Here is a 57,390-nt window from a genome sequence, read left to right as displayed (position 1 = left end):
TTGGATGGTCAGGTTTTACTGTAGCTATTCCTACCTTAAAATTAACACCAGTCTTGTTATTTACTTCATTAATCATATCAATCATGAAATTAATAGAAATTAATGAGGGAGATATTAATAATCCTTCATCTCCTCCTAAGAATTGAATACCGGCTATCAGCCTTTTTATCATTTCAGGGTTTTTATTATAATATGCATTAACTGTATCCCTCAAGCTTTTCTTTATCCAATAATCTGTATAGAAACTCTTGTCCACATATTCACTCCATGTTAAAGTATTTGCAAAATATTTTGATGCATCGTTAGCGTCGAATTTTATAATACTAGTGTATCTAGAATCGTCATTGGAGCGTCCTCCAGAAATAAAAACCATAGGATCTATCTCGTTATACCCTATTTCTACTTCCTTTCCATTTATATAATATTTAGGCATTACTCTAGCCGAAAATCCTCTTTTATTAGAATAGTCTCTAATAATCTTACATCTTGAGCATAAGTATTCTTCGCCGATTTTCTCTACAGCGGGCCTTTCTTTACAGTTATCGCAATTTCTGTGTAACCCAAGTGAAAGGACTTTAGTACCCTTAAAATTCAAGTTATTGAACTGTGATTCCCTAATTAAGTCGGTAACAACATCATAGGACACTAAGTCATCATTGATAAAGAAAGGTCTATACGCAATAGATAATTCTATATCCAAGCCTTTTAGTAATTGATCATTTTCTATTTCATTAATAAAATCTTCAGGCTTTACGTCTGATCTTCCTATTAGGATAGAATGTCCTCCACTAACTACAAGTAATGCTTCCAATGGAAGTCTAGTTTTATGGGAAAGTAAATTATCGAAGTGAACAAAAGGTAAAGTAGATACTATAAAATCTACCATGAAGCTCGCAGTAGAAATATCCTTTAAGTTGCTGAAGTATTCGATGAAGGACTGAACTCCAGTAAAGTTTATGTAATATATGTATCCTTTAATATTCTTAGTATTTTCTGATACGGCATTCTTTTGAGGCTTATAAGATCTAATATACTCATAAGCTTCCTTTGAACATAATTCGTATTTTTTCTTATATTCTTCTTCGTTTTTCTTTAGTTCTGCAGTACTTCTCTGCCCAAGCATTTCTAGAAAAGGTTTACAATTCTCATCCCTAGATAGTGCTTCCTCTATAATTTTGTTAGGAAATCTCTCATTTTCTGCTGCTATATGATCTGGTTTAAAGTCTATAGAGTGATATTTTTCAACCTTATCCTTTACTACATCAAAATAATAATCTATTATGTTTTCTTTCGTGTTTCCTTTTTTTATCTCTTCTTTTATCTTTTTAAAAACTTCATTAAAGAATTGTGTAGCTCCATCAATGTGAGCTTCAGGCTCAACCATCTTCCCTATATCGTGCAAAATAGATGCTAACCTATAATACGGTATATCTTTAGCTTTGCCGAATATTAACCATGCTATTAGCGACGTAAGGTTCATGTGTGAGGCAAGGGAAGAAAAATTCTTCCCTGGTCTAGTATCTGCAGGAGTAGAAATTAAAGTTTCATAAATATCTTCTATATCTTTATAAGAATCATATCTTAATATATTTATAAGAATATCAGCGCTTATATCTAGAATCTGTGATGGTTTAATATCCCCTTTATATCTATTAATTATATATGATGTGAGATAATCAAAATTATTTGCAATAAATTTATTTTTAGAAGTGTAGGGTAATGGCGGAAGAATCATGGGAGCCTTATATACTAAAGAGATGATATCTGAAAGAGCGTTAGCTAGATCTTCTGGAGCATTTATATAACTAGAGTTATAGAGTATAAGGATTGAGTTTGCAGTTAAATTTACTAATTTTTTGAAAGCTTTTTCATTTCTTTTCTCGTCGGTAAACTCTACTTTTCCCTTTAAAGGTCTATAAATTCCTCTAATAATCTTTCATCACCTTTTCCTCTACGTATTCGAGATTTCCATGTTTTATCTTGGATTTATCGTCAGACTTCTCTTCTTCAACTTCTACTTTCGTTATACATTCAGTGCCATTTATTTCAATACTTAGATCTTTTTTAAAACAGAGTACGATTTTAGTCATTTCCAATCCTCCTCCACGTCATGGATATGTCCTTTATGCAAGGATAAGAAAGCATTAAGGTAGGAATCTGCATTATTTATTTGTATATTGAATTTAACTCTTCCAAAGTCCTTCATCTCGTACTTAAATCTCCCTAATAACAAGGTTTTCCATTTACCTTGTCCTCTATATCCTGCACCATAAAGCAGCATTCCTATTTCATGAGGTTGAGGATTATCCAGGATAATATTTCCTTTAAATGTAGAGCCTCTTCTCGCAACTTCATAAATTATACCTTTTATTGTTATAAAATCTACTTTGCCCTCTTGGAATTCAAGATCACTAAAATTAACTCTACTAGCTAACCCAGCATTTCCAAAAAGATTACAAACATAGCAAATATATTTATTTCTGTAGGGATCAAATCTATCACTTTGTTTTCTCTTTGGATGATATATGCTTATGTACGTATTGCTTTTACTCTTGGAAGGCCTATTACCTAGAGAATTGTAACATGCGCAGTCCATTAATAATTCTAATCTACTCCTTATTGCTCCTTTTACAGTATTTCCTGGGATTACTAAACCTTTTTCTGTGCTCATAAATCTAACGTAATCCCTTTCAAAGTAAGCATCTAAATTTGGCTTCTTGCCCAAAATAAAATCATTGATAACCTTTGATACGTCACCGTTTATTTTAACTGAGAGAAGAGGTTTAGGATCCTCTGATATATGAAGATATTCTGATACTATACTCAAGGTTACTGGGATCTTCATTATTGGTGGTAAACTTCTATCAGTGTAAATTACTGAGTGGGAATTAAATCTTTGCATTGTTAAACACCTCCTCTAAAGGCTTAGTTTTTACGAAGAAATCTTTACCTTCAGAATCTTTAGGTAAATCGATAGTTATTTCCTTATCAAGATCGTCTATAGCTTTTAGTTTGCCATCTTTATAGTCGCTTATTTCCAAGCTTAATTTAGAGAAAGTTATGAAACCAAAACCCCTACTCTTATTTCCTCCTATCTGCACCAGACCGTCATTTATGTATCTCATAATTTTGATAATGTAACCTATTGCATAATTAGGGAGATTATTCCCTATTAACAGAAAGGGAAAAATTGAACCAGGCTCAACGTATTCTGTTGTTGCCAATGCGCTCCTAGTAACGGCCCCAGTATCCCTACTTATTGCTATCATTGGTCTATATCCTATATTGAATTTTTCTGCAATAGAATCAAATATTGATATCGCAGAATAAAGCGAGGGGGCACCAAAAATCTTACAATTAATGCAAGTCTCATCCCATACTAGCTTTATAGCCTCATCTATGTTTTTTGACATTAATGACTGAACTTGGCTTAAAATCTTGTCCATGCATGTTTGCCTAGTTAAACCAGTACAAGTGAAAATCCTGTTCTCCTTAGCTATTTTCTCGCCTGTGGATCTGAAAATTCCCTTCCAACTACTACCGGGAATTAAAGGTTTTTCATCATAAGTTCGTATAATTTGCATTGTAGCTGCAGATTCTGGGTTAGTTTCTTCCCTACCTTTTCCTATTCTTAAAGGAGCTAAAGTCTCAATCTTGCCGTAAATTTTAACTCTCCTTGCCAAGATATCCTTTCTTATCAAGAGCGTCATAATTTTCCCTCCTTAATTACTTTCATCTCCCCGTTAACTAGTTTCTTTAAAACATACTTAGCATCATTAAACTTTACTAATCCATAGCCCGTACTTTTCCTAGAACCAATCATAATACCTTCCTTAAGTTGGGAAATAAGGAAATTAATTATTTGTACTCCTTTCTTCTTCCATTCATCATTTTCCCCATTAATTACATCAAGGTTAATTATTCTCATTTTAAAATCAAAAAGGGAATTGGGTTCTATGTAATCCAGCTTATATAACATTTTGGGTTGTTGAGCTCCGAAGACCCTATTGATGGCTACCATAGTTCTTATCCCCGTCCTAACGTCCCCCTTTAAAGGAGAATCGAATAAATATACCCTAGAAGCTACGTTCTTTGAACCGAAAAGCACACAAGTTATGCAATCGTTAAGTTCCTCTTCCTTTGCATCATCATATGGATAAACAACTTTCCATCCCATACTTTTTGCGTAAGCTTCTGCAAGAGATCTTAAGGATCCTTTTAAGGTAGAACCTGGAATGAAAGGAATATTGCCCATTGTGATTATAGGAGAATCTGCAGCAGAGTCAAATTTATTCCCCCTACCTCCTCCTACTCTCAAAGGGGATTCGTTAACGAGATATCCAGAAATATCAATTATCGAAGACAGAGTGTCAAAATCAGCTCCTATTATATCCATGAGAACCACCTTGATGCCTAGGATATCCTGAATAACCTTGGTTTGTAGTTGAATTCTTGATGTAAAGATCAAGCAAGGATTCAAAATTATTAATGTTTGAATCGACATTAACGTTTTCTATTGCGTCCATTACCCACTTTAATAGTCCAATAAACTTCCTTATTTCTGACATATCCTTATCCTTAAGGTAGTTTAGCATCAACTTTGCTGTTTCAGTATATTTTCCTCTTTCTGCTTGTCTCATTATAAAGACAAACAATTCGTTTCTATCGCTAGTAGATTGGGAATATTCCAAGAAATTGTTAACTTGAGAAGATGAAAAATGTTCCTGTTTAGCCTTAACCGCTACTTTTGCTAAATTATCATATAAATCATTCTGAGGTTTAATATTTTCACCTAAAATAATAGTCTAAAAATCCATTATTTAAAGATATCGATAAAAGCTTAGGTTAAGATCTTTGAACAATTTCCTGGATCTTCCATAGCTTAGTAAAAAGTTTAAGTAAATAAAGCGTCTTATTATGAAAAAATAATAAATAATAGAAGCCTACAAGGATAAACTTCAAGTAATAGATATTTAACAGTTTTCTTATTTCCTCTCCTAAATTCTAAAATACCAAATAAGTTCTTATTAACTATTACTTTGTAAAAAGATTAAAATTGTTTTTATATTATTTTACTTTAAATTAAAAATGCTCCATCATTCTTTTATAATGCATAATATCTTATAACTCTTAGAGAAATTTTTCTACATCATCCTGTAAAGATACTACGTGAAATCCAAGTAAATTTTTCAAACACTTGTACGGGATCTCCTTTATAAAGAAGCTGGTCCGCCATTGATAATAAAACATCTGAAGCTGTTTGAATAGCATTTCAATATTAAATTACGTAAAAGGTATTTATTAGCTTTTTAGATCGTAAAATTAGAGTTGAACTCAATAAATATTACTGGATTATTATTATGGATTCGCATTAATGATGAGCCTAGGATTGGGGAGTTGATGAGAAGCGATGGTTTGGCTGCTGAATTACATCCCTCCCCGCGACTATATGGCATTTAGGCTTTTCCTGACCTGGATCGGCACGCTTTTTAATAGGCTTGGCATTCATTTCAATAGGCCGAGCGCTGATGAGATTATCAATTCCATCATGCTAATTCCTACTTAATCCTAGTTAATAAACCCAATACCTCCCTTAAGATCTACGAGTCGTTATCGCCGTCTAAGCAGGCCCCACAAAGCCCAGGCTACGTGAAGTACACGCTGATATTGCACAATGTAGTTAATACAAGTTATCCAGCAAAATATTTTATTTACGGACAAATTTGGCCCGATGCATCGCCTCTTTATGACCGTGTTTCCACCATAATGGCTATGGTATCCATTCTTTTTCTCTTCTTCATTTCAATTTGTAATCTTCTCAAAAGGCCCCATCGCTAAAAGCAATGGAATTTTCCAATCCAAATTAACGGAGAAGTACTCACTACCTTGGAGACCTGAAACTAAACGCGCCAACGAAGAGCCCCATCAACTGAAAACGTCGATGCTTAGAAATGAAGTTGCCGCGGCGTATCGCTGATCGCTCCATTTGGAGGCGCATGGGCTATATTCCCAGGGAGCGCCGTATTCTGGATGCTGATGCGAGTGGGTCATCGGCTCCGGTTATTGCGCCGCCCACAACCACTATATCTATGTCCCTTCCAGCCAGTGATTTGGCTATCCTCTCATCTATGCCCCCTGCTATTGTTACCTGGATGCCGTGCTTCTGCTTTATTTGAACGGCCTTATCGATCAAGTTGGCCGCCGTCAACCCAGTGCTCTTCTGAACATCAATGCCAACGTGAAGGCCGACATAATCGGGCCTGGCCCCCGCCGCCAAGATCTCCCTAAGCCTACCCTCCACATCCGTCACCCCTATGAAGTCGACCACGGACTTAATCCCAATGGATGCCGCCGTCTTGGTGAAGTCCACTATTGTCTCCAGGGGGGCTACAGCCAATACGCTGGCCATATCAGCGCCCGCCTCCCCAGCCATCCTAACCTCTATTGCGCCTGCGTCCATGGTTTTGAGGTCGGCAAATATAGTTGCATTCCTGCAGCACGACCTTAGCCTGGCAACGGAGTACATACCGCTGGATTTTATCAATGGAGTGCCTGCCTCCAGCACGTCGACGGCTCCGGCGGTGTAGAGCGACTTAGCCATGCTAGCCGCTACCTCTATATCGACCAAGTCCAGCGCGACTTGAAGCTTCATGGAAAGCCCAGCGCACAGCGGCTATAAAAGCAATTCACTACAAGCTGCGCATAATAAATGCGACTATGAGCTCACCATCCTCTGAACACTATTTTTGTCGGCACGCCGTTTCTCATTTCTACCACTATCATGGTATCGCTCTGGCCTACCTTGCTTTGCAATATATCCACGACATCCCTGACCTTCTTAAGCACGGAGTTCCTATCCATTATGGCATCGAGACCCTCCTTTAGTATGTCATACTCGTCGGTGGGCCTTGGATCTATGTATATCTTTAGCCCTGTTAATTCTATTGCGGTTGGCAGCACCTCCTTGTTTTTCTCTATTAATTCCTCTATTATCCGCTGCAATGCCTGGAATTTATCGACGCGGCTCTTCAGTGCCTCTATATCCTTATTTATTGCCTCTGCCTTTCTCTGGTTATCCAAGATCAACTGATCCAAGTAGGAAATCAACTCCCTGAGGTTCTTGAAGTACACTATGTCGATATCGCCGCTCCCTACTTGGGTCGATGCATTCTCCATGGGTTAATTCAGCCCATCTATTATTTAAAAAGGTTATTTTGATTTTAGAAATCCACGCGATGGAACCGAATCATTACTTTCAATTATAAATATAATATATAAAGGCATAATGCAAGCCCATGATTAATGATATTATGCTAATAATGTATGAATGAGGCCGGTAGAGTTATCCGAAATATTTAGCGTTTACAGTTAAAAACGGGCGGCCGCAACGTATACGCCATGTCATTAAGGAAAATAGGCACGGTAAGCCATGTGGCGAGCGATGGAAGGATAGTGGCCAGGTTAACCTTCATTCCTCCCCTAGGCATTCAGGTGTTCGACTACGGCATGAAGCGAGTCGGCGCCCTATACGACGTGATAGGACCCGTCAAAGCCCCTTATGGATTGATAAAGACAAGCCGCGCCGATCCGAACGAGGTAGTGGGGAAGCCCATCTACGTCACGGCGAAGGATTTGGAGAAGAGAGCATCGCGCGAGAATAGAAGAGAGAGGAGAGGTGGTAGGCGTGAAGCAGGTAGAGGAAATTAAGTGTCAAGTCTGTGGGTCAACGGATGTAATATATGATGGAGAGAGAGGCGAGTTAATATGCAGTAAGTGCGGCACCGTAATAGAGGAGAGGCCCATAATAGATATGGGAGCCGAGTGGCGCGACTTCGGGGACAAGCCAAGCAGAGCGCGTGCCCAGGCAATAGATGAGACGCAGCCTAACCTGGGGATTGGGATTCTCAGGATTGGGAAGATCATGGGCAAGAGGTACTCCATAAGCTTCAACAGGAAGATAGAGGCAATAACGAGGACCAGCAGCATAGAGCGTAACGTGGTGACGATAAGGCACGTCGTGAAGCAACTCCTAATAAAGCTATCATTGCCCAGCTACATATTGCCAAACGTGATAAGGGATTACAGGAAATTGGCGGAGCGGGGATACAGGGCCCGCCTTAGGGAGACCGCGGTTGCCTTGACTTACCTTAACTGCAAGAAGGAGGGAATACCCTGCAGGCTAAAGACCCTTGTGAAGATGTCAGGAATAGACGGGCACGGATTAAACAGGGTTATAACCAAGATAAGGCAAGCTGGCTACGATAAGCTTCAAAGCAATGGAAGCGATGTTATGAAGTACGTAACTGCCCTGGTGAACGGCATAGACACCGGCCCCATAAGCAAGAAGAACGTCTATAGCTTCGTCATGGATCTGCTGAACAAGGCGCATGAGAAGAGGCTGTTGAATGGAAAATCAAATTACTCCGTGGCAGCGGCGGCAGTCTATATAGCAATGATGATATTCGGAATAAGAACGAAGCAGCGGGACGTGGCGAGCATAGCCAGCGTTACCGACGTCACGATTAGGAGCAGGTATAGGGAGCTCATGGAAAAGATAGAGATAGAGATAATTATTTAATTTTCCTTTATCAAGCCCTCTCCAGCACTATTGCGAATCCCTGCCCACTACCCACGCAGAGCGTGGCGACGCCAAGGTTCTTTCCCTTCTCATTCAATATCCTGGCCAGGGTTCCAGTTATCCTAGCCCCAGTGGCCCCTAGAGGGTGCCCAATCGCTATCGCGCCGCCGTGTATGTTGACTCTATTGATGTCAAGCCCCAATTGCTTAACCGCGTATAGAACCACGACCGCAAACGCCTCGTTTATTTCCCAGTAATCTATGTCCTCCGGCCTCAATCCAGCCCTCTGCAGCGCCTTCTGGCTGGCCGGCACCGGCCCCATTCCCATCAGAGCCGGGTGAACGCCTGCCCACCCCATGGATCTTATCTTGGCAAGAGGCTTCAACCCGTATTCCTTTACCTTCTTCTCGGACATCAACATGACCAGCGATGCGCCTGCGTTGAGCGGGGATGAGTTGCCAGCCGTTATGACGCCGTTAGGCATGAACGCTGGAGGCAGTTTCGATATTTGCTCGAGCGTGGTGTCGGGCCTTATGCTTTGATCCCTATCCACCACTATCCTATCTCCCTGGTACTCGACCTCGAGGGGCAGTATCTCGCCCTTGAACCACCCCTCCTCAAGCGACTTAGCCGCTAACATGTGGCTTCTGTATGCTAACTGATCCATCTCCTCCTTCGGTATTTTCGCGTACCGAGCCAGGTTCTCCGCGGTTAATCCCATGTTGTAGCCAATGCCCATTTGGAGGTGAGCATAATGAGGGTCAGTCATTAATTTGAAGTTTATCGCGACATGGGGGTTATTGCTCATTGGAACATGGGTCATATGCTCCATGCCGCCCGCCAGCACTATATCGGAGTTGCCGCTCATTATTTCCATAGCCCCTATTGAGATGGATGTCATGCTGGACGCGCACGCCCTATCCACGGCCATTGCGGGCACCTCCACGGGCAGATCGGCTAGAAAGACGGGGTGGCGACCAGCGTATAACCAGTTCTCGTCCGCCTGAAGCGCGCAACCGGTTATAACGTCGCCTATCTCCTTCGGATTAACCCCGGTCCTATTTATAGACTCCCGTATCAACTTGGCCAGGGCCTCATCCATTCTTATCGAATTGAATACGTCCTTCTCGGGCTCATTGGGACGAGACCGCGAGAACGCGGTTCTCAAAAAGTCGACTATATATACATCCATGCTCATCTCCCCCTGAAGTTGGGCTGCCTCTTCTGCGCAAATGCTGTTATTCCCTCCTTTAGATCCTCCGTGGAGAACAGCAAGCCCATCGCGGTGGACTCCATCTCCAAGCCGACATCGCTGGCCACCTCACCTGCCTTATTGGTCAACCTCTTGGCTAGCGCTATTGAAATCGGCGCCGTCCTGCTCGCTATCTCCTTGGCGTACTGGATCACCTTATCGTCGAAGCCCTCCTTGGGAAATAGGGCATTCACCAATCCCCACTCGAATGCCGTCTTCGCGCTTATTCTCTCCCCGGTTAGTATCAATTGATTTGCCCTGCTCACTCCAATCAACTTGACCGCGCGTTGAGTGCCTCCCCACCCCGGTATTAAGCCTAGGGTGACCTCCGGGAATCCAAGCTGGGCATCCTCGGTGGACACCCTTAGATCGCAGGCCAGGGATAGCTCGAGCCCTCCTCCAAGCGCGTAGCCCTTTATGGCTGCTATTGTTAGCTTTGGCATTTCCATTAGCTTCCTGAAGGTCCTTTCTCCCCTCCTGGAGAACTCGGTGAACTGGAGGGGGTTGGAGAAGTAGAAGCCCGTTAAATCGGCGCCGGCCGACATTACATCGCCGACTCCCGTGATCACCACGACGTTTACCTCTGGGTCATCCCACAACGAGTCTATCGCTGAGTTCAATTCATCGAGCACCTTGCCATTTATCGTATTATACTTGGGCCTGTTTATGCTTATCCTGGCCACCTTGAAGTCGAACTTCTCCACCTTTATGGTCTCGTACTGGCCAACGCCTTTCCCAGCCGCGATTACTTCCTCCTTGGCTGCCTCCTTGACAGGTTGTTGGGCCTTTGGCTGTTCAATCACGAACTTTATCCTGCCCTGCGCTACCTCCCTAAGCCGTCCCTCAGCTATTGATTTAGCCGGCTTGAACACATCTACGCCGAACTCCTTGGCCAGGGATTCTAGCTTCGCCTTTACATCGCTGTTACTGAGGCTCTTGGCTACCCCGAATGGACCGAATGGCCTGTTCAGTCCAAGCATCACCGCGGTATCGACATCCTCCGGCTTCTCGGCGATCCCCTCCTCCATAACTTTGACCGCCTCATTTATCTCCACGGCGAAGAAGTCCATAAGGCTCACCTTACTCGTTGCCTTCAATATATCTATTGATGGCCTCCCCTTGCTCCAGTCATAGAATCCCGCGCCTGATTTCTTGCCTAGCTTTTTCTCCTCATACAGCCTCCGTATTGTACTGCACTTACCATAGTCGCTGGACAATGCCTTGGAGAAGTACTCCATGCTGTGGTAAACCACGTCTATACCCACGAAGTCCAGCAACTCGTATGCGCCCATGGGCAGTCCCTGGCCGAGCAGCAGCGCATCGACTTCCTCCGGTGATGCAATTCCCTTATCCTGTATCAAGCATAGAAGAAGCAATTCCGGCGCCTGTATCCTGTTCACTATGAAGCCAGGCGAGTCCTTGAGTACCTTGACCGGAGTCTTGCCGAGGGATTTGGACAGGTCGAAGACCTGCTGCATCACATCGTCGCTTGTCTTCTCTCCCTTTATTACTTCGACCAGCTTCATCACCACGGGCGGATTGAAGAAGTGCATGCCGACCACCATCTCAGGCCTAGCAGTTACGGCGGCCAGGTCGCTTATGCGTATATTACTTGTGTTTGAAGCGATTATCGCGCGGCGCGGCGCTGATGCGTCGACTTCCTTGAATATCTTCAATTTCAAGTCAACTATCTCGGGCACCGCCTCAACAACAAGGTCCACATTGCTCACCGCAGCCGCCAGGTCCGTGAATGAATTTATATTGCTCATCACCTCATCAACGCTCTTCACCTTGCCCTTCTCGGCGAGCTTTGAGAGACTTTCTCTAATTCTATTCAATCCTTTCTTTAAGGCATCCTCATATGCGTCCATCAGGTTTACCTGAAACCCATTTATTGCGAAGACCTCGGCTATGCCGTGGCCCATCTCGCCTGCCCCTATAACCGCAACTTTCCTTATATCCATATCCGATCACCGTTTGATGACATAGCAATTCTACGTCTGCTTTTCCAGTTTAAAAAATTTTACTAGTATAATAATAGATCGATTTAACGCGTCTCGACCGTTGTTATCATTGTTGCGTAATCGTGCCTAGACACGGTCAATGCCCGCTTTTCTAATTATATATACTACATCTGTATAACAAAGATGATTACGTTGACGCAACGTTTTTAATCAGCAATGAATGTAGAGGAATGATGAGCGAGGAAGGAGATTATGGGGAACTTGATGAGAACGAGAGCAAGATATTGATAGCCCTCGTAAAGCTAGGCAATCAATATAACCAAAGGGAACTATGGAGAATGGCGGGGATAAACAGCAAGACAGGCATACCGGCCCTCAGCAAGCTGGAGAGGAGGGGATTCATAGAGCGGGATAAGGTAGGGGGAGATAAGAGAAGCCAGTACGTGATACGATTAACGGAGGCCGGCATAAAGAAGGCTAAGACGTTAATGGAGGGCATGAAAAGCGGCATGGGAACCGACATAGAGCTATTAATGGGAATTCCATGCTTTTTCTGCCCATATATAAAGGAGTGCGGCAGGGGCGGCCACACGAGCCCAGAGACCTGTGAATTGCTGGGCAGGTGGATTTATAACATATCTACCACCTTCAATAATTGATCCTACACGCATTAAGCCCTCAATTAGATCCTCAACGTTCATCGGCTGCGGCTCGCCCGAATTAATCTATAAGTCTAGGCGAACCGATCTGGAAGCTATCTACCACTCCATGTTTGAGGGCGTCAAGCAAAACATTTTAATCGAAACTCGATAGAAATAGATGATGAGGCTCTTCGTAGCCATAGACATAAACAACCAGACCGTGCGGAGCAAATTGAAGCGCTTCCAGGAGGAACTTGAGTCAAGCGGCGCTGATCTAAAGCTTGTGGAACTGGATAATCTACACCTAACATTGAGGTTCATAGGGGAGGTGAAGGATTCCATTGTTCCCACGATAGCGAACAAATTATCAACTATAACCGGAAATGGATTCAGAATCCACTTAACTGGAACGGGCGCCTTTCCAAACATGGATTACCCTAGAGTTGTATGGGTCGGAATGGGAGAGGGAAGCAATGAGGCGGCTGCATTTCGCGATGCCGTTAATGAAGCATTATCTGATATAGTTGGGAAGGACTCCGATGAGTTCTCACCCCACATAACCATGGCCAGGGTCAAGAGCGGCAGGAATAAGGCTAAGCTGATCCAGGCAATAAATGAATGGCAAGAAGCGGATTTCGGGTGGCAGGACGTGAATTCGATTAAATTGAAGAAGAGCACCTTAACCCCCAGGGGACCCATATATGAGGACATATATGAAGTGAGGTTAGGCTAACTCCTCCAGGCCCCCGTCGCGAATTGCCCCACCAAGATGCGGCCCTGGCCGCCTAAATTCAATCCATTCTCTCCGCCTTAAAAAGGCGCTGCTTCCCAGCCTATTTATGAAAATAGCCATAATAGGAGGCGGGGCGGCCGGCATGAGCGCGGCTTCGAGAGCCAAGAAACTGAATAATGATGCCGATGTAGTCGTGTTGGAGGAAACCAGGATTGTATCGCACGCGCCTTGCGGGATACCATATTATGTTAGCGGATACTTCTCGGATGAGCGATTATTCTCGGCATACGATGCATCTCAATTTGAAAAAATAAAGGGAGCTCACGTGAAGATAAACACAAAGGTAATGGAAATAAGGGATGGGGAGCTGGTGGTTAATGAGGGAGGGCGACGCGGCTTTATCGAATACGATAAATTGATAATAGCGACGGGAGCTAGGCCTAGATTGCCCAATATACCAATCAACGGCGATGTATTGACAGTGTACCATCCAGCCAATGCAGCCATGGTCAAGCAACGATTATGGTCAGCGCGAGACATAATCATAGTGGGGGGAGGCTTCCTCTCGATTGAAATGGCGGAGGCGTTGGCAGGCCTAGGGAAGCGAGTAACTATCATATCCAGGTCCAATCACTTGCTCTCGAGGGTACTGGACGGCGATATGTCAGCGATAGTGGAGAATAAATTAAGAGGGGCTGTCGATCTCGTATTGGGAGAGGAAGCGGTTTCGGTGGGCTTGGACATAAATGGAAGAATGGTGGTGGAGACAAGTAAGGGAAGGTACGCGGGGGATTCTGTAGTGATGGCGACGGGCATAAGGCCTAATTCCGAGCTTGCGATTAATGCTGGATTGAACGTGGGAGGAAGCGGCGGAATAATAGTTGATGACCACATGAGGACAAGCAAGCCGGACATATACGCGGCCGGGGACGTGGTGGAGACAGTCAACGCGATCACTGGACATAGAACAATTGCCCCATTCGGCCCGATAGCGAATAAGATGGGTTACGTGGCTGGAGTCAATGCGGCCGGCGGCGACATGGTGTTCCCCGGAGTCGTGTTGACCAGCATAACTAGGTTCTTCGACTTGAAGATAGGATCCACCGGGGTAAAGGAGGGGGACGCGATAAAGCTGGGACTTAATCCGAGGACCTCCATAATAAAGGCACGAACGCGGTCTAGGTATTATCCTGGCGGCGGTTTGACTTGGGTCAAGCTGGTAAGCGATAATAAGGGCAAACTAATAGGAGGCCAGGTAGTGGGCGAGGAGGGGGTGCTGGCCAGGGTAAACGTGATAGCCGTGGCGGTGCAACACGGCCTCACTATAAAGGACCTATTCTTCGCTGAGCTGGGATACTTGCCTCCTCTATCCACGGCCTGGGACCCGCTGATAATGGCCGCACGCAGGTTAATGCCTGAGGGCTGATTGAAAATAGACCGCCTCGCCTCACATTAATTGAGATGAGCTGTTCCACATAGGGGCCCCTGATCCTTTAGAAGGATGGCAGTTAAACATCTATTCCAAACGACTTAGCGAAGTTGCTCCACCTGGTGTACTCCCGGAGAAATTGAAGGCCACGGGACGTGATGCATATGCCCTCCATATTTGTCATTATCATGCCTCTCTGATCCAACTCCTTTACGTAATCCATCAACTTATCATATGATAAGTTCAGGGCCGTGGCCATCCTGGTTGGCCTGGAGCAACCATTCTTATCAAGGTAAGCCAATATGTCCGCTATTATTTCTATCCTACTGCGCTTCTTCTTATCCCTCATGGTAATTCACTTTGGTGGCTCCATTTACCAAAAAAGCCAAGCCAAGCACCCTTATCACTGAGAAGATCAATAATGATAGAAATGGATGCAGCTTGCCGCTTAACGCTTGAAGCACGAAGTTATCCACCAGCAATAAAGTGAATGCAACAGCATTTGATATTACCAGTGAGTTTCCCTTGTAGTATTGAATCCATAGCATGAGCGCCACGTATAATTGAATTGCAGGAGTAAGCAATTGCATCAATGGATTTGAATAAAGGCTTATCAAAATTAATGGAGAGGCAGATGTCGATATGTTGGTGACGGAGTAAGCGAAGGCTATGTACGCGGCCAACACGATCACGTTATATAATACAGCCACTAGGGGGGCGTGGACGAAGACTGCCCTGGAATATAGATATACTATCCTATCTATTCCATATATAAGCGATAGCGCGCTCTCCATCAATACGGCTATCCCAAGAAGCAAAAAACCAAGGGCTAGACCAAGCAGCTTGGAATTGCGAAGCAATTGAAAAGCCTTCAATGAATAAAATGACAGCATCGCTCCTATTACTAAGTAAGCAACCCCAACGCCGATAATCAAGTATACGATGGGATCCACGAATTTCAATGTGAGATTATGGCGTTTTTATCTATTATTGCGACGAGCTATGCATTGCAACTGATAATGCCCATCAAGCCCTCAGTAATGTAGGGTCACCAGAATCGCGAGGTTCAGCCATGCCCCACTAAGGAAGAAATCCTATTACTAGACCATTACACCTTGACTGTTTGGGATTTAATCCAGTGCCTGGACTGGGGTTAAATGCGGTTGGCATCGTTAATAGTATTTGCGGCGTTATTGACGTCGGGCATTGCGATTGCCGGTTACGTCCAGGCACTGCCTGCCATACCGTCCATTAATCTATCATTCTATAAGTTCATAAATGGGGCATATTATCAGAGCTTTTCAACGGATTCCATGAGCCTAGTGGACATAGATGTTATCTCCAACTCATCCGTAAATGTATATTTGATTCCGTTTAATGAATTGAGTAATTATTCCCATGCTGGCCAATTAATGGTATACTTCAATGGGAGTGGAAATCATGTAGTGGGAAGGGTAATATTGAGTAACGGTTCCTACGCAATTCTGATGCAAGCCGATGGTCAGGTCGAATCTAGGTCATTCGTCTACGAGGCGGTGAATCCATTGGAGGCGGCCAGGGTCAACATGCCCGTGGGGATGGCAGATTATGGCGTGGCGTACAGCAATGGATCGCTCACGTCGTATGAATATAATGCCACTGGATTCGTGGGGGTCGTCGAGATAGGAATGGCGGAGTCCAGCAGCTACGGGATTCAATTGAATGCCAACATGATCTTAAATGGAAGTACGTACTTCATACAAGACGAGCTTGCATATTATAATGGCAAGTTCATGTCTGTTATAAATATATGGAATGAAAGCGGCCCGCAGCTGAATGCACCGCTGATAAGCGAGGGTAACTACCTATTTGGAAGCCATGTCCTAGGCAATTCATCGCTGCCCCTCAATGCGCGCCTATTCGAGGAGGTCCATAGTAATGGAAGTAGTTACTATCTAGTGATTGGAGTCAATTCATCCATAGGTGATTGGAAAACATCGACGCGGTTACCCAGCGATGCTTGGTTCATGGTTGATGGCGGACGGCTAACTCCATTTGGTAATCTATACGATGCGGAGCTTGTGGTCGGGGGGTTTGGTAACTCCAGCATTGCCGAATTCACCGCCGCCTCAATTAATTTATCGCTGTTTATAGTCAATGGAACGCGCATCCTACGCCCACCAAGTGCTTGGAACTTCGGCGCGGATACCATGGAGGGGACCGCCAACATATCATCTACGTGGACGGGTAATTCCTCCATCATAACAATGGGTATCCAATCGCCGAGGCAATTCTACTCAACAGTCACCCCGCCGGCGATATCCATGAGCGAGATATCGCTACAAGGCGGTAATTTACTGGAATTAAGTAGCCTAATTCATGTTGGGGCTAAGTATAGGACCTACATTGAGGTGGGCGCTATAGTTCTGTTTCTCTGGGCCGTATCAACCTTAATAGGCAGGAAGGGAGGGACATAGCCAGGGCGTAACGCAATTAAACATAACACCGCCTCAAAAAGTCGTGAAGCCACTGCCGCTGGCCTTCGGCGTATTTTTATTGATAGTCATGATTAGGTTCACAACGCCATCCCTATTGCCATTTCTGGGTCAATTAATGCACGTGGATCCATCAATTGAGGGATTGCTGGTTACGGCGTACTGGATTGGATATACTGCCTTTATGATGCCCAGCGGAACATTGGTGGAGAGGGCTGGGGCTAAGGGCGCCATAATTGCCGGCATCGCATTAGCCATCATATTCTTGTCGTTTCCATCATTCATCAATTCATACGGCTACGTATTGATGCTGCAGTTCGTGGCGGGCTCGTTATCGTCCTTTATATATGTGTTCCTGGTCAGCCTAGTAGTAGCGACTCAGAGGCGGAGTGGGTTGGCTGTCGGCATTTATCAAAGTGCCTTCTTCATTGGATCATCCATTTCAATAGCGGTAACTCCGCTGTTATTCTCATTCAATCATACAATTCCATTCATTTCATACGGGATCCCATTAATTCCGTTGACGGCATTGCTGCTTGGGACCGATGTGAAGAGCGGCAAATCGGCAAGCTCTCCAGCAATTAATGCTAGGGTGGTTGGGATGGGACTGATACGGTTCGCCGCCGGCTTTTCCTACCTGGGCTTTGTTGCTTGGTCCACCTACTACTCGGTTCATGTTCTGGGGGCAACCCATTCAATGAGCGGAATATATGCCTTCACATCAACGGCGCTGGGCTCCATAGGGACTATAATAGGAGGGGCAATAGGAGATAGGTTCGGCTATGTGGCTCCAAGCATACTGGGCTCCTCCATGATAGCGGCAATAGTGTTGATAATATACTGGCTTCCCTTTCCGCTCCAAGAGACATTTATGGCCATGATGGGCTTCATGTATGGATTCTACGCATCCCCCTCCCTAGCATCATCCAAGTCATCGGCAAGGATAAGCAGCGCCAGCGCCTTCTTGAACTTCATGACCCAGCTTGGAGGAACGGCATCTCCATACTTGATTGGAAGAATGCTTGGATTCCTCGGCTTCGCCTCCGCATTTACAGCATTGGGCGTGATCTCCATGGCATTGATAATAATGGGATCGCTGTTGCTTCGAAAAATAAGCTACTGACCCCTTCCCCGCCCTGAAGGGCGAGGGTTCTCTGGGATCTTGGGGGTTACGCCCCTTTAGGGCTACTCGGCCCCCTCCCCCTACTGGCATTGCTGGGGTAGTCAGCCCCAGCCCCCCATCCTCAAAGAATTAACCGAGAGGGGCTAGCGAAACGTAGGTATCTAAACCTAATGCCCTAAAAGGCTAGGTTTGTCGTTTCTTTTATCACAAAGATAATAGATGCATTGATGCCGATTCTGACCCCTCGCCCGTTAGGACGAGACTTACCTTTCCCATATCAATTCATATTATCGGCCTATTCTGAGCATTACCCTCCCATTTCGCTGCTTGGAAAATAATCTATCCAATGCATTGCGCGCATCATTCATGTCGTACTCCTTATCCACTCTCACTTTCAATTTAGGAGATAACTTCGCCAATTCACTCAACTCCTTCCTGGTGCCTCCAGTTGATCCTATTATCCATGCCTCGCTTGAGTATAACTTAGAAATAGAAAGTGTGACCTCGCCCCCAGTTAATTGACCAAAGGTTATCCACTTCCCCCTTCGACCAACGGCTCCAATGCTGGCGGTCCACGTGCTTTGTCCAAGGGGGTCAATTACGACGTCGGCCATCCTGCCGCCCGTTAGCTTGCCGATCTCATCCACTGCCTTATCGGCTGTGACGACGTAATCGGCTCCCAACTCCCTAACCCAATCCTTCCCCGTGACGGCTATCACCTCTGCTCCCATCATTTTAGCAAGCTGAACCGCGAACTGCCCCGTATTGCCGGATGCGCCGAAGATTGCCACCACGTTTCCCGGGCGCAGTCCCGCCGACATCAATGCATGATAAGCAGTAAGCGCCGACACAGGTAGACTGGCCGCGATCTCCCAACCTATCTCAGGAATTTTAACTAAATTTTTGCCGGGCACCGCCACGTATTCGGCCCAGCCACCGTTGGTCACAACGCTCATTATTCCACCGTTTCTACATAGATGCTCCATGGATGAGAGACACATGTCGCAGGAACCATCGAATACCCTATTATAGACAGCCACGCGATCCCCTGGCTTGAAATCGCTGACGTGATCCCCGACCTCCACTACCACCCCCGCGAATTCAGCGCCTGGTACATGCGGCATGGGCCTCACGTTGATGGATGAAACAACATAGTAATCTATCGGATTCACGCCAGCCTCCATTACTTGAAGCAAAACATCATGGGAACCAAGCCTCGGCCGTTCCGTCTCGACTACTTTCAGATTATCTAATCCGCTTTCTTGGAATTGCACCACCTTCATGATTAATCAATTGATTAAATAATTAATAAACGAATCGTGGATGCTCCGCCCACGCCGTTAAGCGAGTGGCAGTTGCCGCGCTAGTCCCTCAATCAACTATCCTACGCTCGACTCTCCAAAACTTTATGCCAACCTTTCTGAGATCATCCATTACTATTCCAAACAAGTCACCGCTGTAAACGGTCTCTATGGGAGTTAATCCGCTTCCCCTTATGTAATCATCAATTATTAAGTTGGCCGTTATGGCTGCGAAGAAGCCGGTGAGCCTTGACATGGATGTGAACTGGTCGGAAGCATAATCAATGCCCTCGTATCTAATAATGGCCTCCTCGCCATCAGTGGATCCACGCGCCTCCACCACGGTTATTGAGAAATCTCTCTCGTCCCTGCCCAATGCCTTGCCAAGGACCTGGGAAGCCAACTTCCTATCATCAAGTAACCCCAGTCTCCGCAGCAATTTCATGGCCTCCAGATGGCCTCGCCACCTTATGGTGAGCTCCGCCATGTTCCTCACCTTCAATGTGCCGATCAACGTGGATAACCCATCCGTGTAGAACTCCTCGAAGTCCCCCTTTATCATTGATGTATTGAATGCCTTCACCTCATCCAAGGGATCCACGGTTGTTGGCCTGCCGTCCCTAACAACAGTGGCTGGCCTGACGTATTCATCTATTGTGCTATCAAGCGAGAATAAAATGGAGTAGTATAGGGGTGGGGATGGATTTATCGGATTGCCCCCGACGTGGATCTCCAATTGATTCACGTCGTCTAACTCACTCACGGCAGCTGCAGCCAGAAGATTAGTCAATCCGGGCGCCCATCCGCACGCCGGCACTATTATCGCTCCATTCCTCAAGGAAGCCGCCTTAGCCTCATCGTACTTCCACATGAATATCATGTCGACCATTGGAACCCCAACTGAGTGAACCGCCGCCACGGCCTCATCCGCCATTGATTGGGGAAGCGCGCCTATAACTACATCTGCATCCTTCACAATACTATCTATCCCTGCTAGGGCATCTGCCTGGGAGGCATTTATTCCAAGTGATCTAGCCCTCTCCACCTCGCTGGCCGATATATCGAAGCCCACCACCTCGTTCTCGGTGTATTTGGACAGGTAATATGCAGCGGCCCTTCCCATGGGCCCCAAGCCCAACACGACAGCCCTTCCCATCATTGACTAGATTAACGCCAGCTTTAAAGCATGCCTATGCACATTAATTGATTCCCTCATTAGTTTGCCTTTGGGCGAACCTCCTCATTGCCTTCAATGCTCCACATACTGATCACTTTCCTCAATGCATCCCACTCAGCGGTCGCCACGTCCTCCCAATTAAACTTGGCCGCAAACCTCCTTCCAAGCCTGCCCAGCAACTCCCTTTCCTCGTCATTTATCAATAGATGCACGGCCGCGGATGCCATGGAATCCACATCGCGGACGGGAACCCTTATCACGGACCTAGTTCTAAAATTGAACCTAGTGGCCGGTATATCGTGGGTCACCACTGGAACGCCGCAGCTGAGGGCCTCCAGCACAACCATGCCGACCGAGTCCAACTTGGTGGGGTAGACGAATACCTTGGATCTGGATACCAAGTCCATCAATTCCATCCTCCCCACCCCCGGCATTATATCTATCTTCAATCCCATATTAACTGCCCGCCGCCGCAGTTCCTTCACGTACCTAATCCTCTCGGGATGGCCGGCCATCACCGCCACCACGTCCTTACCCATCAATGAACGCATCCTCCGCACCACGTGAAGGAACTCAAAAATTCCCTTGCCCGGTATCAATCTACCAAAGAATATAACGTCTATGTCTTTACGCGCACCCCCGCTACGCCCCATGCTGCATGCATCCACTCCAACGCCGGGCTCTATTGGCTCCACCATCATGTTGACGCCAAGCCTCTTAAGTTCATATCCTATTGATTTAGATACGGAGAGCACGGGCACTCCCCTGAAAACGGTCTCCGCCAGCTTCAACTCGAGCAGCTTCTCGCTGAGCATGAATTGAGGCAATCTGCTCTCGTTCTGAACTATGTAGTTATTGGCTATCAACTCTATGGTGGAGGCATCGCCGTTGTACGCCAACGAGCCCACCGCGGGGGTCAGCTGCAGCAGCGCGGTCCATGGATGATCAAGGCCCTTGAACATCATGGCTAAATCGGTGTGCTCGTGGGGAATATAGAAAATATCATAATAAGAAAAATCCCTCTTGAACTTAGCCCGTATATATCTCATGTATAGGACCGCGGCTATCGGATTAGTCAACGGCCGCGGCGGCAGCACTACGGTATTGTTAACCACGAAGTCCACGAACTTGCCCTCGTAATACTCCTCTAAGGTGTTTATCAATCCCTCATAATAATTCCTAGGTATGAAGAGCGTGGGCCTCCTTGGGTACCTCGACATTGCATTGAGAATCCTCAAGTGGCCTCCCGACAGCGTCGATGCAACAGTGAATGCAGCCACGTCCACGCCCATTCAAGGATTGGGGAGTATTTAAAGGATACTAAGGGGTTAACCTATTCCTATCCCTGGGGAAAAGCACAACCTCCCGTATATTGCTCCTCCTCAGCATCACCATTAATAGCCTGTAAAAGCCAAGCCCCCAACCAGCATGGGGAGGCATGCCCCACTCATAGGCGGCCAGATGTGATTCGAAATTGGCCGGATTCAAGCCCCTGCTGATCAAGGCATTCTCGAGAAGTTTCCTATCATGTATCCTAGTCGCGCCTGACACTATCTCCACTCCATCTATTACCAAGTCAAATGATTCGCTCCGTGAGGGATCGCCCTCCACGGGCATTGTATAAAACGCGCGAAGCGACGTCGGGAAATTCACCAGGAAGAATGGGGAACCCACCTCGCCCGTGAGCGCCTCAAGTCCCTCCTTTGGAATATCATCCCCCCACCTCACGTTTATCCCCTTCTTGCCCAGCATTTCTAGTGCATCATCATAGGAGACCACGGCAAAGGGTTTTTTGGGCACTGATATTTCCTTATTCATATCCACGACGCCGGGCACTTGCAGTATCCTTGAGTAAACATTGATTATCACGTCCTCCAGTATCGACATGACATCCCTATAATTCATGAAGGCAGCCTCTAAATCCACAGATATGAACTCATTCAAGTGATAAGTGGTGCTGTGTTTTTCAGCCCTATAGGCAGGCCCTATCTCGAACACCCGCTCCAAGGAAGCCGTTAATTCCTCCTTATATAACTGGGGGCTCTGGGCCAAGTAGGCCACCACGTCGAAGTATTGAACTGGAAACAAGTCAGCCCCGCCCTCGGTGCTGGTCGATATTATCTTAGGCGTGAAAACCTCTATGAATCCCCTATCATACAGGGACTCCCTGATGGCCCTGGCCGCGGCGCTCGATGCCTTGAATATGACCAGCGACTCCGGTCTCTTCAGGTCCACGATCCTGTACCTCAGCCTAGCGTCTAGCTCCGTTTGGGCGACGTTTCCCCATATATCTATGGGAAGCGGTTTTGATTTATTTAGAATCCTCAACTCGCTTGGTATAACCTCCACGCCGCTCTTGGCTATCCGGCTCGCCTTAACTACCCCCTTCACGAGTATTACGTCTTCCTTGACCAACCCAGCCGCTGCCTCCCAAACGCTTTGCGGCACATCCCCCTTCTTAACCGTTAACTGGATAACGCCCTCCCTGTCCTTCAATATTATGAACCTTATCTTACCGACCTCCCTCACATCCCAAACCCAGCCCGCCAACTCCACTTGAGACCCATCCGGCATCGATGCTGCTTCAACCGTCCAGCTCTTCATTGCATTGGAGGAGATCACGCCGTTAAAAAGCATTAACCCACTACTTCAACTTTAACGTTCTCCCTGGTCAGCTTGCTGAGGACCTTGCCCAGCTCCGTTGGCTTGAATGGAAGCCTGCCGGTCTCGTGCCTCGGTATCTTAATTATCGTTTCATTAGTTCCATCAGGCAGCCAAGCCATTGATATGCTATATATCCTTGCCGGGTAAGTCAATTGAGTCGCAAGCTCATTTACCTTAGTAGTGTGCTCCACCAGCCTAACATTGATGCCTAGCTCGCTCGTCAATTCCTCCTCCATTTGCTTAACGATGCTCTTTGGAATTCCCCTGATGCCTACCATCGCTATCAACAATAAATTCCTCACCTTGTAGGATTTACTGTAGGATACATCTGATAGGTACTGTTTGTATTTCTGCTCCATTGATAATAGCTTATCTATCACATCCACGTCTAATTCCTCATACTCCCCGCTATCCAGAAGGGATTGGCACTTGGCACAAAACATGCGCGACTTCACGCAGAAAGTGCAAAACGGTATCTTCATCTCCTCTCGCCCACTTCACCTATGATAACCCGTTTAATTAGCTATTTAAAAACTTTCCTATTTCAAGCCTCCTTAAATCACGATATTCAACCTGATTGAGGCTTAATGGATTTCTTGGCCTTATTGGCGAGCCTATGAGCCATCAATATGGGAAGCGGCATCACAGACGAGACGCATAATTCCCTTGCCAATCTAACGGCATCGGGAAGCGAGATTAGATTGCCCACGCTGATAAAAGTGGGCCCAAGACCCGCGCCGCATCGAATCACGGCGCCCAGCTGGTCCCCAGTGGCCGGATCAAGTATGGGGGAGGCATCCACGTCCACGTCGCACTCTCCATATAATAAGGATTTGGCCACCCCAATAGTTGGCATCCCCATGGTTACTCCAAAGTGGGCCGCTATGCCTAAACGATATGGATGGGCGATGCCGTGTCCATCTATCATAACCACGTGCGGGGCCCTCTCGAGCGATTTATAGGCCATCACCATGGGCTTCAGCTCCCTAAAGGAAAGCAGGGTGGGAATATAGGGAAAATCCACTCGCGTATATATAACGGCGGAGTCCATCACAGCCTTGCTAATTGAGTCAACAATGACGGCGGCGGCCACCGCAGTATTGCCCACATAGGCGACATCCAGACCGGCCACCAATCTCCTCTCGCTCAATGGTTTCTCCACGACTAGGCCGGATAACCTGCGCTGCACTGCCCTGGCTGCGCTCAAGTTGAAGCCTCTTGGAACGCGGGATTTCACGTAGTTTTCATTTATAGTCCTCACTATCCTCATTGCCTGCAATTCCCCTCTTGACCTGATACAGGAAGAGATCAGACCGAGTGCTCTCCACGAGTTTCCTGGCCACATCAACCTTAGGCCTCAAGCCGGGCGCCAATGCATTAGGTATTATCAATAGGGAGAGGGATTCATATATTTCCTCCATGCGTTTAAACAAGGCCTCCGCGTCGCTGGCCCTTCCAAGCCTCAGCATGTCCAGCACTATGCGGCGCAGTTCTCCAACCACGTCGCCCAGCCCGAGCACGTAGGGGATATCATATATCCCCAACTCCTCTGGGGTTGGGTATCTATTGAACTTGATCAGGTGGTAGAGTATCATGGCCTCCGCGTACTCCGCTAATGGCCCATCCAATAATCCACTATAGTACACCTCGGGAACCTTCTTTGCCGCGTCGACCACGCTCTTAACTTGATCTACTATTCTATCAACGCTGTTGGACTTGGAATCCAGATCGCCCTTGGCTATCCTCAATATCACTTCCTTGGACGTCCTTATTATATCCCTGGTATCCTTAAGCAGCTTTTCCCGCGTCTCATCGATGACCCTCACCCTGTCCTCTATCGACTTAATTATACTGCCTAACTCCATGAATGCGGATCAGGTATATGCTTAAAAAGATTAAGAGGAGAAACTCAAATAGTTGCTTCATCCCTTCACAACGCCTATAGGCCTTGTCCTCACAACCTTGCGGGCCAGCCCAAGAGCATCGGCTGTCTCCACCACCGAGTCCACATCCTTATAGGCCTCCGGGGCCTCCTCGCTTATTATCTCCGATTCAGCGCTCCTGACAACTATGCCCCTCCCCTCCAGCGCTGACTTAACCTTGCTGGGAGGCAGCATCCTAACTGCGGCGGACCTACTTAATTGCCTCCCAGCCCCATGGGGAGCGGTTCCGAATGTCAGGTCCATCGATGTAGCTGCCCCCACCAGTATATAGGACCCAGTCCCCATGCTTCCGGGAATGAGGACGGGCTGGCCTATATCCCTGTAAACCTTGGGTATCTCCGGCCTACCCGCTGGAAACGCCCTGGTGGCTCCCTTCCTGTGAACCCAAACGCTCCTTCTCTGCCCCTCCACGTCGTGCTCCTCCAACTTCGCGATGTTGTGGGCAACGTCGTAGACCACCCTCATTCCCAGCTTATCCGGGTCCTTATTAAACACGGACCTGAATGCCTCCCTGACCCAGTGCATCAATAGGTGGCGGTTGGTCCATGCATAATTGGCGGCTGCCGCCATGGCGTGCAAGTAATCCTGGGCCTCCCTCGTATTCACGGGCATGGATACTAACTCCCTATCCGGCAGCACGAGCCCCCATTGCCGTATCTTTCCCTCCGCTATTCTAATGTAATCCGTGGCCACTTGATGGCCAAGTCCCCTGGAGCCGCTGTGTATCATGATTAAAACCTGCCCCACCTCGTCTATTCCAAATGCCTTGGCTACCTTCTCATCGAATATCCGCTCCACTGCCTGGACCTCTATGAAATGATTCCCGGAACCTATCGTGCCGAGCTCGCCCCGTCCCCGCTCCTTTGCCCTTTGACTTACCTTGGATGCATCAGCATAGTCCCAACTGCCGTTCTGCTCTATCCGCTCCTGATCCTCGCTCCAACCGTATCCCTTCCCTATCGCCCAGGCAACCCCCTCATTGAGCACCCTATCCAGCTCTCCCACCTGGAGCTTCACGTGGCCCGTCTCCCCAACGCCGGCTGGAGCTAGCTTGAATATGGCGTCCACCAGCTCCCTGAGCTTGGGCTTCACATCGTCTATCTTCAAGTCCGTTCTCAACACCCTGACGCCGCAGTTTATGTCATACCCAATACCGCCTGGACTTATTGCGCCCGAACTGGCATCGACTGCAGCAACTCCCCCCACTGGAAATCCATAGCCTTGATGCGCATCCGGCAACGCTATGCTGTACTTATATATTCCCGGCAGGCAAGCCACGTTGGCGACCTGTTCAAGCGTTAAGTCATTCCTCATTTTCTCCATCAATGAATCACTTGCAAATATCCTGGCCGGCACCTTCATGCACGGCTTGTAATCCCTAGGTATCTCCCAAACATTGCTCCCTATCTTTCGCAGGGGAGGAACCATGGAGGAGGGACCCTATAATTCCTTTTAAACTTGAGCCCCAACCTTACGCTAAATCACCAGTTAATAACGGCTTTTCAACTCAATGAATAGAGAAGAGGACAAGCCTCGCTCCTTCTAGGGGCGGGGATAGTTTTTAACCACCCATCCGCTCCCCCCGTGGCGTCCTCACCTGGTCAATCTTCAGAGGATGAGGAGCGGGGGCCGATCACCCCCGCAATGCCGGGGGAGGACCAGCTAAACGAATAGGAGGACTAACGTAATCCGCCTCCTGCCAAACGGCTCCCCGGAAAGAAAGTTAAGGAGGTTAGCCAATGAATGTGCCAAGCTCTTCAATGAGGTGAACCACGAGAGAAGGCAACAATTCTTCCACGAGCTTGCAAGAGAGAAAAGGAAGACTTTTTGAGAAACTATACAGGCGTCTTCTGCATCTTTACAGAAAGCTTGGTGTCCCACTTGGTGAAAACGCTCTATGAGCTTGGGATGTCTACCATTTTATCTAGGTTATCCATACAATATAGCACGAGACAAGGAATAAGTTCACTACAAATCTGTGGTCTTACCGCGAGTTGATGGAAGCAATCGAGTTTAAAGCACAAGAATATGGCATGAAGGTGTTCGAGGTTGTTGAGTACGACACGTCAAGGCTACGCGACTACCACGGCGTGGAGGTTAAAAGAAACCCAAGAGGAGTCGTTAATTGCCTAAGGGGGCATAAGATGCACAGCGACTTAAACGGTACTTTGAACATCCTTAAGAAAGCGGTAGGTAAAGTAGTATCTGCAATTAAGAAACCACTGTAATTCCTAGTTCTCCACGATGGAGTAGCACCCGTTAAGGGGGTGTAACCCTCCAGACCCCGGAGAGCCCCGCCCCTCAGGACGGGGAGGAGGTCAGCACTGAATATTTTTATAGTTCATGATAATTGGCACTGCAATGAATGGTGGATATGCCGTAGTCAGTCATCGATACTGGGGGTCGCCGGGTGGGGGGCAGTTGGTGGATGCCGCTGCTGCCGTTGCGTTAAGCGAGGCCGGCTTTGAGCCCATACTAACCGGCACTTTCCCATTCGATCCCTCAAAGTACATGGAGTGGTACGGGATAGATCTAGCCAAGTTCAAGATAATCACGCTTTCAATTGGGGTTAAGGCATTCGGATTATGGACTAGGCTATATGCGTGGCGGCCAGCGGAGGTCGCGGTGAAGAAATACCGAGCCTCCCTCCTATTCACAGATGAGCAAACATACAAACCCCTATTGAAATACCGGGAATCCCTTAGAATAATTGAATATATACATTTCCCCCTTGAGGTGGTGGTGGATCCCAAGTTCAAGGGATCGGGCTTAGCGTATGGGGAGGATCCCTATATAATGGAGAGATACGGCAAGTTCCCCCTCAACATATACTGGAAGATATTCACGGCAATGCTGCCCAGATACATGAGGAGGAACCCATTTGAAGATGCCAATGCAGTGTTGACTAATTCGAAGTGGACGGCCAACGTGGTAAAGATGGTCTACGGCGGGGAACCCATCGTGCTTAACCCGCCAATAGCCCCCAACACGGAGGCAAGCCCGTCTCCAAGCGTAGAGGCAAGGTCGAGGAGCATAGTAATGCTGGGCAGGTTCAGCGAGGAGAAGAGGTATCACTGGGTGGTCACGGAGGTGATGCCTAAATTGATAAAGCAATTGCCGGATGCAAGGCTGATAATATTCGGGGGAGCCACCACGAGGACCCAGATCAATTACATGAATAGGGTGGCCGAAATGGCTCGACGCGCCGGGCTAAGCGTTAATGTGGGAGAACCGGGAGGCGCTGCAATAAACATAGTGCCCAACGCGCCTCGATCCAGCATAAATTCCGCAATGGATTCAGCACGGGCGTTTTTGCATGCTACCATAAATGAGCACTGGGGAATAGCTGTGGCCGAGGCCATGGCCAGGGGATTGCCGATAGTTGTGCATAAATCAGGAGGGGCATGGACTGACTTGGCGGAGGAGGGATTAAGGGGGGTTGGTTACTCCGACTCAGATGAAGCCGTCCAGGGATTGATTAGGCTTCTCAGCGATGACTCGGACTTTAAACGCTTCTCGACGGCAGCCATGGAGAAAACAAAGGGCTTAACAATTAGGACGTTCAGCGATAAATTGAAGGAGATCGTCGCTAAAATATGAACCAGTTCAGAGGAACAGCCTTGGATTGCTGTGACATATAGAGGGGACCATTTATTGAAGCCAGCCATGACGAGAAAGCGGGGCGTATTCCTCGCTCAATGTATTGGGTTAAGACGTGGTGGGTCCGCCGGGATTTGAACCTTCCCCGGGCAACTCGGCCCGACCGGGATCTCTCCCGCGTCAGGGGAGTATCCTAACCGCTAGACTACGGACCCTTGGTCATTCGACGGGGAGCGCGGTTTTTAATTTTTACCTTACCGGAACCCGGGCAGGGATGTGGCGGGATCCTGAAAGTGCGCGAGCCGATAAGGTTAAAACCCAATGCATGGGGGGCGATTGCATGAGCAATAGATACGACGTGGTGATAGTGGGAGCCGGAACTGCTGGTTCATATGCTGGCCACCTATTGGCCAAGAATGGTTTTAGCGTCGCCATAGTGGAGAGGAAGAGAGTTGATGATATATTCAAGGTAACCGGGGACGCCATAGGATCCCACCACGTTGAGTCGCTGGGCCTGGGACTGGAGAGCGGGGTAGCAATGATTCACTATAAGGGCGCTGACGTCTTTAGCCCAGACATGAGCGTTAGATATAGGGTGTTGGGCGAGGGGTATGGGCTGGACATGAGTAAGTGGGGGCCATGGCTGGCCAGGCAAGCCGTAAATAATGGAGCTACCATATACGAGAGGCGATCCGTTACGGCTCCAATACTTGATAATGGTAGGGTGGCGGGGGTCAAGGTAACGAGCGAGGATGGGCATGGAGAGTCGGAGGTTATTGGCAAGGTAGTGATAGACGCGTCAGGCGCGACTGGGGTGGTCAGGAGCAGGTTGCCCTCTAATTGGCTAATATCGGAGCCCCTATTGCCAGAGGATGCATCTTATGCCTACAGGGAGATAATAGAGGTGGATTACGATATAGAGGAGCCCGAGTTCATAAAGATATACCTCGACAACAACATATCGCCGGGCGGCTATTGGTGGCTCTTCCCGAAGTCCAGGAATACAATGAACATAGGGCTGGGCATATGGGGGAAGCTCGTCAAGGAGAAGGGATTGAACCCCAGGCAGAACTACGAGAAGTACTTGGCTAACTCCAAGTACGTTCACGGTCGCAAGATAATCCACAGCGGAGGTGGCATAGTGCCCACTAGGAGGCCTTTGAAGTCAATGGTGGGTCCATCCATACTGGCCGTGGGGGATGCCGCGGTGGCCGTCAATCCTGTCCACGGAGGCGGCCTCGGGCCCGCGCTCGAGTCGGCCAAGCTGGCCAGCGATGCGGTTGCGGCTGCGTTTGAAAAGGGGGATCTATCCATGAAGGGATTATGGAGCTATAACACTAGCTACTTGAAGGTGTACGGGATAAAGCAGGCGAAGCTGGATGTGTTTAGGTTAATGCTGCAATCGCTGAGCGACGAGGAGATAAACAAGGGCTTGAAGGCCAGGATACTGACCGAGGACGATGTATTGGAGATATCGATAAAGGGATCAATGTCTATAGGAGCGGTGAGGAGGGTCAGGGCTGGGGCCAAGCTGCTCTCGGTTCCGTCCCTCGCAGTGAAGCTGGTCACCGCGTTGAACTACATGAAGAGCATTGGCTCCATTTACGAGCGGTACCCAAGCGATCCTGGCAGCATAGATAAATGGAGCGTGGAGTTAATAAGCAAGTACAATGAGTACAGGAAGAAGCTGGGCTTGCCTATGATGATGAATTAAAGCGCTTCAACGCGGCGGAGACGTCTCTGGCGTCTATCCTCCCCCTGTACCTCTTCATCACTTCCTGCATTATCACCGCTTCACTGCTCGTGCCTAGCTTGGAGGCAGTATCCCTAACTATCCTCTCAACGTCCTCCGGCGATAATTTGAACAATCCCCTTTCCCTCACTATATCCTCCACCCTGGTTGAGCCGCGGCGCTTCGCGTACTCCTCCAGCGCCTCCCCTATTGCCTCCCTAGTTATCTTGCCGTCCGCGTAGAGCTTTATTGCCTCCTCTATGCCAACGATGGGGTCGACAGACCACCCCTCCTCCCTACCTATGTACTTCAACGTATTCACGAATAGCGATGCTATGAGAGTCGGCGATGCCTTGCCTCCATAGATCGATATTAACCTATCGACGTCCCTGGAATAGGGGGACCTGACTACCTGCATCGCTAACTCCCTGCTCATCCCCATCCCCACGTACCTTCTCAACTGCTCATCAATTGGCTCCGGCATAAGCGATGCAGCCCTCTCCAGCAGTGCCTTCGTTATCCTCACCGGCCTTAGATCCGTCTCCGGATACATGCGGGCCGAGCCCGGCCGGGGCCTTAGGAATTTGGTCGTCCCATCATCGTTAGCCGCCCTCGTCTCCTCCGGAACGCCCTTAAACGCCTCGTTGATCCTATCAACGACGACCGTGGCTGCCTCAACGAGCTCGGACTCCTCAATGCCGCTTAACAATATAAACGAATCAACGCCTAGCCTAGACTTAATCCTCTCCACCTCCTCGCTCGTTATTCCATAATTGGGAAGCTCATCGCTGTGGAGCAAACCGCCTAACTCCGTCCAACTGCGCACCCTATCGGCAAGCTCGGACCCGAACCGCCTCTTTGGTTGAAGCTCGAAGCCCAGTATGCCGGAGAGCCCGGGCAGTTTTATCGCCATCACCTTTCCTCCCTGCTCGACCACGGACCGAATTAGGTTCGACTTGGTAGAGGCAAGCTCGCTCGTCACGTCAACTAAGTCCGGCGAGTAGGGCTTGAGGCCTCTTCTATTTAATTCATCCCTAATCTTCAAGAGATTCACCTGCCTCTCCACCTCGTACTGAATAACTTTAGGTATTAGGGAGAGCTCAGGCACGCCCTTAACCTCTACCTTAGCGCCGCCCTCTATTGATATATTGAGGTCTTGCCTAATCGAGCCTAGCCCCCTCTTTGCCTTGCCCGTATTCCTGACCGTTTGCCCCAGGTAGAACGCTATATCCATTATGGCGTTCGGCGGGTACTCCATGGGACCCGTCGATATTTCTATCAATGGTATGCCCAACCTATCCAGCCTGTAGATTACCTCTCTTCCGTTCTCCCCCATTCGCCGCGCCGCGTCCTCCTCCAGCGCAATGGTCCATATGGGAACCTTCAGATCCATGAATGTGACCAAACCATTCCTGGCGACCAAGGCGGTTCTCTGGAATCCAGACGTGTTGGATCCATCGATGACGACCTTCCTCATCACTATCACCTCATCAAACGGCTTTGCATTGAACCGCATGGAAACAGCCAAGGCAGTGCTGAGGGCCTCCTCGTTCATATCGTGAGGCGGCTCCTCGTCCAGCTCCACCAGGCACGTGGAGTCGTTGTACCCCTCATAAACGTAGACGCGCCTCTTCCTGAACTCCCAGAGAGCCGCTGGATCTACTTGGCCGAGCTCGCTCATGGATGGACGGAGGCGACGCTTGATCGTGAAGTGGGGGTCATCATTCCTCAGCGTGGTTGGGCACCTGCAAAAAAGCTTGGATTCAGTGTCTAATTGAACGTGAATCTCCAATCCAACCTTATGCTTAACCACGCTAGGACACCCCTAGGCAATAATTAATAGGCTCCGTTCTCTCGCTTAATTCGAACGCCATGGGAGTTGCCACAAGCCTCCTGACTTCCTCCAAATCCCTTGTCCTGGCAAGTATCCATGATAGCTTCGCGTAGGCGGTCTCCGAACTCATATCGCCGCTCGGAATCACGCCAAGCTTCTCCAGCTCGACCCCCCTCCTATAGACATTTAGGTTAACCCTGCCATATATGGTCTGGGTTGAGACCACGACCGGTAACCCAGCCTCCACGGCCCTCCCCAGCGCGTCCCTAACGGACTCCGAGACGTGGCCGAACCCCGTGCCCTCTATCACTATCCCATGATAGCCCCTATCCACTAGGTAATCTATCACCTCTCCATCCATTCCCGGGTAGTACTTTATAAGCGCGACCCTATCATCGAATCCCCCCTCGTATACCGTTTCCCCCCTTTGCTTGAAGCTGGTTGCAGCCATCTTTAGCTCCCCCTTGGTGACGTCCACGAAGGCTATCGGCTTCGCGTTGATGCTGACAAACGCGTCTCTCCTGGATGAGTGCATCTTGCGGGCCCTCACGCCTCTATGAATCGCTATCAAGCCATCGCTTGACGATGCGTGCATGGACACCACGGATTCGGCAAATGGGGCCTTCACCGATGCCAGCACGGATGCATATATATTTTCGAACGAGTCGCTCGACGGCCTGTCGCTGCTTCTCTGGGAGCCGGTGAACACTATCGGCGCAGCGGCCGATCGAAACGCGAACGACATGGCGGCGGCGCTGTAGTGCATGGTATCGGTTCCGTGCAGAACCACTATGCCCTCAGCTCCGCCCTGCATTGCTTTATTTATGGCGTCGCCCATCTCTGTCCACCTGCTTGGATTCATGTCCTCGCTGAAAATGGAGAATAGATTAATTAATTCCACAGATGCGATGCTCCGTAGCTCCGGGTACATTTCATATAACTCATCCAGGCTAAAGGATGGATAAACGGCGCCCGTCGCGTAATCCACCTTGGACATTATGGTGCCTCCCGTGGCTATTAATGCAGCCCGAGGTCCGTTGCCAGATGATGGCCTTGGCCCGGCTCTGGTGGGCGGCGAATAGACCTGGAGGACCTCGATCTCGCCTATGCCGTCCACGTGAACGCCCACGTTGTAGCCATTCTCGTGCTTGATTATCACGACGTCAGGATCGCCTACATCGGGCCTAGGCAGTATTATTCCCTCTATTACCTCGCCATCCCTCATCCTAATCCTAGCCTTGCTGAACATGACTGCACCAAACTCCCTTAGCTTGGCATTAACTTTGTCGGAGTATGACACGAAAAATGCGAGGGCCAGCATGTTTAAAAACTTGCCCAGGAATTCAATGCCGATCCATGAGTTGAGGAGTCTTCGATTCATCGCTTTTGAAAGGGGCCTTTGATTTAATGTTTAAAAACCGATCAAAAATGATGGAATCGAATGAGGGCATTATTCATAGGCAGATTCCAGCCGCTGCATAATGGGCACGTGCAAGCCATTCAGTGGTTAATGGATAAGGGCTACAAGGTGATAATAGGAATAGGATCGGCCAATTCATCTTTTACATATAGAAACCCATTCACGGTGGGGGAACGCATGGAAATGATGGAGGCGGCAATAGGCCAAGCAACCACGTGCAGCATCCCAGATACCGGCGGGCAATCTCTGTTGTGGTATCCATTAGTCAGGCAATACTGCCCCGCATTCGACGAGGTTTACTCAAACGATGATTACACCAGGCTAGCCATGGAGCAGTGGAACATAAATACGAGACAGACCCCACTATTCAATCGAAGCGAGTTGAGCGGGTCGAGGATTAGATATATGATGGCCAGCGGCGACAGGTCCTGGACCAGGCTGGTTCCCGAGGGGGCCGTCAAGGTCATAGAGAAAATAAAGGGAGAGGAGAGGGTTAGGAGGCTAGCCATAATAGAAAACATTTTAAACGAGTGACAGCAAGGATGGCGATGGCAGAGGAGAACTTGGAGGGAGGCGAGGCAAGCGAGGTTATTGCAGAGCGTAAGATATACATGTGCATTAAGTGCGGCACAATCTTCTCCAAGAGCGATCTAGAGGTGTCCCCCGGCATTCACTGCCCCAATTGCGGGTATAGGATAATAACGAAGATAAGGACATTCAAGGCAAAGCCAGTCAGCGCTGATTAGGATTTAACCCAATGGTCGCTTCTCGTTCTTCTCCAGCCTAACCTCAGTTATAGTCGTGACTGGATACTGGCCGTTCTCGTCCTTTTCGTATTTCTTAACCATGTCCCATATGGTCAGCAGCGATACGCCGGTGGCGAGCAGCGACTCCATGGCGGACCCCGTCCTTGATATGTTCTTAGTAATGGTCTTCACGGTAACTCCATCCTCCACTAAATCTATGCCTATCCTCACGTCCGTTATATCGTTATTATGCACGAGGGGAAGCAAGTCCCATGCCTTCTTGGCCGCCATCATCCCGGCCAGCTGAGCGGCCGTCCTCACGTCTCCCTTCTCCACGTTGCCGTTGCTTATCAAGTCCAGGGTTGTTCTCCTCAACGCTATTTTGCCCCTCGACACCGCCTCCCCCCTGTAGAGCGGCTCCTCCGTTGCATCGAACATAAATACTATCGGCGGGGCTTGCCGGTGGTGAGCGGTCTCCTCCTCACCAAGCGGTGTGGTCGATTTTATCTTGGACTCAACCCTCAAATCCCTTATCCCGATTATATCCGGGTTGCCGCTGACGAACATAGCCGAGGTTTGGGGGGTTTCCATTATGGGTTCACACTTGCCTCCACTGCATAGGCAGTATTTCGCCTTAACCACATTCCAAGCAGCCAGCAAGCCCACGAATGCCCCGAATAATGCATCCATCTCCACCCCGGTCCTCCCCAGGGTCCTCGCCGTGACGGAGAGCAGTATCCCGTCCTCTCTAAACGTCACCCTAGGCCTTACATATGTTAATTCTATTGGGTGCAGTAATCCCACGAACTGCCAAGCCTTCTTTGTAGCCATTATGGAGGCGAACTCTATAGTGGACTCCACGTTACCCAAGCCGGTGAAGCCGGTAGAGGCGTCCCGGGCCAATCCGCCTCTCAGCGACAGTAATCCAGATGCTGTTGCCTCCCTATACACATCGCTCTTCCTTGTTATGTCTATCATATGCATGCCCATAACTAATCGCCTGGTTCCCTCAACATAAATGCATCCACCACGGCACCGCTGGGGGCAGGACCCCGAAGCGTTATTAACCCATCGGTGGCGGCCAACGATGACGTGACGGAGCTGCCGCCGCCCAGTGGCGTGAACAATAATTCCCCCTCCCTAATAGAAGCCCTAACACGCACCTGCGTTAGGAAGCCCGGCTCCGCGTTCACGGCTGTCGTTAATTTGCCCCTGGCGATGGGCCATGCCGCCGCCCTGCGTATCCCCAACATACGTTTAACGAATGGGTCAACCAAATTGATCAACGCATTCAATGCGCTTATGGGATGGCCGCTGAGCCCAAAGACCACCTTACAATCCCCAATAACGGCAACCGACGTGGGCCTTCCAGGCCTCATGCGCATCCCCCTCACTGACCACCGCGGATTAAGCGACTTTATCCCCTCCCATGCGTAATCTATATCGCCGGGCCCGGAGCCGCCTGTGGTTATCACTATGTCATTATTGTCGATCAATCTCCTCAACGCATGACGCACCTCATCCACATCATCAACGACCAGATCCATTTCATTGACGGACAAGTACGGCATATAAGATGAAATGAACCAAGCCGCCAGAGAGCCCGTGCTTTCAATGACCTTTCCCGATAGGAAAGCAGATCTAGCGCTCTCCACGTCCCTCGGCCTTATCAGCTCGCTTCCGGTGCTGAGCACGGCAACCCGTAATTTCCCGTATGCCTCTACCTCCATGATCCCCATCTCCGTCAATGCGGGAATCACGTGGCCCGTTATCAACTCCCCCGCTCTAAGTACCTTGCTTCCCCTGGTCGCGTAACTGCCCACGGCATCCACGTTGGCGCCCTTCTCCACCTGGCCTATCGTGACTTGATCGCCATCAAGCTCGGCGTCCTCCTCCGGAACCACGGCATCCACCCCATCCGGCAGGTAGGCGCCGGTTGTCACGTAGACCGCCTCCATCCTGCCGACGCTGAAGCTGGGTACCTCTCCAACCCTCACCGATCCCACTAATCTAAACCTGCCTGGAGCGTCGTTAGATGATATTGCGAACCCGTCGTAAGCCGCCTTTGCGCGGAACGGCAAATCGATCGTGGTTAACACGTCCCTTGCTGCAATCATGTTTATGGCACTCCATGTAGGCACTGTGACGGGCCTTGGAGAACACTCCGTGGCATTGCTCAGCACCTCCTCCATTCCATGCAGCGTTATGTATTTATGGTTTTGGTACCTCATTCACAGCTCGTGGCTCGTTTTTCATTTTTAAACCTGAAGCAACATTTTAATTATACTGGGGAGGGGTGAATGCATGGATTGCATCTTCATAAGTAGATCCACCTTCCCTAAGGTATTATACGATGAATTGGGAAGGCATTTTCGACTGGATGTGTGGAACAGCGATGGGATAGGAATGTGGAATAGGAAGGCAGCCCCTCCCCCTGACGTGCTTAAGCGAAAGTTCTCCGAATGCGATGGAGCCGTCATAACCATAGGCGATAAGGTCACCGAGGAAACCCTGAGCGGGGCCAGGATAAGGGTTCTGGCAACATACAGCGTTGGCTTCGATCACATAGACCTAAGCGCAGCGACGAGGAGGGGAATACCCGTGTCGTACACTCCGGAGGTGCTCGTGGAATCCGTGGCCGATTTCGCGTTTGGTTTGATGCTGGGGGTCTCACGTAAGATAGTGGAGGGCGATAGGATCATAAGAAACGGCTCCGCGGGCGCTGTGTGGGGCGAGTACATCGGGGATGAGGTGTGGGGCAAGACGATGGGCATATTGGGGCTCGGCAATATAGGGACCGCTATAGCAAGGAGAGCGACCGCGTTTAGGATGAGGGTGATATACTGGTCCAGGCACAGGAAGCCTCATGTGGAGACCGCGCTTGGTATAGAGCCCGTCTCCCTGGAGGACTTATTCCGGGAGAGCGATTACCTGGTTCTGGCCGTGGCGCTCGGCGAGGAAACTAGGCACATAGTCAACGAGGAAAGGCTGCGATTAATGAAGAGGACCTCGTACCTGATAAACGTGGCGAGGGGAGCGATTGTCGATACGGATGCGCTTGTAAAGGCGTTGAAGAATGGGTGGATAAGGGGAGCTGCGCTGGACGTGTACGAGGATGAACCCATACCTGCGGAGAGCGAATTGCTTCGGTTGAGCAACGTAGTTCTTACCCCCCACATAGCCTCAGCATCCCTTGATACGCGAGTCAAGATGGCTGAGATAACGGCGAAGAGCGTGGAGAACGTGCTGCTCAACAATGGACTCCCCATTTACCTGGCCAATCCAGGCGTGGCGGGCGTCAAGCAATGAGGATCGTCCTCGGACTAACCGGCGCCTCGGGGGTTGTGTATGGAGTCAGGGTGCTGGAGGAGTTGAGTAAATTAGGAATAGAGACTTTCGTCGTGATAAGCAGAGCCGCCAGGACCGTCATGAAGGAGGAGGGAATAGAGGAGGGAGTCGTGGAGTCCATGGCTTCCCATCTATATGAAGAGAACGACTTGGCGGCCCCCATAGCAAGCGGATCGTTTCACTTCGATGGGATGGCAATAGTGCCGTGCTCCATGAAGACCCTGGCAGCCATAGCGCATGGAATAACGGATAACCTAGTAGCGAGGGCGGCCGACGTTGCATTAAAGGAGCGGCGGAGGCTGGTATTGGTGATACGCGAGTCTCCCCTCAACTTAATTCACATACGAAACATGGAGCTAGTCACCATGGCTGGAGCCATAGTAATGCCAGCGAGTCCGCCATTTTATAATAAGCCAAAGACCATCAACGACATGATCAACTCCGTGGCGGGGAGGGTATTGGACCTCCTGGGCATTAGGAGCGATATTTATAGGAGATGGGGAGAGAATTGAACTACCCCGCCCTTACGGATGGGGCATCCCCGCCTCACGGTGGGGATTACCTGCTTCTCAGGAGAGCCTCGATCCCCCTTCACCCACGGCAGGGGTTACGGAGGGTTTCCCCTTCAAAGGCTTGAGATCCCCCAGTCCCGAGGGTACTGACCCAGCTCTCACAGCCGAGATCTAAAAAGAATTATAAAAGGTTATGAAAACATTTCTATGAGAGGCCATCCATCCCCTCCCTAACGGAGGGGGACTTTCGCCCCCTTAAACCCCAAAAAGTTAAGGCTGCATTCAGGGGATGTGACTGCGTTGTCTCCGTCAAAATTTGGACTGTCAGAGTAGCGATAAATTTTCATCTCGACTCTGACGCTCCAAAAATCCCAAATAAACACGGCCAACCCAAACCCACGAAAAACTGGGGCTCTATCACATATGGTGATTCCAATCACCCCATCGCGATAATCCCCCCATCACCGTCATGAAGGGGCACCCTTAGGGGCGATTCGCCGATTTCTGCGGCTAACCCTCTCATTCTCGCTGTTGGTGGAGGACATCCAGCTTAGACTCGTGGTTCGCTTAGCAGTAGAATACCTCCGTACCAGGAAAAGCGTTGGTTTTCATAGAGGACTCCCCGCTATACGTTAAGCCATTGCTAGATGAGGGGGCTTAATCTTGTTGAGGAATCGAGCGCAGGTTTATGTGGAGGGCATCGAGCGGGGTTTTAATGGTTGAGGTTAAGGTTAGGGACCGACCGATTAGGTTGATAGATGCCTTGTGGGAGGCCGGTATTCCGGTTGAGGGGTTGTGCGGGGGCATGGGCCTGTGCGGGAAGTGCGTCGTTAAAGTAATTAGGGGGAGCGATAACTTGAATCCGCGAACTCCAAGGGAGGCTGGCCTGGACCACGATGAGAGGCTGGCCTGCATGGCGTGGGCAATGAGGGGGTCAGTCGATGTGGAGCCGGTGAGGCGAAGCGGAAGCAATTTCGTGGCGATTGGGTATGAGCCGACTGTTCCGCTGAAGCCCGCGGTCAGGATGATTAAATCCAAGCTGAGTCAACCCACGCTTGAGAATCAAGTGCCGGATGATGTTAACTTGATGAGGGAAAGCGGTTCGAGGCCTCGACATTTATGGGTGTATAGGAAAATGCCTCAAGCCTTAAGGGACTGCGGTTGGTCTGTGAACGTGGTATCGTTTGAAGGCGATGTGATAGATGTTAGGTGCGATGGGGATGTGCTTGGCGCAGCAATAGACATAGGCTCCACAAAGATAGCGGTTCACTTGGTGAATATGAGGAGCGGAGATACAGCGGCATACGGCGTCACCGAGAATCCCCAGGTAACATATGGAGTGGATATAATAAGCAGGGCAGCTGCGGCGATGAGCGATGCAAGGGCTGCTGAACAACTGAGATCAATTACAATCAAGGCAATAAACGAATTGATAGCTCGGCTTGCAAATGACGCTGGATCAAGCGTTCTAGACGTAGCCGCCGCTGCTGTGGCTGGCAACACGGTAATGACGCAGTTATTCCTTGGAATAAGCATTAATAACTTGGTTCAAAGCCCCTACATTCCATCCATTGGCCTGCCGTCCATATTTGCCGCAGATGATGTGGGGCTATCCATAAATCCAGCCGCCCCAGTTCTGGTATTGCCGTCAGTTGCCGGATTCATAGGAGGGGACGCCGTTGCCGACGCTTTGGCCGCTGGCATGCATAGGCCGGGAGGCCCCAGGTTATTGATAGATATAGGCACCAATACAGAGGTAATGCTTAGGGTTGGGGATAAAATATTGGCAGCATCGGCCCCAGCCGGCAGCGCGATAGAGGGGGTGGGGATATCCAGTGGGGTGAGGGCGGTGGATGGCGCCATAGAGGCGGTGCAAGTAATTGATGGTAAATTACGAGCAGTGACTATAGGCAATAAGAGCCCAATTGGAATAACGGGCACGGGACTGATAGACCTGGCAGCCGCGCTGCTTCAATTGGGAGCAATGAGCAGGAGCGGAAAACTGATTCCAGGGCCCTTCGTGGAAACCATAAATGGCGTGCCCGCCGTAATCATAGATGGCGTAACGGTGACGCAGCGCGATATAAGGTTGCTTCAGGAAGCCAAGGCAGCAATTCAGTCTACATGGAAGGCCCTGCTCCGCTTGGCTGGGGTGGCGGAGAGCGATCTGGCCGCGGTCTACATAGCGGGTTCCTTCGGGACTCATTTGAACCCCAACTCCGCCGCATACATAGGATTAATACCTCGCTCGCGGGTGATTTTTCTGGGCAATGCATCGATCAGCGGCGCCAAGCTTGTGCTGCGCAACTTCGATTATTGGAGCTATGCTACACGCGTAGTTGAGTCAATCAAAGTTGTGGAGACCGCTGCCATGGGGAATTACGAGAAGGCATTCCTGGAGAGCACGCTCTTTTAGATGCATTTTATTCTATATGTGTAGAGAAAAAATCAATGCATTTAAACCCTAATGCCTGGGAGACTTCATGGATCTTAAGGAAGCCATGAAGAAATACGTGGAGGAACTGGATCCGTTTCTATCAATGTTGCAAGTAAAGACCTTGGAGGCGGGGAACGGCTATGCTAAGCTATATATGAAATTCAGGACGGAGATAACCAGGCTGGGGGGCATAGTTAACGGCGGGGCAATAGCTACATTGATAGACGCAACCGGAGGGGCCGCCGTGATGACCGTAAATGATGAGGGAAAGAACCAAGTAACGGTAACCTTAAACATAGAATATATAAGGCCGATAAGCAAGGATTTCTATGCCGAAGCATGGGTTAAGAAGAGGGGAAAGAACTTGACATTCGTCTACATAGAGGTGAAGGACGTTGATGGTAACTTATGCGCGGCAGCAAATGGGGTATGGATGTACATATGATTTCGCAGTTCATTCCTTAACCTTATCCAAAGGAATCAATCGCTCCCTGCCTATCGCCACTTCCTCCAGCACCATCATGGTCTCCGTCTTCACTATGTCCGGATTCGTCGGAAGGTAATTCAAAAGAAACGACGACAACTGCTTCAAATCCTTAACCCATATTTTCAGCATTATATCGTATTGCCCCGTCAACACATTAGCCTCCTCGACCCAAGGAAGGTACGCGTCATTATCGCAGTCTCGTATTATCTTCTCCGCCAGCATAACCTGGGACGGCTTCGAACCGCCTGCGGCGGATCTCCTCACGGTTATCAATACATATGCCTGCATTGAGAAGCCCAGAACGTATGGACTCAACACGGCCCTATACCCCCTTATCACCCCGCCCTCCTCCAATTTCTGAACCCTGTTCATTATGGTGGTCCTGGGCTTTTTCACCACATCAGCCAATTTGGCTAGAGGCGTGCGTCCGTCCTTCTGCAGCTCGCCCAAGATTTTCTTATCCAGGTCGTCTATTATCACTTGCATTGCAATAAACCGGATAACCGGCTTTATAATTTTTATAGGGAATCAAAAACGACCCATGAAGTTGAAGCCCCATCCCATATAGGCCGACCACCTAATCCTTTAAGGCTGGGACGCCAGCGCGGCGGAAGCATTCACGTCCGTCTCAATAATTCCTTCACTGACTGCACGCGCCGCCCCCTGCCTCTGCTCCGTATTCCCATCAATCCTACCATCATCAATGACCTGGAGATCACTACTCCCATCAACAGCTCATACGCCATCAGAGCCACTATGACCAACAGCAGTATCAACAACCCACCGCGCCAGCTCATCGTATACCAATGACGCTCGCGGACTTAATAAATGTTACTCATAGAGAGGGAGCCGTGCGCTGTCCCTTCTCGGCGGGTCATCTCTGTTTTAAACACACGGCACTTCGCCCAGCGAAGTGAGAGGGAGCGGCTGGGCATTGGATGGTCCACCCTGAAAATCAATAGATGGTGGAGACCAGCATGGTTAAGGCTAGCACAATAATGATTATTATCACGGCGGCGATCTCGGTTATGCGAATGGCAGCCCTGACATCATCCATATTGGGCAGCCTTCCGTTTCCCAGCCCATACGACCCCCTCTTCTCAAGCCTAACGCCTAGGCTGGCCGCCATGGCTGACATGGGATAACCCGCATTCACGCTCGGCGTTGTCCTCCTGGAATCCAGAAACGCTTTTATGGAGGGCCTTCTCCCGGAGATGATGGCCGCCGCCAGTATTATGATGGCCGTTATCCTGGCCGGCAAGTAATTAATTGCGGTATCCACCTTGGCCGAGAACCACCCCACTTCCCTGTATGGTTCATCCATGTACCCCAAGGAACTATCCATGGTATTGGCCAGCCTCTGAACAATAGCGCCGGGAACCCAGAAGACCGCAGAATAGAGGAGGGGCGAAGAGAAACCATCAACTAAGCTCTCGGCCAGCGATTCAATGACTGCAGAGTTGACATGTGCGTCATCCAACTCATTCACGTTTCGCCTAACCAACTGCTGCGCATAACAGCGCATTGAATTGCCGCCTCTCGAGTATGCCTTTGCGGTATCTATGAGAAGCCTTAACGAGAACGTGGTCTTCAATACGATCGCGGCCGCAATCAAGGCCACCATCCACCAATGCTGGAGCAATATGATAGGCGCAATATAGGCCATGGCCACGGGCACCACTGATAGAAACCAATTGGCCACGCCCATTAGCTTGCTGCGAGGCATTAGCTTGAAAAGAGATTGAGATATGCTGTAGGTCACGTGAACTGGATGCATTATGTAGGCGATCCCCTCGTGTCGTGGATAGATCCAATCCAGCGCCAGAGCGATCAATATCGCAATGTATTCATATATCATGGACTATCATCGAAACCTTTCCTTTAATTTATTTTCTGGTCTTCTTTCTATTATTACCTACACGACGCCCCAAGTCCCATCAATGGATGAAAAACCCATGCACGGCCAAAGGGGATCCACATTTAACTTCAAGCGAGCAATTGATCCCCCCAAGTCCTCCAAACCACGTCCAAGCATTGTCAAGCGACTATCCCGGCGATGGGGTTCTCTCCTTCAATGTATTTTTCCTTCTTGCTCACAGTTGCTCACAGAGACTCCTCAAGTTTTTCTAAGGGGGTTCCCTTAGTTTCTATCCCAGCTATGAACCACGTGATGGCGCCCGCAGCCCCGAGCACGTAGAAGGCCAAATTCAACACTAAGTAGTAATACTCGCTCAAGTAATAGGAGAGGTACAGCGATGATATGTAGGCGCTCCAAGCAATTACCCTCACCAATCCTATAAATGTTGCCCTATCAATTGTCTTGAAAAGCTCCGGCTCCAACATCGTTCTAACCGCCCAACTGAACTCGCTGAACATCATATTGATGAATAGGAAAACATAGAATAAAATAGAGCTTCCCAGGGATTTGTAGAGAAATATTATTGGTATCATGCTCAATGCGCCGCCTATGTACGAAAATAGCGTGAATCCCTTACGGCCTATCCTATCCATTGCAAACCCTATTAGCCCAGCCGCCGCCGCGCCCAGGTTTGCTATCATTATTATGCTGCTTATGGTTATGATGGATGTGTAATAGTAATAAGCTAGATAAAACGCTATCAATCCATAAGTAACTATCTGGGAAATGCCGATCGCCCCCAAAACCAATAATCTCAGCCAGAGCGGGATCCTGCGGCCAGCGGTTGCTTGCGTGGATTTGCCGGGCTCCATTGACTTCTCCCTGGCCATCAACCACCTGCTCGATTCCGGCATTGAGTGCCTAGCGAGGGCCGCCACCCCAATCACGGCGGCGCCGGCCGCGCCCAATATTATCCTCGCCTCTCCAAACCCAATAGAGTATAGACCGGCCGCCAATACTATACCGGACGCGAGGGCCGCGCCCACGTTGTCGAAGTTAGTGGCCAGCACCAGTGCCTTGCCCCTATGATTGGCCGGCATTATCTCGGTCAAGGCGGCTAATGAAGCTGGTTCCTCGCCCCCCACGCCGAATTCAGCCAACACGTATGCCGCAACGAACTGAGTCAGGTTTCCGGCAACCGCCATGCCAAGCAATCCAACGGCGTAAAGCGACATGGTTATCACGAAAACCCTTCTACGGCCAACTAAATCAGCTATCCTACCCATTACTTGATTGCCTATCAAAAGAACCAGGGGACCTATGGCTGGGTAAACCGGTATCATGTATGCCGGCATCTCTCCCTTAAACCAGGAAAGGGATGCTACTCCCATCGTGGTTACGAATCCCCACATCAAGAATCCAAGCGAGGCGGAGAGGAAGGTTAGAGTGTGTTCCCGATTCCATCTAGTCTCACCAAGCGACCCAGTACCCATCATAATTAGCCCAGTTATTTGAAGCCTATAAATTTTTTGTTAAGTTAAATAACGAATTGGACCTACATGATGAGGACCGCGCCCTGAAAAATCAATCCATGATGGACGCCGCCCTCGGCAAGGCCAATGCAATTGGAGATGGCGATAAAGGACCACGCGAATCATTCCGGCCAACAATGAGTAATGCTCAAGGTAATTCCCCACCAGAGAATCCACTACATGAAACTAGATAATTATCCTAGGCATGAATGTCAACCAAGCATAGTAGACGGCGACATTAATTGCGGTTAACGGGGCTCCGTATTTAATGAACTCAAGGAACCCAAAGCCCTCCCCACCCCTCCTCTCGAATGCCTCGCTCGCTATTACGTTGCTGGCGGCCCCCATTATAGTTAAGTTACCGGCAATTGTGCTGGATGCCGCCAACGCCATCCAATCAATCACGTTAGTGGAGCCAAGTCCCAATCCCTGCATTAATGGAACGTATATGGCGACCATCGGGACATTGCTTATAACTTGACTGATCAATATGCCGGCCACGAATATTCCAATCAAATTAGTCGGGCTAGGCAAGTACCTAGCCATCACGTGAAGCACTCCAGATCTTAGGGCACCCTCGCTCACTATGAATAAGCCGATGAAGAAGAGGATCGTGGTCCAGTCGAGATTCATGGCAACATCCCTACGCCTCGGCGAATAGACGTATAGGAGCGAGGCGGCACCTATGGATGCCGTGACCGGCGTCACGTAAGACGGAAACTGCACCAGATCGGACGCCATGTAGATAACTATCAGTGCTGCCAGCATTATTAAGGCGAGATGCGCGAGCCTCTTATCGTACGAGGGGGGATCGTAGGCGACGACCTGCGGCTCCCGATGATTGGCTCCAAACATGCGCACCAACACGTAGGGCGTCAATGCCATGTTGATTAAGGTGGGAGGAAGTAGGTATACTATGAATGCTAGAAACGGCTTCGCCACCCCCGCATCGAGGGCTATCAGCAGATTTTGAGGATTGCCTATCGGCATTGCTACGCTGCCTATGGTAACCCCGAACGCCAACGCGTAGAGAAGAGGCTTGGAGTCCACATTGGCTTGGCTCCGCATGGATGCTAGCACCGGGGCCATGCTTCCAGCTATCCCATCGTTTGATAAAACCATTGATAGGAAGGCAGATGATAGGAATATCCTCGTGATCAAGCCGCTCATCCCTCCCCCGCTCCTCAACAACCTATACGCCACGTAACTGAAGAACCCGCTCACCTCCAACGCGGATGCTATGGTGAATAGGGAAATCAAGAAAAGCAGCACGTTTAGGTTGATTGACGAAAAGGCCGCGCTCGGCGGCACTATGCCTGTCAAGATCGTCAGCGATGCGCCCAGCATCATTGCAGTCCAAGGCGGGACGCCGAAGCGAGTCCCCCTCATCGCTATCAAGCCGTACGTGATCAACAGAACTAGCAGGTCCACGAGGAATTCAATCATGCAAAAACACGGAATTGATTTGAATTTTTATTTTTAATGCTCCCCAGGCCGTCGCCGCGACTCAATGATTTCCTTCGATTTCCTCAACACGGATTCCAAGGCCTTCCCGGCGGGGCAGTGGATGACGACATCGGCCAAATCATCGTATTCCGTGGGCTCCATGTTTATGATCAGCAACGAGCCGCCCCTCTCCTTAACCAGCAATGGTATTTCGGCGGCTGGATGGACTGTCAGGGACGACCCTACCACCAACACTAAATCGCTTCTCCTCGCTTCATCAAGCGCCTCCCCCAGCCTAACCACGGGTTCCCCAAACAACACCACGTCAGGCCTATAGATCCCACCACACGAGCAGCGGGGCGGTTCGCTCGTTTCCTCATACAACCTAAGTGCATCCTCAAACGACGCCCTAGCCCCGCACCTGGAGCACCGGACCGTCCTTGACGATCCATGTATCTCTATGACCTTGACGCTCCCAGCCGCCGAGTGGAGTCCATCCACGTTCTGAGTTATCACTGCCTTTATTAATCCCATCCTCTCGAGCTCCGCCAAGGCAAAGTGAGCCGCATTGGGCTTGGCGGAAAGCATGAACTTGAATCTAGCTGAGTAGAATGCCCAGAATCCCCTCGGATCATCTAAAAAATACTCAACGCTGGCCATACGCGGGTCAAAGCGGCGCCACAATCCATTGGGTCCCCTGAAGTCCGGTATCCCACTCTCCGTGCTTACGCCGGCACCGGTGAACGCTATAGAGTGGCTGCTATTGACCAGAGCCTCGGCGGCTCTCCGCGACTCATCCCCGCAATCCACGGAGGCATTATCTTGGCGAGGTAAAAAAATTGCGCTAAAGGCAAACCCCCCTCCTATACATTGTGTCGACCAAGTAGTCAAGCGGATTCTTGAGCAGCGGGTCCACCCAGGGCCGGCGGCGGCCCGTCATGGCGTCCAGGTAATTCAGAATGTCGAGCGGATTCTTGATTTCGCCTATGGTCGATGCCCCCTGCGAGAACAGTGAGGCGCCGACGAAGTCCTCCATCAAATCCAGTATCTCAAGCAGTCTCCTCGGATCTGATCTCATGAATTCCCCCACCACCACCTCAACCGCCTTTCCTTGATCGGCCAATGCACGCATCTGAGCCCTGCTCGGCACAGCGGTGCCAGGGGCGATAGTTACTACATCGATGTCCCTTCTATATATCAACTTATTCAGCCTGAACCTATCCGGGGCCCTGACCGCCACCACCTCCATCAACCTCCCCCTCCCCGCGCTCACCTTGCTTAGAACCAATAGATTCCAAGGGCCTCCAGGCCTGGGCGATACGGCAGCCACGTATCCAAGCCCGGAGAGGACGTTATCAATTTCCGGGGAGTGGATCCGCAGGTCGAATTCTACGTAGTTCCTGGCCACCCAGGATCAACGTCACTGCCTTGCCTTTCCGATCAACCGCTCCCTGCGGAGCAGTAGCCTGCGCCGCCTTACAACCGATGCCGTGTAGCTCCTATCGGCCAGGACCACCTCGAAGTACTTATAGATGCCATCCTCCCCGACCCAGTAGGAACCCATCACCTCCATGTTGGGGAACCTACGCGCGGCCCTGGCCTCCGCCACTAATTGATCGCTTCTGTACGTGGTGTATCCATAAACTCCCATTCGTTTAGGCCTCCTGCCGCTGCTGGGCCTCTCCCTATTCATGGAGCCCCTGCTCACCCTTACCCTAGCTATCACTATGCCCGGCCTCGCCTTATAGCCGTACTTCCTAGCCTTATCAAGCCGGGTCGGCCTATCCACCCTGGAGACAGTGGGCTCCCGCCTCCACTTCAACATTCGCTCCCTGGTAACTTCCCAAATAATGCTATTTCTTGCTCTTCTCCATTGGCTCCCCACATAATGATATAGTCCCTTCGCCATTATGGAACGTGCATATTGGACGGAGGGTTATTTAAGCATTTCGAACCTATAGAGACCAGTGCCTATCCAAGAGCTCAAGCCACTTCCCCGACACCAGCTTGTTCCTGTGAGCTATGTCGCTGAGACGAACCGCGGCTATATCATTGCCCTTCAACGCGACCATCACGCCGAACTCCCCCGCCTCCATTGCATCAAACGCCGATGCTGCGAATCTGGTGGCCAACACCCTATCGAATGCGGAGGGGGGAGAACCCCTTATCGTGTGGCCCAGCACGGTGGCCCTGGTCTCCACCCCCAATTCCTTCTCTATTATTGCAGCCAATTCATTGCCGACGCCGCCCAACCTAGCGTGGCCGTACTCATCCACGGGCCCCCCCACGTCCTGCTTGACTCCCTCCGACACGACGGCCAACGCGTACTTCTTCTCGCCGTACGCGCGCTTGAGCTTCTCCACCACCGTGGCCGTCTCAATGGGCTTCTCCGGTATTAAAATCGCATCGGCCCCAGTCGCCAAGCCCGTGAAGAGGGCTATCCAACCCGCCTCCCTCCCCATCACCTCGACCACGCTTATCCTCTCGTGGGAAACGCTGGATGTCTTTACGTACTCCGTCTCTGTGGTGGCTATGTTCACTGCGGTGTCGAAGCCAAGCGTGTAATCGGTCTCCGGGAGGTCATTATCGATGGTCTTCGGAATCCCAACGACGTTGGCCAACCCACGCGATTGAGCCTCGGCCGCAGCTCCCAGAGTGTCGTCGCCGCCTATGGCTATTATTACGTCTATTCCCCTGCTCTTTATCGTGTCCGCCAACCGCTTCGCCCTCTCCTCATCCTTGAACGGATTTGTCCTCGACGTCTTTATGAACGTGCCACCCGCAAACGCGGATCCAAGCAAGTCGATTGACTTGGCGCGCACCAACTCGCCCTCCAACATTCCTCTCCATCCATGCAGGGCCAAGTAGACCTCGTGCTTCTTCTCGGCTAACTTGGTGAACTCATACACGGCAGTGTTAAGGCCGGGAGCATCCCCGCCTCCCGTCAGTATTGCTATCCTCACGCTTAATCACCCATACACTATCTTCTTTATTGATTCCCCTATGGTGAAGGGATCCTGGCGCTGCCACACGTTCCTCCCAACGGCGACGCCGGAGCCCCCGGCGGCCACGACGCCCTCCACCTGCCTCAGGAACTCCTCGTCGGTCTTGGTCTTGGGTCCTCCAGACATTAGAACGGGAACCCTGCCCGCCACCTTTACCGCCCATGAAAATGTCTTGGGATCCCCCGTGTACTTTATCTTCATCGCATCAGCGCCAAGCTCCAGGGCCACCCTTGCCGCGTACGCCACTATCTCCGGGGACTGCTCGTCCTTGACCTTGCTGCCCCGCGGGTATGACCAGACCACTAATGGAACATCGAATTTAACGGCGTCGTGTTTTATCCTGGCCAATTCCTCGAACATCTTGTACTCCAGCCCGCTTCCAGCGTATATTGTGTAGCCCACCGCGCTGGCCCCCAGGCTGACGGCTTCCTCCACGGTGCAGTTTGCGACGGATATGGGCTCCCCCGGGTATAGGCTTGTCTTCCCGTTCAGCTTAAGGATCAACGGCAACTGGCCTGAGTAGTACTTCTCCGCCAAGCCTCTCTGCAGCACTATGCCATCCACGCCCAGCTTCACGGCCACCTCTATTATATACGCCGGGTCGGCGCTCCGCTCGTTGTCCAGGAAGTCGGTCGGGCCGTGTTCTATTCCATGGTCATACGCCAACACCACAGCCCTTCCTCTCCTCATGAAGGTTCTCCTGAATTTCTCCACTAGGCTCATGAATTGACAGAACCGCGTGGCTATTTAATGCAGTAGGGTTTAAGCAACGAAGCTCCCTAACCCGGCTCCACGGATAGAAACTGGTGTAATCACTCCACCCAATAGTAGTGATTAATCGATCTACCAACGGTGGGGTCCTCAATGCTTATCTCATTATATGAACTGGGCATGGAGGCTGGAGGCAAGAGCGGCTTCACTATTATGACCAAATTCCTCAAGTCGCTCATCGTCCTCCCAATGGCAGACACGACGCTGCCAGGGCTTGGGAAGTCGGACCCCTTAAGGTACGCTGCTTGCCTCTTCTCCCCGTTCAGCTCGACCCAGCTCCGCAGCTCCACGCTGCCCCACTTGGATTCAACATCCCTCAATCGCCAAGCCCTTCTGGCTATTACCTTGGGATACATGTGCTTCCCCGCCACTAGGTTGCATTTCTCCGCCTCCTTGTCCGAGTGATCGCTGGCGACCGTTACGTACAGCTCGCCTTCATCCTTCACCAAGAGCGCGTATGCCAGCTCGCCGGCATGGGTCTCGCTTATCATCTTCACGTAATTGCCCGTGGTCACCAAATAGGGCTGCAGCTGGTAATTATCGAGGCCCTGGGAGCCACGCTGCACCAACACCAACCCACTCACGGCTATCTCCACGTCCCGCTCCGACTTACCGAATTCCACCGTTATATTGATTCTATGCATCTCGGTTAAGTAGCGCTCCGGTTTATAAACCGTGATGACGCATCTATCCACATCGCGGAAATGCTTTAAAAGGGATAACTCCAAGGAAATACAAGCCCGCTAACCCGGCCATAGGCGGGGTGGAACCACCCGGTCCCATCGGAACCCGGAAGTGAAACGCCTCGCCGCGGCGCCGAGTACTAGAGTCCGAAAGGCTCCGGGAAAAGCCCGTGCTGGGAGGCGGGTTCCCTCCTGTCTTCGCCACCCATCCTTAAAACGGCTGATGTCTTGTCCAGCGACGAAACCAGGCACGTGGAGCTGAGATAAATAACCCAGATGATTGGTCCAGGCAATGCTGGACAAATGCTCCGCCAAGCTGCTTGAGTTAACCATCAACGAACGCACGTGGAGCGAGCTGCTGAGGGACGCTGGGGCGCCGCCGAGCAGCGTCTATTGGCACCTGCGTAAATTGATTAAATGCGGCATGGTGGAGGCAAGAGGGAGGCGGCGGGTGAGGTATAGGGCCACCCTGAAGGGGACAGTGACGTGCGCCGCTCTAGGCTGCGCTGGAGCCATTGAGAGAACGGCGGATGAGCTCGGCGTCAGCTTGATCGAGGCCGCCGCAATAGCGTCGGCATTCATGAGGATAGTGGATAAGGAGAACCTAGATTTAATGAGCATAAACCTGACCAGGGAGGGGCTGCTCGGCATGATACTGGCCCAAGTAATGGTGGCTCCAGGAAACAGCCTGGAGGAGAAGGTAGTGAACTCGCTGGGCGATGCATCGCTGACCCCCATGGTGAGCAAGCTGCTTGATAGGGAGGGCGAGCTTTTAAAGAGGGGAGTAGAGGGAGGGGGACCTAATGATGACTTGAACCCACTCTGAGGTTGATGAGGCCGTTCAAGCCGACTGAATGACCTGTGAAGATGCGCGTAAGGTCTGAAGTCACCTATGGAGGGGGCGCGTAGGTACCAGCAATGAAGTTTGAAGGCGCGAATCGCGAATCAGCGAGCCAATCCAGGGAAACCCTTAAGGACGAGGAGGTCAAGTCACGCGTCCAGCACATCCAATTGAACCAGCTTGGCCCCGACCCCAAGCACGCCGCTTATGGATGGCGACACGCCTATACCATCCACTAGGCCCTCAACGCTGACGCCGCCCTCCCCCCTCAACAACAGCTCCGCCACGCGCCCACCCAGCGATTTGAGCCTCATGAACTTGATTAGCTTAGACCGCCTGCCCTGCTTGACTCGCCTGCCCTCCATGAACTCCGACACGGATCTGAGGGAGTCCTCGCTCGGGGGTTCCCTGAACAACACCAACCCCCTATAGGTCCTCTCCCTGTCTATCTCCCCCTTCAACTCCTCCACGTCGCTCCTAGACGCCCTCGAGAGCTCCATAAGCTCGAGGAACCCAATTAAGCCGAGGCCCGGTATGGATCGGGACCGCGGAGAGTTTAGTTGAAGCACCATCCGCTCCTCCCCCAAAACCCTGGCATCGCCGTCCCTCAACGGGGAGTGAATTATGGCTGACTTAGCCCCCGCCGCTGCCGCCACCTCCCCCAGCGGCATGGGCCCCCTAAGCAGCTTCCTGTAGTGGCCAGCGGCGTACACCGGCATAACCAGCAGCGACACGGAGACGCTGGGGAGGGACACCACGGCCACCACGTCCGGCGACCTGCTGAACTCCTTGCCCGTCAACGCCTGAACCCTCTTTCCTATCAATCTATTCAATTCCCTCTTTATAGACTCGGAGCTAGTCGTGGCCGCCTCCATGGACAGCCTGAAATCCGCCTCAAGCACTTGCCTGGGAAGCGTCGTGCCCACCTGGAACGAGGAGAACTCAACGCCGCAGGCCTCCATGGCCGAAGCCACGGCCCGTGCCGCCTCATCCACCAGCCTAAACAACCCACCGCAGACGGGGCACTCGGCCCTCCCCACGTTCTCCCTCATCCTATCCATTAAGAACCGCGCGCTGGGCCCGTGGCCCGACTCAGCGAGCCTCCGCAGCATCGAAGCCGCCGACGCGTCGCCCAGCCTAACCCTGCCCACCATCTCCATGTGAATCAAGTCCTTAATAGACCTCCCCCTCTCCCAATTCTCCAACCCATAACCACTCAACGCGAACAACCTGCCCAGGCAGTGATCGCAGAGCGGGTACCTCCGCAAGACCTCCATGGACTTATCGATCACATCCATTAAATCCAAGCAGGGAGCGACGGCATTTAAACCTTGGGCTCCAGCCGAGCCTCCTCTATAGAGAACGACCAGGAGAACTCGCCCAGCCTAACCGGGAACCCCCTCACCCACAACCTACTTGAGTAGAGAGGGGCATCCACCACAAGCGTTTCCGCCTCGCCCCCCTCAAAGGCCGGATTAAAGCCGAACCTGTTGGAGAGGGATATCAACTCCTCCACGTCGCCCACGCCCAAAACCCTCCCCAGGAAGCGGGGAGGTATTCCAAGGGTCGTTATGGATATTATCATGAATCGAAACCCATTCCTCACCAACCACCTCAAGTAACTGGCCTGATCCTTCCTCCAAAGAGGGCTGTACACCCTCAAGCCCAGAGCCTCAGCGGCCGCGTTTATCCTAACTCGCTGAAAATCGCTGAGCAACGCCCCAGTCACCACGCCATCAACCCCCCCAGCCCTCTCCATTAACCCCCTAACCAAGGCCCCCTCCTCATCCTCGCCCACCCCCACCTCCACCACCCTGACGGGCACCCCAAGGGCACCGCCAAGCAGTGGAGCCACGTGCATCGGGACGTGAAACAAAGGCGAGTCCACGCGGGACGGCTTAAACGTGATGAGGCAATCAACCTGAAAACCATGAAGAACCGCCCAGTGAAACGCGAAGACGGAGTCCTTACCCCCAGAGAAAAGAACGCAGACCCTCACGAAGAACCACGGCGCGGAGGGCCTTAAAAACTCATCCAACCACCGGCGACAATCAAACCGCTTACACGCCCATCGCCTGCACCTCCGGGTGATTGGGAGCGGCGGGCTCCCCCCTCGGAAACCCTTGGGGGTTACACCCCCGCCCCATCAAGCCCGTCTTCTACGGGTACCCTACCCACCCCCGAGGCGGGGAACCGCCCCGGAAGCGGATGGCTGCCTATTTTCGGGGGGAGCTTCCCGCTTAGATGCCTTCAGCGGTTATCCCCCACGGCGTGGCTGCCCGGCACTGCCCTACCGGACAACCGGTACACTAGAGGCCGCGGCGCCCCGTTCCTCTCGTACTGAGGGCACCTCCCCCTCAGGCAGCCAGCACCCCCGACAGGTAGAGACCGACCTGTCTCACGACGGTCTGAACCCATCTCACGTTCCCCTTTGATCGGCGGGCAGCCGCACCCTTGGGAGCTGCTGCACTCCCAGGATGGGAAGAGACGACGTCTGGGTACCAAACCGCGGGGTCGATGGGAACTCTCACCCGCGACGAGCCGGTTACTCCTAGGGTAACTTTTCCGACATGCCCAACCCCCACCGGAGGGGGTATGAGCGTTCGTTAAGCCCCGGTTTCCCGCCTGCACCCCGAGCAATCGAGGGTACAGTCAGCCCGGCTTTTGGCCTTACCCTCCACGGCGGGTTTCTAACCCACCTGAGCCGAGCTTAGGGCACCTCTGATATCTTTTCAGAGGTGTGCCGCCCCAGCCGAACTGCCCACCTGCCGCTGTCCCCCACGGGGAGGTTAGGGGCAGAGGAGGAAATGGGTAGTGTTTCATTGCCGCATCCGCGCGGCCCGGAGACCGCGCTTCAATGCTCCTACCTACGCTATGCATTCCCTCCCCCACCCCAACGACAGGCTGCAGTGAAGCTCCATAGGGTCTTCTCGCCCCATCGGGGGTCCCAGGACTGTTCACCTGGAGGCAGGTTCGCCGGGACCTGGGTTGGGACAGTGGGGACCTCGTTGATCCATTCATGCACGCCGGAACTTACCCGGCAAGGCATTTGGCTACCTTAAGAGGGTCAGAGTTACCCCCGGCCTTCAGCGGCGCTTAGCCCGGTTGTACCCGGGTTTAACGTACCGCCAGTGGCCAGGATTCAGCCCCCGTACTCACCCTTACGGGCTCGCGGGGACCTATGTTTTTGTTAAACAGTCAGGTCCCCCTGGCCACTGCGACCTGCGATCCCTGGTTTAAGCCAAGGACCGCAGGCACCCCTTCTCCCGAAGTTACGGGGCCAATTTGCCGAGTTCCCTAACCCAGGGTCACCCGAGCCGCCTTGGGTTTCTAGCCCAGGGCACCTGTGTCGGTTCTCGGTACGGGCGTGGGGACTCGTTCCCTGCTTCCTTTTCATGGGCCCCCGGAATCGGGCGAACCAGGCTCAAGGCCCGGCTATTCCCGCATTCAACCGGTTCTCGGCATTACGCCGCTCCCCGGTCTTCGGCGGTTAAACGGGACGGCGGTCCCGCTCGCCGTATCCGGAGGCGTCGGAAGCAGGGCACGCGTTGCCGCAAAACCTATCCCCACGGCACGGGATTATTAACCCGTTTCCCTTTCGGCAGATGCCTGTGGGGCTCTGCCTTAGGACCGGCTAACCCATGGCTGATTGACGTTGCCATGGAACCCTTGCCCAACCGGCGGAGGGGCATTTAACCCCTCTAGACGCTGCTACTACTGCCAGGATCCGCATTGGCCACGGGTCCACCGGACCTCACGGCCCGGCTTCTAGCCCATGGCCACGCCCCCCTACCGCTCGTGGATTCAATAATCCACGGCCCGGGGTCTCGGCGGCGGGCTTAAGCCCCGCACATCTTAAGGGCCTCCCGCCTCAGCGGGTAAGCTGTTACGCACTTCTTAGCCGATGGCTGCTGCTGGGCCTACGGCCCCGCCGTCTTCGGCGGAAGACTCCCTTCCGGATTAGCACTTAGCCCGCGCTTAGGGGCCTTAACCCCGGTCTGGGTTGTTCCCCTCTCGGTTCCCAAGCTTACCCCCGGGAAACCCGTCTCCCCCCTTCTACGGAGCCCGTGAGTTCGAAGTTCGACCCGGAGCCGGGGCCTTTCGGCCCCTGCGCCCTAGATCGGTGCTCTACCCCACGGGCATCCTCTGGGGAGGCTGGACTTAGATCCACTTCGGGGGGAACCAGCTATCACCGAGCTTGATTGGTCTTTTGCCCCTATCCCAGGGTCAGAGGAACGATTTGCACGTCAGAACCCCTTCGGGCCTCCACGGGGCTTTCACCCCGCTTCGCCCTGCCCCGGGATAGATCGCTCGGTTTCGGGTCGCCCGCCCGTGGCTCCAGGCCCATTAAGACCCCGCCCCTCGCCGATTGCTCGGCTGCGGGCAAGTCGGTTTCCCTGCGCCTTACGGGGCTTAACCCCCTTAAACTCGCCACGAGCGTGCACTCCCTGGCCCGTGTTTCTAGACGTAAGGAGCGACCCCGGCCCCAGCCCTCGTACTCCCAAGTTGCCTTGGTTTCCTTCGGACCGAGGAATCCTTTGAGGCCGCCCCTCCTTTAACCGCCTGGTTTCAGGCTCTTTTCACCCCCCTTCCGGGGTGCTTTTCAGCGTTCCCTCACGGTACTTGTACGCTATCGGTCTCGGGACGTATTTAGCCTTGGAGGCCAGTGGCCCCCGACTTCCCATGCCAAAACCAAGGCATGGTACTCCGGAACTTGGGAATCCGCCGACGGCCTTTAACCTACGGGACTGTCACCCTCTTCGGTGGGGCCTTCCAGCCCACTTCGGCTAGGCCGCTTAGGCGGTGCCCCAAGCCCATTACCCCACATCTCCCCCCAGTCATCCCGGGGGGATTTGGTTTGGGCTCTCCCCCTTTCGGTCGCCCCTACTCAGGGGATCTCTGTTGATTTCTCCTCCTCCCCCTACTAAGATGTTTCCGTTCGGGGGGTTCCCGTCCCTTACGGGACGCCGCGGGTTCACCGCGGCAGGAAGCCCCATTAGGGAACCCCGGGATCAAAGGCTGCATGCGCCTACCCCGGGATTATCGCGAGCTTGCCGCGCCCTTCGTCGGCGCCCGAGCCAAGCCATCCACCAGGCGGCTTCGTGGTGCAAGCGATGAGTTACGTGGCGGCGAAGGAAGAGACCTTTTGGACTCCCATCCCCAACAAAGGAGGTGATCCGGCCGCAGGTTCCCCTACGGCCACCTTGTTACGACTTCGCCCTCCTCGGGAGCCCCCAGCTCGACTCCCCGGCGCTAGCCAAGGAGCCTCGCTAGAAACTCCCTTGGATGGCGCGACGGGCGGTGTGTGCAAGGGGCAGGGACGTATTCACCGCGCGTTGGTGACACGCGGTTACTAGGGATTCCACGTTCACGAGGGTGAATTGCAACCCTCGATCCCTACTGGGGCTGGATTTACGGGATCATCTCCCCCTCTCGGGGTCGAATCCCGCTGTTCCAGCCATTGCAGCTCGCGTGCGGCCCCAGGGTTTCGGGGCATACTGACCTGCCGTGGCCCCCTCCTTCCTCCGGCTTACGCCGGCAGTCCCTCTAGTGTGCCCCCGATTCCGAAGAACCGGGTGGCAACTAGAAGTGGGGGTCTCGCTCGTTGCCGGACTTAACCGGACACTTCACAGCACGAGCTGGCGACGGCCATGCACCTCCTCTCAGCTCATCAGGCAAGGTCGTTAGCCTGGCCATCATCTTGCTGTCGCCCTGGGTAAGGTTTCCGGCGTTGACTCCAATTAAGCCGCAAGCTTCACCCCTTGTGGTGCCCCCCCGCCAATTCCTTTAAGTTTCAGCCTTGCGGCCGTACTCCCCAGGCGGCGGGCTTAACGGCTTCCCTACGCCACTGGGCGGGCT

The 57,390-nt window shown here is 51.1% G+C and carries 54 protein-coding genes, 1 tRNA gene and 3 rRNA genes (2 of these 58 running past the window's edge); 18 read left to right on the top strand and 40 right to left on the bottom strand.

Annotation, left to right across the window (positions count from 1 at the left end):
• From ACZ5ZS_RS03995 to ACZ5ZS_RS03960, 8 genes are all read right to left on the bottom strand, one after another.
• Nucleotides 1-1,735, bottom strand: partial view of a hypothetical protein gene (locus ACZ5ZS_RS03995; protein WP_188597066.1) — the 5' portion only. Its footprint begins 473 nt before the window's first position; 1,735 of the gene's 2,208 nt are visible here — the first part of the coding sequence; the start codon lies at nt 1,733-1,735; its stop codon lies beyond the left edge, outside the window.
• Nucleotides 1,736-1,925: 190 nt separating this feature from the next.
• Nucleotides 1,926-2,090 (bottom strand): hypothetical protein, encoded by a 165-nt coding sequence (locus ACZ5ZS_RS03990; protein WP_188597065.1) that lies wholly within the window; start codon nt 2,088-2,090, stop codon nt 1,926-1,928.
• Nucleotides 2,087-2,902 carry an RAMP superfamily CRISPR-associated protein gene (locus ACZ5ZS_RS03985; RefSeq protein WP_162508368.1) on the bottom strand — a complete coding sequence of 272 codons (816 nt, stop codon included), beginning with the start codon at nt 2,900-2,902 and terminating at the stop codon, nt 2,087-2,089. The genes ACZ5ZS_RS03990 and ACZ5ZS_RS03985 overlap by 4 nt, the downstream gene beginning before the upstream one ends.
• A complete protein-coding gene (gene csx7, locus ACZ5ZS_RS03980) occupies nt 2,889-3,701 on the bottom strand; it encodes a type III CRISPR-associated RAMP protein Csx7 (RefSeq protein WP_188597064.1) in 813 nt (270 codons plus the stop codon). Before csx7 ends, ACZ5ZS_RS03985 begins: the two co-directional genes overlap by 14 nt.
• Before the next feature lie 5 nt (nt 3,702-3,706).
• Entirely contained in the window at nt 3,707-4,396 is a 690-nt protein-coding gene (locus ACZ5ZS_RS03975) for an RAMP superfamily CRISPR-associated protein (protein WP_188597063.1), read from the bottom strand.
• On the bottom strand, nt 4,377-4,691 hold the full coding sequence (locus ACZ5ZS_RS03970; RefSeq protein ID WP_188597062.1) for a hypothetical protein: 315 nt from the start codon (nt 4,689-4,691) through the stop codon (nt 4,377-4,379). Before ACZ5ZS_RS03970 ends, ACZ5ZS_RS03975 begins: the two co-directional genes overlap by 20 nt.
• A gap of 1,310 nt (nt 4,692-6,001) precedes the next feature.
• On the bottom strand, nt 6,002-6,652 hold the full coding sequence (locus ACZ5ZS_RS03965; RefSeq protein WP_188597061.1) for an orotidine 5'-phosphate decarboxylase / HUMPS family protein: 651 nt from the start codon (nt 6,650-6,652) through the stop codon (nt 6,002-6,004).
• A 71-nt stretch (nt 6,653-6,723) separates the two neighbouring features.
• The gene (locus tag ACZ5ZS_RS03960; protein WP_188597060.1) at nt 6,724-7,176 is read right to left on the bottom strand and encodes a hypothetical protein; all 453 of its coding nucleotides are present in this window, start codon (nt 7,174-7,176) and stop codon (nt 6,724-6,726) included.
• 222 nt (nt 7,177-7,398) lie between these two features.
• Here ACZ5ZS_RS03960 and ACZ5ZS_RS03955 point away from each other — a divergent pair, with 222 nt between their 5' ends.
• Together ACZ5ZS_RS03955 and ACZ5ZS_RS03950 are read left to right on the top strand one after the other, a co-directional pair.
• Nucleotides 7,399-7,707, top strand: a complete 309-nt coding sequence (locus ACZ5ZS_RS03955) for an H/ACA ribonucleoprotein complex subunit GAR1 (RefSeq protein ID WP_188597059.1) — start codon at nt 7,399-7,401, stop codon at nt 7,705-7,707.
• Nucleotides 7,685-8,578 (top strand): TFIIB-type zinc ribbon-containing protein, encoded by an 894-nt coding sequence (locus tag ACZ5ZS_RS03950; protein ID WP_188597058.1) that lies wholly within the window; start codon nt 7,685-7,687, stop codon nt 8,576-8,578. Before ACZ5ZS_RS03955 ends, ACZ5ZS_RS03950 begins: the two co-directional genes overlap by 23 nt.
• Before the next feature lie 10 nt (nt 8,579-8,588).
• On the opposite strand, the gene ACZ5ZS_RS03945 is transcribed toward ACZ5ZS_RS03950, so the two are convergent.
• A complete protein-coding gene (locus ACZ5ZS_RS03945) occupies nt 8,589-9,776 on the bottom strand; it encodes an acetyl-CoA C-acetyltransferase (protein ID WP_188597057.1) in 1,188 nt (395 codons plus the stop codon).
• Complete coding sequence (locus ACZ5ZS_RS03940) at nt 9,773-11,794, bottom strand: 3-hydroxyacyl-CoA dehydrogenase/enoyl-CoA hydratase family protein (RefSeq protein ID WP_188597056.1); 2,022 nt, start codon at nt 11,792-11,794, stop codon at nt 9,773-9,775. Before ACZ5ZS_RS03940 ends, ACZ5ZS_RS03945 begins: the two co-directional genes overlap by 4 nt.
• Before the next feature lie 233 nt (nt 11,795-12,027).
• On the opposite strand from ACZ5ZS_RS03940, the gene ACZ5ZS_RS03935 reads away from it, so the two are divergent.
• The 3 genes from ACZ5ZS_RS03935 to ACZ5ZS_RS03925 all read left to right on the top strand — a co-directional run bounded on the left by ACZ5ZS_RS03935 (nt 12,028) and on the right by ACZ5ZS_RS03925 (nt 14,594).
• A complete protein-coding gene (locus ACZ5ZS_RS03935; protein WP_188597055.1) occupies nt 12,028-12,453 on the top strand; it encodes a MarR family transcriptional regulator in 426 nt (141 codons plus the stop codon).
• Between the two features lie 160 nt (nt 12,454-12,613).
• A complete protein-coding gene (gene thpR / locus ACZ5ZS_RS03930) occupies nt 12,614-13,168 on the top strand; it encodes an RNA 2',3'-cyclic phosphodiesterase (RefSeq protein ID WP_188597054.1) in 555 nt (184 codons plus the stop codon).
• 106 nt (nt 13,169-13,274) lie between these two features.
• A complete protein-coding gene (locus ACZ5ZS_RS03925; protein WP_188597053.1) occupies nt 13,275-14,594 on the top strand; it encodes an FAD-dependent oxidoreductase in 1,320 nt (439 codons plus the stop codon).
• A gap of 82 nt (nt 14,595-14,676) precedes the next feature.
• Here ACZ5ZS_RS03925 and ACZ5ZS_RS03920 read toward each other — a convergent pair whose 3' ends face one another.
• Both ACZ5ZS_RS03920 and ACZ5ZS_RS03915 read right to left on the bottom strand, forming a co-directional pair.
• Entirely contained in the window at nt 14,677-14,946 is a 270-nt protein-coding gene (locus ACZ5ZS_RS03920) for a winged helix-turn-helix domain-containing protein (RefSeq protein ID WP_075059245.1), read from the bottom strand.
• Entirely contained in the window at nt 14,936-15,550 is a 615-nt protein-coding gene (locus ACZ5ZS_RS03915; RefSeq protein ID WP_188597052.1) for a hypothetical protein, read from the bottom strand. Before ACZ5ZS_RS03915 ends, ACZ5ZS_RS03920 begins: the two co-directional genes overlap by 11 nt.
• 204 nt (nt 15,551-15,754) lie before the next feature.
• Here ACZ5ZS_RS03915 and ACZ5ZS_RS03910 point away from each other — a divergent pair, with 204 nt between their 5' ends.
• Both ACZ5ZS_RS03910 and ACZ5ZS_RS03905 read left to right on the top strand, forming a co-directional pair.
• Nucleotides 15,755-17,053 carry a thermopsin family protease gene (locus ACZ5ZS_RS03910; protein WP_188597051.1) on the top strand — a complete coding sequence of 433 codons (1,299 nt, stop codon included), beginning with the start codon at nt 15,755-15,757 and terminating at the stop codon, nt 17,051-17,053.
• 43 nt (nt 17,054-17,096) lie between these two features.
• The gene (locus ACZ5ZS_RS03905) at nt 17,097-18,194 is read left to right on the top strand and encodes an MFS transporter (RefSeq protein ID WP_188597050.1); all 1,098 of its coding nucleotides are present in this window, start codon (nt 17,097-17,099) and stop codon (nt 18,192-18,194) included.
• Between the two features lie 287 nt (nt 18,195-18,481).
• Here ACZ5ZS_RS03905 and ACZ5ZS_RS03900 read toward each other — a convergent pair whose 3' ends face one another.
• From ACZ5ZS_RS03900 to ACZ5ZS_RS03865, 8 genes are all read right to left on the bottom strand, one after another.
• On the bottom strand, nt 18,482-19,477 hold the full coding sequence (locus tag ACZ5ZS_RS03900; protein WP_188597049.1) for an alcohol dehydrogenase catalytic domain-containing protein: 996 nt from the start codon (nt 19,475-19,477) through the stop codon (nt 18,482-18,484).
• Between the two features lie 88 nt (nt 19,478-19,565).
• A complete protein-coding gene (locus ACZ5ZS_RS03895; protein WP_188597048.1) occupies nt 19,566-20,651 on the bottom strand; it encodes a saccharopine dehydrogenase family protein in 1,086 nt (361 codons plus the stop codon).
• Nucleotides 20,652-20,710: 59 nt separating this feature from the next.
• Nucleotides 20,711-21,958 (bottom strand): glycosyltransferase family 4 protein, encoded by a 1,248-nt coding sequence (locus ACZ5ZS_RS03890; RefSeq protein WP_188597047.1) that lies wholly within the window; start codon nt 21,956-21,958, stop codon nt 20,711-20,713.
• A gap of 34 nt (nt 21,959-21,992) precedes the next feature.
• Nucleotides 21,993-23,276 carry an aspartate--tRNA(Asn) ligase gene (gene aspS, locus ACZ5ZS_RS03885; protein WP_188597046.1) on the bottom strand — a complete coding sequence of 428 codons (1,284 nt, stop codon included), beginning with the start codon at nt 23,274-23,276 and terminating at the stop codon, nt 21,993-21,995.
• A gap of 32 nt (nt 23,277-23,308) precedes the next feature.
• Complete coding sequence (locus ACZ5ZS_RS03880; protein ID WP_188597045.1) at nt 23,309-23,818, bottom strand: transcription elongation factor NusA; 510 nt, start codon at nt 23,816-23,818, stop codon at nt 23,309-23,311.
• Between the two features lie 86 nt (nt 23,819-23,904).
• A complete protein-coding gene (locus ACZ5ZS_RS03875) occupies nt 23,905-24,606 on the bottom strand; it encodes an endonuclease V (protein WP_188597044.1) in 702 nt (233 codons plus the stop codon).
• Nucleotides 24,581-25,201 carry a translin family protein gene (locus tag ACZ5ZS_RS03870; RefSeq protein WP_188597043.1) on the bottom strand — a complete coding sequence of 207 codons (621 nt, stop codon included), beginning with the start codon at nt 25,199-25,201 and terminating at the stop codon, nt 24,581-24,583. The genes ACZ5ZS_RS03875 and ACZ5ZS_RS03870 overlap by 26 nt, the downstream gene beginning before the upstream one ends.
• Nucleotides 25,202-25,258: 57 nt before the next feature.
• On the bottom strand, nt 25,259-26,707 hold the full coding sequence (locus ACZ5ZS_RS03865) for an RtcB family protein (protein ID WP_188597042.1): 1,449 nt from the start codon (nt 26,705-26,707) through the stop codon (nt 25,259-25,261).
• A 569-nt stretch (nt 26,708-27,276) separates the two neighbouring features.
• On the opposite strand from ACZ5ZS_RS03865, the gene ACZ5ZS_RS03860 reads away from it, so the two are divergent.
• Nucleotides 27,277-27,507 (top strand): transposase, encoded by a 231-nt coding sequence (locus ACZ5ZS_RS03860; RefSeq protein ID WP_229657758.1) that lies wholly within the window; start codon nt 27,277-27,279, stop codon nt 27,505-27,507.
• A gap of 133 nt (nt 27,508-27,640) precedes the next feature.
• Nucleotides 27,641-28,879 carry a glycosyltransferase gene (locus ACZ5ZS_RS03855; protein WP_188597041.1) on the top strand — a complete coding sequence of 413 codons (1,239 nt, stop codon included), beginning with the start codon at nt 27,641-27,643 and terminating at the stop codon, nt 28,877-28,879.
• Between the two features lie 116 nt (nt 28,880-28,995).
• Here ACZ5ZS_RS03855 and ACZ5ZS_RS03850 read toward each other — a convergent pair.
• A tRNA-Val gene (locus ACZ5ZS_RS03850) sits at nt 28,996-29,094 on the bottom strand.
• A gap of 125 nt (nt 29,095-29,219) precedes the next feature.
• Between ACZ5ZS_RS03850 and ACZ5ZS_RS03845 the strand changes: the two genes are divergently transcribed.
• Nucleotides 29,220-30,593: an NAD(P)/FAD-dependent oxidoreductase gene (locus tag ACZ5ZS_RS03845; protein ID WP_188597040.1), complete on the top strand. Its 1,374-nt coding sequence runs from the start codon at nt 29,220-29,222 to the stop codon at nt 30,591-30,593.
• Here the strand turns inward: ACZ5ZS_RS03845 and gatE are convergent.
• Together gatE and gatD are read right to left on the bottom strand one after the other, a co-directional pair.
• Entirely contained in the window at nt 30,577-32,424 is a 1,848-nt protein-coding gene (gene gatE, locus ACZ5ZS_RS03840; protein WP_188597039.1) for a Glu-tRNA(Gln) amidotransferase subunit GatE, read from the bottom strand. The two genes, ACZ5ZS_RS03845 and gatE, sit on opposite strands and share 17 nt — an antisense overlap.
• Nucleotide 32,425: 1 nt before the next feature.
• Entirely contained in the window at nt 32,426-33,826 is a 1,401-nt protein-coding gene (gatD, locus tag ACZ5ZS_RS03835; RefSeq protein ID WP_229657757.1) for a Glu-tRNA(Gln) amidotransferase subunit GatD, read from the bottom strand.
• 60 nt (nt 33,827-33,886) lie between these two features.
• On the opposite strand from gatD, the gene ACZ5ZS_RS03830 reads away from it, so the two are divergent.
• Both ACZ5ZS_RS03830 and ACZ5ZS_RS03825 read left to right on the top strand, forming a co-directional pair.
• Complete coding sequence (locus ACZ5ZS_RS03830) at nt 33,887-34,399, top strand: nicotinamide-nucleotide adenylyltransferase (RefSeq protein ID WP_188597038.1); 513 nt, start codon at nt 33,887-33,889, stop codon at nt 34,397-34,399.
• A 14-nt stretch (nt 34,400-34,413) separates the two neighbouring features.
• Nucleotides 34,414-34,611 carry a TFIIB-type zinc ribbon-containing protein gene (locus ACZ5ZS_RS03825; RefSeq protein ID WP_188597037.1) on the top strand — a complete coding sequence of 66 codons (198 nt, stop codon included), beginning with the start codon at nt 34,414-34,416 and terminating at the stop codon, nt 34,609-34,611.
• Between the two features lie 3 nt (nt 34,612-34,614).
• Here ACZ5ZS_RS03825 and ACZ5ZS_RS03820 read toward each other — a convergent pair whose 3' ends face one another.
• Entirely contained in the window at nt 34,615-35,601 is a 987-nt protein-coding gene (locus ACZ5ZS_RS03820) for a cyclic pyranopterin monophosphate synthase MoaC (RefSeq protein WP_188597036.1), read from the bottom strand.
• Between the two features lie 2 nt (nt 35,602-35,603).
• A complete protein-coding gene (locus tag ACZ5ZS_RS03815; protein ID WP_188597035.1) occupies nt 35,604-36,842 on the bottom strand; it encodes a molybdopterin molybdotransferase MoeA in 1,239 nt (412 codons plus the stop codon).
• A 73-nt stretch (nt 36,843-36,915) separates the two neighbouring features.
• Here ACZ5ZS_RS03815 and ACZ5ZS_RS03810 point away from each other — a divergent pair, with 73 nt between their 5' ends.
• From ACZ5ZS_RS03810 to ACZ5ZS_RS03795, 4 genes are all read left to right on the top strand, one after another.
• Nucleotides 36,916-37,920, top strand: a complete 1,005-nt coding sequence (locus ACZ5ZS_RS03810; protein WP_188597034.1) for a 2-hydroxyacid dehydrogenase — start codon at nt 36,916-36,918, stop codon at nt 37,918-37,920.
• Complete coding sequence (locus tag ACZ5ZS_RS03805; RefSeq protein WP_229657756.1) at nt 37,917-38,471, top strand: UbiX family flavin prenyltransferase; 555 nt, start codon at nt 37,917-37,919, stop codon at nt 38,469-38,471. Before ACZ5ZS_RS03810 ends, ACZ5ZS_RS03805 begins: the two co-directional genes overlap by 4 nt.
• 715 nt (nt 38,472-39,186) lie before the next feature.
• Nucleotides 39,187-40,887 (top strand): ASKHA domain-containing protein, encoded by a 1,701-nt coding sequence (locus tag ACZ5ZS_RS03800; RefSeq protein ID WP_188597033.1) that lies wholly within the window; start codon nt 39,187-39,189, stop codon nt 40,885-40,887.
• A 67-nt stretch (nt 40,888-40,954) separates the two neighbouring features.
• Nucleotides 40,955-41,353: a PaaI family thioesterase gene (locus ACZ5ZS_RS03795; protein ID WP_188597032.1), complete on the top strand. Its 399-nt coding sequence runs from the start codon at nt 40,955-40,957 to the stop codon at nt 41,351-41,353.
• 9 nt (nt 41,354-41,362) lie between these two features.
• Here the strand turns inward: ACZ5ZS_RS03795 and ACZ5ZS_RS03790 are convergent, their stop codons facing one another.
• The 11 genes from ACZ5ZS_RS03790 to ACZ5ZS_RS03740 all read right to left on the bottom strand — a co-directional run bounded on the left by ACZ5ZS_RS03790 (nt 41,363) and on the right by ACZ5ZS_RS03740 (nt 50,651).
• Nucleotides 41,363-41,881, bottom strand: coding sequence for an Lrp/AsnC family transcriptional regulator (locus ACZ5ZS_RS03790; RefSeq protein WP_229657755.1), 519 nt, complete (start codon nt 41,879-41,881; stop codon nt 41,363-41,365).
• Between the two features lie 131 nt (nt 41,882-42,012).
• The gene (locus ACZ5ZS_RS03785) at nt 42,013-42,192 is read right to left on the bottom strand and encodes a hypothetical protein (protein ID WP_188597031.1); all 180 of its coding nucleotides are present in this window, start codon (nt 42,190-42,192) and stop codon (nt 42,013-42,015) included.
• Between the two features lie 158 nt (nt 42,193-42,350).
• Nucleotides 42,351-43,253, bottom strand: coding sequence for a cobalamin biosynthesis protein (locus ACZ5ZS_RS03780; protein ID WP_188597030.1), 903 nt, complete (start codon nt 43,251-43,253; stop codon nt 42,351-42,353).
• A gap of 245 nt (nt 43,254-43,498) precedes the next feature.
• Nucleotides 43,499-44,749, bottom strand: a complete 1,251-nt coding sequence (locus tag ACZ5ZS_RS03775) for an MFS transporter (protein ID WP_188597029.1) — start codon at nt 44,747-44,749, stop codon at nt 43,499-43,501.
• Between the two features lie 222 nt (nt 44,750-44,971).
• Nucleotides 44,972-46,231, bottom strand: a complete 1,260-nt coding sequence (locus ACZ5ZS_RS03770) for an ArsB/NhaD family transporter (protein ID WP_188597028.1) — start codon at nt 46,229-46,231, stop codon at nt 44,972-44,974.
• A gap of 33 nt (nt 46,232-46,264) precedes the next feature.
• Nucleotides 46,265-47,041, bottom strand: a complete 777-nt coding sequence (gene cobB, locus ACZ5ZS_RS03765; protein WP_229657754.1) for an NAD-dependent protein deacetylase — start codon at nt 47,039-47,041, stop codon at nt 46,265-46,267.
• Nucleotides 47,042-47,075: 34 nt separating this feature from the next.
• A complete protein-coding gene (locus ACZ5ZS_RS03760; protein ID WP_188597027.1) occupies nt 47,076-47,639 on the bottom strand; it encodes an eS24 family ribosomal protein in 564 nt (187 codons plus the stop codon).
• A 12-nt stretch (nt 47,640-47,651) separates the two neighbouring features.
• Nucleotides 47,652-48,140 carry a 50S ribosomal protein L15e gene (locus tag ACZ5ZS_RS03755; protein WP_188597026.1) on the bottom strand — a complete coding sequence of 163 codons (489 nt, stop codon included), beginning with the start codon at nt 48,138-48,140 and terminating at the stop codon, nt 47,652-47,654.
• 46 nt (nt 48,141-48,186) lie between these two features.
• Nucleotides 48,187-49,194 carry a 6-phosphofructokinase gene (locus tag ACZ5ZS_RS03750; RefSeq protein ID WP_188597025.1) on the bottom strand — a complete coding sequence of 336 codons (1,008 nt, stop codon included), beginning with the start codon at nt 49,192-49,194 and terminating at the stop codon, nt 48,187-48,189.
• A gap of 6 nt (nt 49,195-49,200) precedes the next feature.
• Nucleotides 49,201-49,959: a class I fructose-bisphosphate aldolase gene (locus ACZ5ZS_RS03745; RefSeq protein WP_188597024.1), complete on the bottom strand. Its 759-nt coding sequence runs from the start codon at nt 49,957-49,959 to the stop codon at nt 49,201-49,203.
• Between the two features lie 89 nt (nt 49,960-50,048).
• Entirely contained in the window at nt 50,049-50,651 is a 603-nt protein-coding gene (locus tag ACZ5ZS_RS03740; RefSeq protein WP_188597023.1) for a DUF2848 family protein, read from the bottom strand.
• 100 nt (nt 50,652-50,751) lie between these two features.
• Here ACZ5ZS_RS03740 and rrf point away from each other — a divergent pair.
• Both rrf and ACZ5ZS_RS03730 read left to right on the top strand, forming a co-directional pair.
• Nucleotides 50,752-50,872: ribosomal RNA gene (gene rrf / locus ACZ5ZS_RS03735) — 5S ribosomal RNA — on the top strand.
• 110 nt (nt 50,873-50,982) lie between these two features.
• Complete coding sequence (locus ACZ5ZS_RS03730; protein WP_188597022.1) at nt 50,983-51,516, top strand: winged helix-turn-helix domain-containing protein; 534 nt, start codon at nt 50,983-50,985, stop codon at nt 51,514-51,516.
• Nucleotides 51,517-51,680: 164 nt separating this feature from the next.
• On the opposite strand, the gene ACZ5ZS_RS03725 is transcribed toward ACZ5ZS_RS03730, so the two are convergent.
• From ACZ5ZS_RS03725 to ACZ5ZS_RS03710, 4 genes are all read right to left on the bottom strand, one after another.
• Nucleotides 51,681-52,829, bottom strand: a complete 1,149-nt coding sequence (locus ACZ5ZS_RS03725) for a tRNA pseudouridine(55) synthase (protein WP_188597021.1) — start codon at nt 52,827-52,829, stop codon at nt 51,681-51,683.
• A gap of 26 nt (nt 52,830-52,855) precedes the next feature.
• Nucleotides 52,856-53,530, bottom strand: a complete 675-nt coding sequence (locus ACZ5ZS_RS03720; RefSeq protein ID WP_188597020.1) for a diphthine--ammonia ligase — start codon at nt 53,528-53,530, stop codon at nt 52,856-52,858.
• A 72-nt stretch (nt 53,531-53,602) separates the two neighbouring features.
• Nucleotides 53,603-56,646: ribosomal RNA gene (locus tag ACZ5ZS_RS03715) — 23S ribosomal RNA — on the bottom strand.
• Nucleotides 56,647-56,698: 52 nt separating this feature from the next.
• A 16S ribosomal RNA gene (locus ACZ5ZS_RS03710) occupies nt 56,699-57,390 on the bottom strand (it continues 813 nt past the right edge of the window).

This window comes from Thermocladium modestius (assembly GCF_055398215.1).
The sequence above is the reverse complement of the archived record's forward strand: the minus strand, read 5'-3'. Positions and strand labels throughout refer to the sequence as shown.

What these genes read in the sequence shown, in the direction of transcription:
- ACZ5ZS_RS03990 (WP_188597065.1), bottom strand. Translation starts at nt 2,090, where the DNA reads ATGACTAAAATCGTACTCTGTTTTAAAAAAGATCTAAGTATTGAAATA.
- ACZ5ZS_RS03985 (WP_162508368.1), bottom strand. Translation starts at nt 2,902, where the DNA reads ATGCAAAGATTTAATTCCCACTCAGTAATTTACACTGATAGAAGTTTA.
- ACZ5ZS_RS03975 (WP_188597063.1), bottom strand. Translation starts at nt 4,396, where the DNA reads ATGGATATAATAGGAGCTGATTTTGACACTCTGTCTTCGATAATTGAT.
- ACZ5ZS_RS03965 (WP_188597061.1), bottom strand. Translation starts at nt 6,652, where the DNA reads ATGAAGCTTCAAGTCGCGCTGGACTTGGTCGATATAGAGGTAGCGGCT.
- ACZ5ZS_RS03960 (WP_188597060.1), bottom strand. Translation starts at nt 7,176, where the DNA reads ATGGAGAATGCATCGACCCAAGTAGGGAGCGGCGATATCGACATAGTG.
- ACZ5ZS_RS03955 (WP_188597059.1), top strand. Translation starts at nt 7,399, where the DNA reads ATGTCATTAAGGAAAATAGGCACGGTAAGCCATGTGGCGAGCGATGGA.
- ACZ5ZS_RS03945 (WP_188597057.1), bottom strand. Translation starts at nt 9,776, where the DNA reads ATGAGCATGGATGTATATATAGTCGACTTTTTGAGAACCGCGTTCTCG.
- ACZ5ZS_RS03940 (WP_188597056.1), bottom strand. Translation starts at nt 11,794, where the DNA reads ATGGATATAAGGAAAGTTGCGGTTATAGGGGCAGGCGAGATGGGCCAC.
- ACZ5ZS_RS03935 (WP_188597055.1), top strand. Translation starts at nt 12,028, where the DNA reads ATGAGCGAGGAAGGAGATTATGGGGAACTTGATGAGAACGAGAGCAAG.
- thpR (WP_188597054.1), top strand. Translation starts at nt 12,614, where the DNA reads ATGATGAGGCTCTTCGTAGCCATAGACATAAACAACCAGACCGTGCGG.
- ACZ5ZS_RS03925 (WP_188597053.1), top strand. Translation starts at nt 13,275, where the DNA reads ATGAAAATAGCCATAATAGGAGGCGGGGCGGCCGGCATGAGCGCGGCT.
- ACZ5ZS_RS03920 (WP_075059245.1), bottom strand. Translation starts at nt 14,946, where the DNA reads ATGAGGGATAAGAAGAAGCGCAGTAGGATAGAAATAATAGCGGACATA.
- ACZ5ZS_RS03910 (WP_188597051.1), top strand. Translation starts at nt 15,755, where the DNA reads ATGCGGTTGGCATCGTTAATAGTATTTGCGGCGTTATTGACGTCGGGC.
- ACZ5ZS_RS03900 (WP_188597049.1), bottom strand. Translation starts at nt 19,477, where the DNA reads ATGAAGGTGGTGCAATTCCAAGAAAGCGGATTAGATAATCTGAAAGTA.
- ACZ5ZS_RS03895 (WP_188597048.1), bottom strand. Translation starts at nt 20,651, where the DNA reads ATGGGAAGGGCTGTCGTGTTGGGCTTGGGGCCCATGGGAAGGGCCGCT.
- aspS (WP_188597046.1), bottom strand. Translation starts at nt 23,276, where the DNA reads ATGAAGAGCTGGACGGTTGAAGCAGCATCGATGCCGGATGGGTCTCAA.
- ACZ5ZS_RS03880 (WP_188597045.1), bottom strand. Translation starts at nt 23,818, where the DNA reads ATGAAGATACCGTTTTGCACTTTCTGCGTGAAGTCGCGCATGTTTTGT.
- ACZ5ZS_RS03875 (WP_188597044.1), bottom strand. Translation starts at nt 24,606, where the DNA reads ATGAGGATAGTGAGGACTATAAATGAAAACTACGTGAAATCCCGCGTT.
- ACZ5ZS_RS03870 (WP_188597043.1), bottom strand. Translation starts at nt 25,201, where the DNA reads ATGGAGTTAGGCAGTATAATTAAGTCGATAGAGGACAGGGTGAGGGTC.
- ACZ5ZS_RS03865 (WP_188597042.1), bottom strand. Translation starts at nt 26,707, where the DNA reads ATGGTTCCTCCCCTGCGAAAGATAGGGAGCAATGTTTGGGAGATACCT.
- ACZ5ZS_RS03860 (WP_229657758.1), top strand. Translation starts at nt 27,277, where the DNA reads ATGGAAGCAATCGAGTTTAAAGCACAAGAATATGGCATGAAGGTGTTC.
- ACZ5ZS_RS03855 (WP_188597041.1), top strand. Translation starts at nt 27,641, where the DNA reads ATGAATGGTGGATATGCCGTAGTCAGTCATCGATACTGGGGGTCGCCG.
- ACZ5ZS_RS03845 (WP_188597040.1), top strand. Translation starts at nt 29,220, where the DNA reads ATGAGCAATAGATACGACGTGGTGATAGTGGGAGCCGGAACTGCTGGT.
- gatD (WP_229657757.1), bottom strand. Translation starts at nt 33,826, where the DNA reads ATGAATCGAAGACTCCTCAACTCATGGATCGGCATTGAATTCCTGGGC.
- ACZ5ZS_RS03830 (WP_188597038.1), top strand. Translation starts at nt 33,887, where the DNA reads ATGAGGGCATTATTCATAGGCAGATTCCAGCCGCTGCATAATGGGCAC.
- ACZ5ZS_RS03825 (WP_188597037.1), top strand. Translation starts at nt 34,414, where the DNA reads ATGGCAGAGGAGAACTTGGAGGGAGGCGAGGCAAGCGAGGTTATTGCA.
- ACZ5ZS_RS03820 (WP_188597036.1), bottom strand. Translation starts at nt 35,601, where the DNA reads ATGGGCATGCATATGATAGACATAACAAGGAAGAGCGATGTGTATAGG.
- ACZ5ZS_RS03815 (WP_188597035.1), bottom strand. Translation starts at nt 36,842, where the DNA reads ATGAGGTACCAAAACCATAAATACATAACGCTGCATGGAATGGAGGAG.
- ACZ5ZS_RS03810 (WP_188597034.1), top strand. Translation starts at nt 36,916, where the DNA reads ATGGATTGCATCTTCATAAGTAGATCCACCTTCCCTAAGGTATTATAC.
- ACZ5ZS_RS03805 (WP_229657756.1), top strand. Translation starts at nt 37,917, where the DNA reads ATGAGGATCGTCCTCGGACTAACCGGCGCCTCGGGGGTTGTGTATGGA.
- ACZ5ZS_RS03800 (WP_188597033.1), top strand. Translation starts at nt 39,187, where the DNA reads ATGGTTGAGGTTAAGGTTAGGGACCGACCGATTAGGTTGATAGATGCC.
- ACZ5ZS_RS03795 (WP_188597032.1), top strand. Translation starts at nt 40,955, where the DNA reads ATGGATCTTAAGGAAGCCATGAAGAAATACGTGGAGGAACTGGATCCG.
- ACZ5ZS_RS03790 (WP_229657755.1), bottom strand. Translation starts at nt 41,881, where the DNA reads ATGCAAGTGATAATAGACGACCTGGATAAGAAAATCTTGGGCGAGCTG.
- ACZ5ZS_RS03785 (WP_188597031.1), bottom strand. Translation starts at nt 42,192, where the DNA reads ATGAGCTGGCGCGGTGGGTTGTTGATACTGCTGTTGGTCATAGTGGCT.
- ACZ5ZS_RS03780 (WP_188597030.1), bottom strand. Translation starts at nt 43,253, where the DNA reads ATGATATATGAATACATTGCGATATTGATCGCTCTGGCGCTGGATTGG.
- ACZ5ZS_RS03775 (WP_188597029.1), bottom strand. Translation starts at nt 44,749, where the DNA reads ATGATGGGTACTGGGTCGCTTGGTGAGACTAGATGGAATCGGGAACAC.
- ACZ5ZS_RS03770 (WP_188597028.1), bottom strand. Translation starts at nt 46,231, where the DNA reads ATGATTGAATTCCTCGTGGACCTGCTAGTTCTGTTGATCACGTACGGC.
- ACZ5ZS_RS03755 (WP_188597026.1), bottom strand. Translation starts at nt 48,140, where the DNA reads ATGGCGAAGGGACTATATCATTATGTGGGGAGCCAATGGAGAAGAGCA.
- ACZ5ZS_RS03745 (WP_188597024.1), bottom strand. Translation starts at nt 49,959, where the DNA reads ATGAGCCTAGTGGAGAAATTCAGGAGAACCTTCATGAGGAGAGGAAGG.
- ACZ5ZS_RS03740 (WP_188597023.1), bottom strand. Translation starts at nt 50,651, where the DNA reads ATGCATAGAATCAATATAACGGTGGAATTCGGTAAGTCGGAGCGGGAC.
- ACZ5ZS_RS03730 (WP_188597022.1), top strand. Translation starts at nt 50,983, where the DNA reads ATGCTGGACAAATGCTCCGCCAAGCTGCTTGAGTTAACCATCAACGAA.
- ACZ5ZS_RS03725 (WP_188597021.1), bottom strand. Translation starts at nt 52,829, where the DNA reads ATGGATGTGATCGATAAGTCCATGGAGGTCTTGCGGAGGTACCCGCTC.